This window comes from Kribbella sp. NPDC051952 (assembly GCF_040680855.1).
In the GTDB taxonomy this organism is placed as follows: domain Bacteria; phylum Actinomycetota; class Actinomycetes; order Propionibacteriales; family Kribbellaceae; genus Kribbella.
Genome location: NZ_JBFAXQ010000014.1, coordinates 1 through 55297, shown reverse-complemented (window position 1 = coordinate 55297; position 55297 = coordinate 1). Strand labels below are relative to the sequence as shown.

59 protein-coding genes, 2 tRNA genes and 1 pseudogene (1 of these 62 cut by a window edge) are annotated in these 55297 nt (G+C 68.0%); 31 read left to right on the top strand and 31 right to left on the bottom strand.

The window, feature by feature from the left end:
• Together AB0L70_RS24995 and AB0L70_RS24990 are read left to right on the top strand one after the other, a co-directional pair.
• Positions 1-1409, top strand: partial view of a caspase family protein gene (locus AB0L70_RS24995; protein WP_363688045.1) — the 3' end only. 1795 nt of this gene lie to the left of the window's left edge; the window shows 1409 of its 3204 coding nt (coding positions 1796-3204); its start codon lies beyond the left edge, outside the window; the stop codon is at positions 1407-1409.
• Positions 1406-2317, top strand: a complete 912-nt coding sequence (locus AB0L70_RS24990; protein WP_363688043.1) for a hypothetical protein — start codon at positions 1406-1408, stop codon at positions 2315-2317. The genes AB0L70_RS24995 and AB0L70_RS24990 overlap by 4 nt, the downstream gene beginning before the upstream one ends.
• Position 2318: 1 nt before the next feature.
• Here AB0L70_RS24990 and AB0L70_RS24985 read toward each other — a convergent pair whose 3' ends face one another.
• Positions 2319-2951: a hemerythrin domain-containing protein gene (locus AB0L70_RS24985; protein ID WP_363688041.1), complete on the bottom strand. Its 633-nt coding sequence runs from the start codon at positions 2949-2951 to the stop codon at positions 2319-2321.
• A gap of 49 nt (positions 2952-3000) precedes the next feature.
• Here AB0L70_RS24985 and AB0L70_RS24980 point away from each other — a divergent pair, with 49 nt between their 5' ends.
• On the top strand, positions 3001-4056 hold the full coding sequence (locus AB0L70_RS24980; RefSeq protein WP_363688039.1) for a biotin/lipoate A/B protein ligase family protein: 1056 nt from the start codon (positions 3001-3003) through the stop codon (positions 4054-4056).
• Here AB0L70_RS24980 and AB0L70_RS24975 read toward each other — a convergent pair.
• The 6 genes from AB0L70_RS24975 to AB0L70_RS24950 form a co-directional block, all read right to left on the bottom strand.
• Positions 4040-4858, bottom strand: coding sequence for a PhzF family phenazine biosynthesis isomerase (locus AB0L70_RS24975; protein WP_363688037.1), 819 nt, complete (start codon positions 4856-4858; stop codon positions 4040-4042). The two genes, AB0L70_RS24980 and AB0L70_RS24975, sit on opposite strands and share 17 nt — an antisense overlap.
• 64 nt (positions 4859-4922) lie before the next feature.
• Positions 4923-5477, bottom strand: coding sequence for a DUF1707 domain-containing protein (locus tag AB0L70_RS24970; RefSeq protein ID WP_363688035.1), 555 nt, complete (start codon positions 5475-5477; stop codon positions 4923-4925).
• A complete protein-coding gene (locus AB0L70_RS24965; RefSeq protein WP_363688033.1) occupies positions 5477-6157 on the bottom strand; it encodes a PadR family transcriptional regulator in 681 nt (226 codons plus the stop codon). The genes AB0L70_RS24970 and AB0L70_RS24965 overlap by 1 nt, the downstream gene beginning before the upstream one ends.
• 86 nt (positions 6158-6243) lie before the next feature.
• The gene (locus tag AB0L70_RS24960) at positions 6244-6966 is read right to left on the bottom strand and encodes a DUF2993 domain-containing protein (protein WP_363688031.1); all 723 of its coding nucleotides are present in this window, start codon (positions 6964-6966) and stop codon (positions 6244-6246) included.
• Positions 6967-7008: 42 nt separating this feature from the next.
• Positions 7009-7932, bottom strand: a complete 924-nt coding sequence (locus AB0L70_RS24955) for an NAD-dependent epimerase/dehydratase family protein (protein ID WP_363688029.1) — start codon at positions 7930-7932, stop codon at positions 7009-7011.
• A gap of 106 nt (positions 7933-8038) precedes the next feature.
• Positions 8039-8257: a cold shock domain-containing protein gene (locus tag AB0L70_RS24950; RefSeq protein WP_363688027.1), complete on the bottom strand. Its 219-nt coding sequence runs from the start codon at positions 8255-8257 to the stop codon at positions 8039-8041.
• Between the two features lie 96 nt (positions 8258-8353).
• On the opposite strand from AB0L70_RS24950, the gene AB0L70_RS24945 reads away from it, so the two are divergent.
• Together AB0L70_RS24945 and AB0L70_RS24940 are read left to right on the top strand one after the other, a co-directional pair.
• Positions 8354-11011 (top strand): AAA family ATPase, encoded by a 2658-nt coding sequence (locus AB0L70_RS24945; RefSeq protein ID WP_363688025.1) that lies wholly within the window; start codon positions 8354-8356, stop codon positions 11009-11011.
• Positions 11012-11070: 59 nt separating this feature from the next.
• On the top strand, positions 11071-11673 hold the full coding sequence (locus tag AB0L70_RS24940) for a dihydrofolate reductase (protein ID WP_363688023.1): 603 nt from the start codon (positions 11071-11073) through the stop codon (positions 11671-11673).
• 7 nt (positions 11674-11680) lie between these two features.
• On the opposite strand, the gene AB0L70_RS24935 is transcribed toward AB0L70_RS24940, so the two are convergent.
• Positions 11681-15898 (bottom strand): BTAD domain-containing putative transcriptional regulator, encoded by a 4218-nt coding sequence (locus tag AB0L70_RS24935; protein ID WP_363688021.1) that lies wholly within the window; start codon positions 15896-15898, stop codon positions 11681-11683.
• Between the two features lie 139 nt (positions 15899-16037).
• On the opposite strand from AB0L70_RS24935, the gene AB0L70_RS24930 reads away from it, so the two are divergent.
• A complete protein-coding gene (locus tag AB0L70_RS24930; RefSeq protein WP_363688019.1) occupies positions 16038-16385 on the top strand; it encodes a hypothetical protein in 348 nt (115 codons plus the stop codon).
• A 25-nt stretch (positions 16386-16410) separates the two neighbouring features.
• Here the strand turns inward: AB0L70_RS24930 and smpB are convergent, their stop codons facing one another.
• Together smpB and AB0L70_RS24920 are read right to left on the bottom strand one after the other, a co-directional pair.
• A complete protein-coding gene (smpB, locus tag AB0L70_RS24925) occupies positions 16411-16890 on the bottom strand; it encodes an SsrA-binding protein SmpB (RefSeq protein WP_363688017.1) in 480 nt (159 codons plus the stop codon).
• Positions 16887-18143 carry an MFS transporter gene (locus AB0L70_RS24920; protein ID WP_363688015.1) on the bottom strand — a complete coding sequence of 419 codons (1257 nt, stop codon included), beginning with the start codon at positions 18141-18143 and terminating at the stop codon, positions 16887-16889. The genes smpB and AB0L70_RS24920 overlap by 4 nt, the downstream gene beginning before the upstream one ends.
• A gap of 56 nt (positions 18144-18199) precedes the next feature.
• Between AB0L70_RS24920 and AB0L70_RS24915 the strand changes: the two genes are divergently transcribed.
• The gene (locus tag AB0L70_RS24915) at positions 18200-19159 is read left to right on the top strand and encodes a DUF5937 family protein (protein WP_363688013.1); all 960 of its coding nucleotides are present in this window, start codon (positions 18200-18202) and stop codon (positions 19157-19159) included.
• A 23-nt stretch (positions 19160-19182) separates the two neighbouring features.
• Here AB0L70_RS24915 and AB0L70_RS24910 read toward each other — a convergent pair whose 3' ends face one another.
• The 10 genes from AB0L70_RS24910 to AB0L70_RS24865 form a co-directional block, all read right to left on the bottom strand.
• A complete protein-coding gene (locus AB0L70_RS24910; protein WP_363688011.1) occupies positions 19183-19917 on the bottom strand; it encodes a hypothetical protein in 735 nt (244 codons plus the stop codon).
• 59 nt (positions 19918-19976) lie between these two features.
• On the bottom strand, positions 19977-20348 hold the full coding sequence (locus AB0L70_RS24905) for a roadblock/LC7 domain-containing protein (RefSeq protein WP_363688008.1): 372 nt from the start codon (positions 20346-20348) through the stop codon (positions 19977-19979).
• A gap of 69 nt (positions 20349-20417) precedes the next feature.
• A complete protein-coding gene (locus AB0L70_RS24900) occupies positions 20418-20852 on the bottom strand; it encodes a roadblock/LC7 domain-containing protein (protein WP_363688006.1) in 435 nt (144 codons plus the stop codon).
• Positions 20849-21400, bottom strand: a complete 552-nt coding sequence (locus AB0L70_RS24895) for an ATP/GTP-binding protein (protein WP_363688004.1) — start codon at positions 21398-21400, stop codon at positions 20849-20851. Before AB0L70_RS24895 ends, AB0L70_RS24900 begins: the two co-directional genes overlap by 4 nt.
• Before the next feature lie 561 nt (positions 21401-21961).
• Positions 21962-22037 (bottom strand) — tRNA-Arg (locus AB0L70_RS24890).
• 35 nt (positions 22038-22072) lie between these two features.
• A complete protein-coding gene (locus AB0L70_RS24885; RefSeq protein WP_363688002.1) occupies positions 22073-23359 on the bottom strand; it encodes a S1 family peptidase in 1287 nt (428 codons plus the stop codon).
• Positions 23360-23451: 92 nt separating this feature from the next.
• Positions 23452-24057: an META domain-containing protein gene (locus AB0L70_RS24880; protein ID WP_363688000.1), complete on the bottom strand. Its 606-nt coding sequence runs from the start codon at positions 24055-24057 to the stop codon at positions 23452-23454.
• A complete protein-coding gene (locus tag AB0L70_RS24875) occupies positions 24054-24548 on the bottom strand; it encodes a SigE family RNA polymerase sigma factor (protein WP_363687998.1) in 495 nt (164 codons plus the stop codon). The genes AB0L70_RS24880 and AB0L70_RS24875 overlap by 4 nt, the downstream gene beginning before the upstream one ends.
• Positions 24549-24655: 107 nt before the next feature.
• Positions 24656-25954, bottom strand: a complete 1299-nt coding sequence (locus AB0L70_RS24870) for an alpha/beta hydrolase (RefSeq protein ID WP_363687996.1) — start codon at positions 25952-25954, stop codon at positions 24656-24658.
• Positions 25955-26009: 55 nt separating this feature from the next.
• The gene (locus AB0L70_RS24865; RefSeq protein WP_363687994.1) at positions 26010-26666 is read right to left on the bottom strand and encodes a hypothetical protein; all 657 of its coding nucleotides are present in this window, start codon (positions 26664-26666) and stop codon (positions 26010-26012) included.
• Between the two features lie 212 nt (positions 26667-26878).
• Between AB0L70_RS24865 and AB0L70_RS24860 the strand changes: the two genes are divergently transcribed.
• Both AB0L70_RS24860 and AB0L70_RS24855 read left to right on the top strand, forming a co-directional pair.
• Positions 26879-28990: a histidine kinase gene (locus AB0L70_RS24860; protein WP_363687992.1), complete on the top strand. Its 2112-nt coding sequence runs from the start codon at positions 26879-26881 to the stop codon at positions 28988-28990.
• The gene (locus tag AB0L70_RS24855; RefSeq protein ID WP_363687990.1) at positions 28987-29640 is read left to right on the top strand and encodes a response regulator transcription factor; all 654 of its coding nucleotides are present in this window, start codon (positions 28987-28989) and stop codon (positions 29638-29640) included. The genes AB0L70_RS24860 and AB0L70_RS24855 overlap by 4 nt, the downstream gene beginning before the upstream one ends.
• 244 nt (positions 29641-29884) lie before the next feature.
• Here the strand turns inward: AB0L70_RS24855 and AB0L70_RS24850 are convergent, their stop codons facing one another.
• On the bottom strand, positions 29885-30490 hold the full coding sequence (locus tag AB0L70_RS24850) for a hypothetical protein (RefSeq protein WP_363687988.1): 606 nt from the start codon (positions 30488-30490) through the stop codon (positions 29885-29887).
• A gap of 215 nt (positions 30491-30705) precedes the next feature.
• Between AB0L70_RS24850 and AB0L70_RS24845 the strand changes: the two genes are divergently transcribed.
• From AB0L70_RS24845 to AB0L70_RS24830, 4 genes are read left to right on the top strand one after another with little or no spacing between them, the layout of a single operon-like run.
• Positions 30706-31389, top strand: coding sequence for a hypothetical protein (locus AB0L70_RS24845; protein ID WP_363687986.1), 684 nt, complete (start codon positions 30706-30708; stop codon positions 31387-31389).
• Positions 31386-31526 carry a hypothetical protein gene (locus AB0L70_RS24840; RefSeq protein WP_363687984.1) on the top strand — a complete coding sequence of 47 codons (141 nt, stop codon included), beginning with the start codon at positions 31386-31388 and terminating at the stop codon, positions 31524-31526. Before AB0L70_RS24845 ends, AB0L70_RS24840 begins: the two co-directional genes overlap by 4 nt.
• Positions 31523-32146 carry a hypothetical protein gene (locus AB0L70_RS24835; protein ID WP_363687982.1) on the top strand — a complete coding sequence of 208 codons (624 nt, stop codon included), beginning with the start codon at positions 31523-31525 and terminating at the stop codon, positions 32144-32146. The genes AB0L70_RS24840 and AB0L70_RS24835 overlap by 4 nt, the downstream gene beginning before the upstream one ends.
• Before the next feature lie 13 nt (positions 32147-32159).
• Complete coding sequence (locus AB0L70_RS24830; protein WP_363687980.1) at positions 32160-32651, top strand: GNAT family N-acetyltransferase; 492 nt, start codon at positions 32160-32162, stop codon at positions 32649-32651.
• 84 nt (positions 32652-32735) lie between these two features.
• On the opposite strand, the gene mscL is transcribed toward AB0L70_RS24830, so the two are convergent.
• Positions 32736-33170: a large conductance mechanosensitive channel protein MscL gene (mscL, locus tag AB0L70_RS24825; protein ID WP_363687978.1), complete on the bottom strand. Its 435-nt coding sequence runs from the start codon at positions 33168-33170 to the stop codon at positions 32736-32738.
• A gap of 78 nt (positions 33171-33248) precedes the next feature.
• Positions 33249-33866: a hypothetical protein gene (locus AB0L70_RS24820; protein WP_363687976.1), complete on the bottom strand. Its 618-nt coding sequence runs from the start codon at positions 33864-33866 to the stop codon at positions 33249-33251.
• On the opposite strand from AB0L70_RS24820, the gene AB0L70_RS24815 reads away from it, so the two are divergent.
• Positions 33865-34164: a hypothetical protein gene (locus AB0L70_RS24815; RefSeq protein ID WP_363688379.1), complete on the top strand. Its 300-nt coding sequence runs from the start codon at positions 33865-33867 to the stop codon at positions 34162-34164. The genes AB0L70_RS24820 and AB0L70_RS24815 overlap by 2 nt on opposite strands.
• A 14-nt stretch (positions 34165-34178) precedes the next feature.
• Here AB0L70_RS24815 and AB0L70_RS24810 read toward each other — a convergent pair.
• A pseudogene (locus AB0L70_RS24810) lies at positions 34179-34319 on the bottom strand (FmdB family zinc ribbon protein); the annotation flags it as partial.
• 189 nt (positions 34320-34508) lie between these two features.
• Here AB0L70_RS24810 and AB0L70_RS24805 point away from each other — a divergent pair.
• Entirely contained in the window at positions 34509-37034 is a 2526-nt protein-coding gene (locus AB0L70_RS24805; protein WP_363687974.1) for a penicillin acylase family protein, read from the top strand.
• On the opposite strand, the gene AB0L70_RS24800 is transcribed toward AB0L70_RS24805, so the two are convergent.
• Genes AB0L70_RS24800 through AB0L70_RS24790 form a run of 3 tightly spaced genes read right to left on the bottom strand, consistent with a single transcriptional unit; the run spans position 37015 to position 39531 of the window.
• The gene (locus AB0L70_RS24800) at positions 37015-38079 is read right to left on the bottom strand and encodes a serine hydrolase domain-containing protein (protein WP_363687972.1); all 1065 of its coding nucleotides are present in this window, start codon (positions 38077-38079) and stop codon (positions 37015-37017) included. The genes AB0L70_RS24805 and AB0L70_RS24800 overlap by 20 nt on opposite strands.
• The gene (locus tag AB0L70_RS24795; RefSeq protein WP_363687970.1) at positions 38079-38972 is read right to left on the bottom strand and encodes an aminoglycoside phosphotransferase family protein; all 894 of its coding nucleotides are present in this window, start codon (positions 38970-38972) and stop codon (positions 38079-38081) included. The genes AB0L70_RS24800 and AB0L70_RS24795 overlap by 1 nt, the downstream gene beginning before the upstream one ends.
• The gene (locus AB0L70_RS24790; protein WP_363687968.1) at positions 38965-39531 is read right to left on the bottom strand and encodes a 5-formyltetrahydrofolate cyclo-ligase; all 567 of its coding nucleotides are present in this window, start codon (positions 39529-39531) and stop codon (positions 38965-38967) included. The genes AB0L70_RS24795 and AB0L70_RS24790 overlap by 8 nt, the downstream gene beginning before the upstream one ends.
• 65 nt (positions 39532-39596) lie before the next feature.
• On the opposite strand from AB0L70_RS24790, the gene AB0L70_RS24785 reads away from it, so the two are divergent.
• The 8 genes from AB0L70_RS24785 to AB0L70_RS24750 all read left to right on the top strand — a co-directional run bounded on the left by AB0L70_RS24785 (position 39597) and on the right by AB0L70_RS24750 (position 45356).
• Positions 39597-40985, top strand: coding sequence for a UTP--glucose-1-phosphate uridylyltransferase (locus tag AB0L70_RS24785; protein WP_363687966.1), 1389 nt, complete (start codon positions 39597-39599; stop codon positions 40983-40985).
• A 19-nt stretch (positions 40986-41004) separates the two neighbouring features.
• Complete coding sequence (locus AB0L70_RS24780; RefSeq protein ID WP_363687964.1) at positions 41005-41469, top strand: GNAT family N-acetyltransferase; 465 nt, start codon at positions 41005-41007, stop codon at positions 41467-41469.
• Between the two features lie 33 nt (positions 41470-41502).
• Positions 41503-42729 carry a gephyrin-like molybdotransferase Glp gene (gene glp, locus AB0L70_RS24775; protein ID WP_363687962.1) on the top strand — a complete coding sequence of 409 codons (1227 nt, stop codon included), beginning with the start codon at positions 41503-41505 and terminating at the stop codon, positions 42727-42729.
• Positions 42726-43205, top strand: a complete 480-nt coding sequence (gene moaC, locus AB0L70_RS24770) for a cyclic pyranopterin monophosphate synthase MoaC (RefSeq protein WP_363687960.1) — start codon at positions 42726-42728, stop codon at positions 43203-43205. Before glp ends, moaC begins: the two co-directional genes overlap by 4 nt.
• Entirely contained in the window at positions 43202-43690 is a 489-nt protein-coding gene (locus AB0L70_RS24765; protein ID WP_363687958.1) for a MogA/MoaB family molybdenum cofactor biosynthesis protein, read from the top strand. The genes moaC and AB0L70_RS24765 overlap by 4 nt, the downstream gene beginning before the upstream one ends.
• Positions 43690-44307 carry a GNAT family protein gene (locus AB0L70_RS24760; protein WP_363687956.1) on the top strand — a complete coding sequence of 206 codons (618 nt, stop codon included), beginning with the start codon at positions 43690-43692 and terminating at the stop codon, positions 44305-44307. The genes AB0L70_RS24765 and AB0L70_RS24760 overlap by 1 nt, the downstream gene beginning before the upstream one ends.
• A gap of 97 nt (positions 44308-44404) precedes the next feature.
• Positions 44405-45199, top strand: coding sequence for a hypothetical protein (locus tag AB0L70_RS24755; protein ID WP_363687954.1), 795 nt, complete (start codon positions 44405-44407; stop codon positions 45197-45199).
• A gap of 84 nt (positions 45200-45283) precedes the next feature.
• Positions 45284-45356, top strand: a tRNA-Ala gene (locus tag AB0L70_RS24750).
• Positions 45357-45586: 230 nt separating this feature from the next.
• Here the strand turns inward: AB0L70_RS24750 and AB0L70_RS24745 are convergent.
• Both AB0L70_RS24745 and AB0L70_RS24740 read right to left on the bottom strand, forming a co-directional pair.
• Positions 45587-46393 (bottom strand): endonuclease/exonuclease/phosphatase family protein, encoded by an 807-nt coding sequence (locus tag AB0L70_RS24745; protein WP_363687952.1) that lies wholly within the window; start codon positions 46391-46393, stop codon positions 45587-45589.
• Positions 46378-47007: a TetR family transcriptional regulator gene (locus AB0L70_RS24740; protein WP_363687950.1), complete on the bottom strand. Its 630-nt coding sequence runs from the start codon at positions 47005-47007 to the stop codon at positions 46378-46380. Before AB0L70_RS24740 ends, AB0L70_RS24745 begins: the two co-directional genes overlap by 16 nt.
• A gap of 64 nt (positions 47008-47071) precedes the next feature.
• On the opposite strand from AB0L70_RS24740, the gene AB0L70_RS24735 reads away from it, so the two are divergent.
• Together AB0L70_RS24735 and AB0L70_RS24730 are read left to right on the top strand one after the other, a co-directional pair.
• A complete protein-coding gene (locus AB0L70_RS24735) occupies positions 47072-48460 on the top strand; it encodes an FAD-dependent monooxygenase (RefSeq protein ID WP_363687948.1) in 1389 nt (462 codons plus the stop codon).
• 55 nt (positions 48461-48515) lie between these two features.
• Positions 48516-49301 (top strand): hypothetical protein, encoded by a 786-nt coding sequence (locus AB0L70_RS24730; RefSeq protein ID WP_363687946.1) that lies wholly within the window; start codon positions 48516-48518, stop codon positions 49299-49301.
• Between the two features lie 186 nt (positions 49302-49487).
• Here the strand turns inward: AB0L70_RS24730 and AB0L70_RS24725 are convergent, their stop codons facing one another.
• Both AB0L70_RS24725 and AB0L70_RS24720 read right to left on the bottom strand, forming a co-directional pair.
• A complete protein-coding gene (locus AB0L70_RS24725; RefSeq protein ID WP_363687945.1) occupies positions 49488-50036 on the bottom strand; it encodes a hypothetical protein in 549 nt (182 codons plus the stop codon).
• A gap of 9 nt (positions 50037-50045) precedes the next feature.
• Positions 50046-50624 carry a TetR/AcrR family transcriptional regulator gene (locus AB0L70_RS24720; RefSeq protein ID WP_363687943.1) on the bottom strand — a complete coding sequence of 193 codons (579 nt, stop codon included), beginning with the start codon at positions 50622-50624 and terminating at the stop codon, positions 50046-50048.
• Positions 50625-50760: 136 nt separating this feature from the next.
• Between AB0L70_RS24720 and AB0L70_RS24715 the strand changes: the two genes are divergently transcribed.
• From AB0L70_RS24715 to AB0L70_RS24690, 6 genes are all read left to right on the top strand, one after another.
• On the top strand, positions 50761-51450 hold the full coding sequence (locus AB0L70_RS24715) for a hypothetical protein (protein WP_363687941.1): 690 nt from the start codon (positions 50761-50763) through the stop codon (positions 51448-51450).
• Positions 51451-51508: 58 nt separating this feature from the next.
• Positions 51509-52477 carry a LuxR C-terminal-related transcriptional regulator gene (locus tag AB0L70_RS24710; protein ID WP_363687939.1) on the top strand — a complete coding sequence of 323 codons (969 nt, stop codon included), beginning with the start codon at positions 51509-51511 and terminating at the stop codon, positions 52475-52477.
• 51 nt (positions 52478-52528) lie between these two features.
• A complete protein-coding gene (locus AB0L70_RS24705) occupies positions 52529-53761 on the top strand; it encodes an alpha/beta hydrolase (RefSeq protein ID WP_363687937.1) in 1233 nt (410 codons plus the stop codon).
• Positions 53758-54135 (top strand): hypothetical protein, encoded by a 378-nt coding sequence (locus AB0L70_RS24700; protein ID WP_363687935.1) that lies wholly within the window; start codon positions 53758-53760, stop codon positions 54133-54135. Before AB0L70_RS24705 ends, AB0L70_RS24700 begins: the two co-directional genes overlap by 4 nt.
• 75 nt (positions 54136-54210) lie before the next feature.
• Positions 54211-54630 (top strand): Fur family transcriptional regulator, encoded by a 420-nt coding sequence (locus tag AB0L70_RS24695; RefSeq protein WP_363687933.1) that lies wholly within the window; start codon positions 54211-54213, stop codon positions 54628-54630.
• Positions 54631-54663: 33 nt separating this feature from the next.
• Positions 54664-55297: peroxidase family protein (locus AB0L70_RS24690; protein WP_363687931.1), on the top strand; the 634-nt coding region annotated here is incomplete at its 3' end.

The following is a 55297-nucleotide window of genomic DNA, read 5'->3' as shown; positions in this document are numbered from 1 at the left end:
CCCGCCTGAAGGAACCTGCGCTCTGGGGCGCCTCCGCCATCTACACGCTCTTCCTCTTCCTGGTCGCAGTCGCCTACAGCACCGGGTCGTCCGGAGCAGCCGGCCTGTTCCTCCACGTCGCCCTAATCACCGCCGCCACCATCCACGCCTTCTCCCTCCGCAAACGCGTCTTCGCAACACCTCCAACCCCACACCCCTACGCACCCGCGCCCGCACAGGCACCCGCGCCAACCCGCCCCACCATCCAGCAACCCGCAGTCCCGCATTTCCGGGTGGTTGCCCTAGGCATCGCCGGCTCCGGCAAGACGGTCTACCTCTCGAGCATGTTCCACACCGTCAACGTCCCGACGACCACACGCTCGTACTTCCTCGAAACCCCAGCCGCACAACGGATCTACCTCAGCAAAGTCTTCGACGCAGTAAGCGACACCGCCGAGCCCTGGCCCCGCGGCACCCGCACCGGCGAGACCCGCGAACTCGTCTTCGACTGCGTCTCCTTCGACCAAGGCACCAAACACCCGGTCTTCACGATCAGCTACCTCGACTACGCCGGCGAACTCCTCGAATCCGAACAAGCCGCCGGCTCCACCGCCCTCGGCGACCTGGAAGGCCGCATCCAAAGCGCGCACGGACTGTTGGGCATGCTCGACGGCTACCGCGTACTCCAGTTCCTCCGCGGCGAACCAGCCGGCCAACGGTACTTCCGCAGCTCGATCCAGCCGATGACCGGCATCATGGCCGGAGCCACCTGCCCGATCCACTTCGTCCTCACCAAATGGGACCTGATCCGCGGATTCGGCGAGCCGATAGATGCCGACGACAACATGCGCCTCAACCTGGTGCGCAACGCGCTCCTCACCACACCGCAACTGAAGGCACTCGTCGAAACCCACAGCTGGGCCGACCGGATCATCCGGCTGATCCCGGTCAGCGCGGTCGGACCCGACTTCGCCCAGATGGACCTCGACGGCCGGATCCTCAAACGCCCGAACGGCGAGGTCCACCCAACGAACGTGGAGATCCCACTGACCGCGATCCTGCCGGATCTCTTCCGCCAGATAGAGCGGTCCCTCGACCCCGCCAGCCGGCAGCAGTTGGCCACTCATCTGCGATCCCGTCAGCAGTCGGGATCCGTCGGCTTCCTGGACCGTCCCGCCGGCCTCGCGCTGCAGCGCCGGCTCCACGAGGTTGTCGGCGGATCGGCCGGCCGCGAGGTCGCGGGCATGTTCCTCGATTGGATGGCAGGCGCCTCCGCCGAGGAGGCCCGCCGAGCCGGCGCCGAACGACGAGACGTACGGCGACAGACAACAGCCGTCGAGGCAGCCCGGGCACGGGTCCTCGGCGAGTTCGGCGCCGAGCTGACCCGGCTCGAGGAACGGCTGCCCGCGTCCCGGCTCAGCGGCCGGTGACCGCGGTGTACGGCTGGAGCTTCCTCGTCGCCCGTGGACGGCAGCAGGGCTACCAAACCCTGCTCGCGCCCGACTTCCTTGCTGAGAGCAACGAGTACGGCGTACTCGGCGAGCTGACCGGTGGAGACCTGGAGCCCGCGATCGCGAGGCTGCACGGGTTGTCGGCGGGTGACGTCGTACTGGCGTATCGGACGCAGCGGCTCGTGGACGGCGATCTCGCCGGAGGTGGTCCGGTGACTGACGAGTTCGGGCGACCGCTGGAGTTGCTGTACGGGTTCGTCGTACGGGCCGAATCGCTCAGCCACGTTGATGAAGGGGACTTCGACCAAGCTCGGGCCGAGGCGATCGCGACGTACGAACGCTTCCTGGCTGACGAATCGGCGTTCGGGCTCGCGACCTCACAGGCCTTTACGCCGCGTTCGATCCCGGCGGCGGCAGAGCCTCTCCAGCCAACGCCCGCCGCGTCGGCGATCCCGGCGGCCTTCGCGGCGCCCCAGCCGGTCCAGGCCGTACGCCGACCGCCGCGGCGGAGCGTCGCAGTCATCGGCCTGCTGGTCATCGCGCTCTCGGCAGCGGTCTGGCTGATGCTGCTCCGCGGCCGCGGCCCGGTGACTGATGTCGAGCTCGCCGAACTCCGCGCCGACACCGTCGACTGCAGCGCACCGATCACGATCCAGGCAACGATCACGACGGACGCCAAAGCCTCCGTGAAGTATCACTGGGAATCGACCCTCGCGAAGGACTCCGAGACCAGGACCCTCGAGTTCCCGAAGGCCGCCGCTCAGACTGTCGAGACCACCGTGCAGCCCAAGTCCACCGTGGGCGCGCTCGAGTTCAGCCAGACCCTGGTCGTCGAGGAACCCAACTCCACCGACGAAGAACGCCGCTACACCTTGACCTGCAAGTAGTTCAGCCGCGCCAGACCGGTGCCACCGACTTGCGGTAGCCGCGGCCGAAGACTCCGCTGATGATGGCGAGAACGGGCTTCGGAACGGTCCCGGTGATCGCCTGCGACTCCTCCGGGCCGGCGCCGTCGAGCGCCCACGCGAAGAACGTGCCGCCCTGCACCGGACCGACCTTGGCGAACTCGCGACCCATCGCCTTGATCGGCGCGGAGTCCTTGTTCTGCTGGTAGATCGGCTCGATCTCTGCCTCTTCGTGATCGAGGTGTACGACGGTCACCCGCTGCAGCTCCTGCATCGCGGTCAGTGCGGTCGCCGCGTCCTCCGCACTCGCGGACCCGCGCAACGCGCCCATCGCCGTCCGCGCACCGGCCAGTGCGGCCGCCATCGTCTCGTGCTCGGCGTCCATCTGCGTGAGGAGGTCGCGACTCACCCCGACCGCCTCCAGCGCCGGCCACGCGATCTCGTGCTCACCCTCGTGGTGGTTGGTCAGCTGTGCGTCGAAATTCGCCCAAGCGGTCGCCAGTTGCTCGGCCCGCTGCCGGTTCCCAGCCGGGAACCGCCCCAGTGCGTCAATGAAGCGACCCAGATCCCGCCGGAACGCCGCGTGAATCGCCTTGTTCATACTCATCTCCGCCATATCCGGGAGTGTAAGCCGCGGGAACATCGAAAGGCCGGAAGTAGTTGCCATGGATATGCATGGTGAGTACAAGGTGCCGGGTGGGAAGCTTGTTGTTGCTGATCTCGAGGTGCTCGATGAGCATGTGCGGCGGGGGCAGATCAGTGGGGACTTCTTCCTCGAACCCGATGACGCGCTCGAGCGGATCAACGGAGCCCTGGCCGGGTTGCCGATCGCGACTCCGAGCGCTCAGATCGCCGCGCGGGTCCGCGCCGTACTGGGTGATGGTGTCGAGATGCTCGGGTTCTCACCGGACGCTGACGCCGTCGCCGTACGGCGTGCGTTGACCGGGGCAACCGGTTGGCGGGATCACCAGTGGGAGTTCGTGCACGACGTACCGCGGGAGCCCGCGGTGCAGATGGCGCTCGACGAGGTGCTGGCCGAGCAGGTCGGTTCGGGTGAGCGCGCACCGACGCTGCGGGTCTGGGAGTGGGCGTCGAACGCGGTCATCATCGGGAGCTTCCAGTCCCTGCGCAACGAGGTCGACCTCGAGGGCGCGGCCAAGCACGACGTGACAGTCGTACGGCGGATCAGCGGTGGCGGGGCCATGTTCGTCGAGCCGGGTAACACGATCACCTACTCGCTCTACGTACCCGAGTCCCTGGTGTCCGGGCTGTCGTTCGTCGACTCGTACGCGTTCCTGGACGACTGGGTCATTGGTGCGCTCAACGATCTCGGCATCGCGGCGACGTACCAGCCGATCAACGACATCACGTCGCCGGCCGGGAAGATCGCGGGAGCCGCGCAGAAGCGGTTCGCGGGTGGCGCCGTACTGCATCACGTCACGATGGCCTACGACATGGATGCCGCGAAGATGGTCGAGGTACTGCGGATCGGGCGGGAGAAGCTGTCCGACAAGGGGACGACGAGTGCGAACAAGCGCGTCGACCCGCTGCGGAGCCAGACCGGTCTCGACCGGGCCGAGGTGATCGACCGGATGGTCACGTCGTTCGATGGGCGCTACGGCCTGAAGCCTGGGGCGATCGACGCGCAGACCGAGCAGTTGGCCGAGGCGCTCGTGGCGGCGAAGTTCGGGACCGAGGAGTGGCTTACGCGGGTGCCGTGATCGGTACGGCGTTGCCGCTCACGCGGACCCTGGTGTCGTCGGTCCGGAGCTCGACCTCGATCAGGCTGGGGCTACCCAGGTCGTCACCCTGGTGGAGGGTGAGGGTGACCGGGGGCTCGACCAGCTTGAGTTCGCGGAGGTAGGCGCCGAAGGCGGCGGCTGCCGCGCCGGTCGCGGGGTCCTCGACGACGCCGCCGACCGGGAACGGGTCCCGGACGTGGAACGTGGTCGGGGATTCGCGCCAGACCAGCTGCAGGGTCGTTAGGTCGCGCTCGAGCATGTACGCGGTGAGGCGGTCGAAGTCGTAGTCCAGGTCGGCGAGTCGTTGTCTGGTCGACGCAGCCAGGACCAGGTGGCGGGCACCGGCGTACGCGATGCGCGGTGGCAGCGCGGGGTCGAGCTCGTCGCTGCGCCAGCCGAGGATCTCGAGTGCTTCGTCGATCTCGCTGACGGCTTCGACGTACGGCTCGACGCTGGTCAGGGTGGCTCGTAGTTGGTCGTCGACCGTGACCGGGATGATGCCGGCCGGTGTCGAGAAGACGAGCTCGCCGGGGCCTAGGCGCTCGGCGAGGGCGACCGCGGTCGCGACGGTGGCGTGACCGCAGAACGGGACCTCTGCCTTGGGGGAGAAGTACCGGACGTTGCCGCCCTCGGTGACGAAGGCGGTCTCGGAGTAGCCGACGTCGGCCGCGATCGCCTGCATGGCGTCGGCGTCCAGTCCGTTCGCGTCGAGGACGACGCCGGCCGGGTTGCCCCCGGACGGGTCGGTGGTGAAGGCCGCATACCGCAGAACCGTCGTCATGCGACCCATCCAATCACCGCCGGACAACCCCGAGACGCGTGGCCTTCGGCCACCGTCGTTCGCCTCAGCGGTTCTGGTGGTGCCAGCGGCGGCGGTGGGCTCCGCTGATCAGCATGATCCAGAAGAGGCCCCAGAGCAGCCACGGTGCGGTCAGGGTGACGGCTGTGATGACGAGGCCGATCATCAGGAACGGTGCGAGCATCACGAATGCCGGTGGGCGGCGGCGTACGCGAGCCTGCTGCGGCGACCACGGGCCTTGTGCGACCTGCAGTTCGGAGGTGTTCGGGAGGTCGTCGAAGAGCGGGGCGAGGTCGTCGACGTACCGGGCCCTCGTCGCCTCCTCGCTGCGTTCCTCGAACTCGGCCTGCGTGAGCCGGCCGGCGACGAAGTGGTCGCTCAGGAGCGAGACGGCCTGATCGCGTTCGGCGTCACCGATCCGGACCGGGCCCTGGCGGCGCTCGGTCGTACGGCGTTCAACGTCCCGCCGGCCTGCCCACGCGGGGCCGCCCTGCTGGGACTCGTCCGGACGAGCCTCGGCCAGCCCGGCCCGCCAGTCAGCGCTGTCCCAGGGCGTCTTGTCCCATCCCCAGTCGCGTCGTTGCGAGGAGCGGGAGCTCATCAGCGGTCCTCGTCCGAGCTCTCGTCGGCGAGGATGCCGTACAGCTTCCGCCGCAGTTCGCCGAGCGCGTCCTTCGCCTTCGCCTGCTGCTCCGGCGTACCCGTCGCGAGGATCTGCCACATCGCCGTCGCGACCTGCCCGAGCATCGGCTTCAGGCCGTTCTCGTCGTCGCCGGTCGGGGCGCTCATCGCCTCCCACGGCGCGGACACCTCGTCCTGGTGCTCAGCGACGTACGCGCGTCCCTCGTCGGTCAGGGTGAACGTGCGGCGGCCGGCCTCGGCGTCCGCGGTGACGAGACCCTCGTCCTCGAGCTGCTGCAGGGTCGGGTAGATCGAGCCCGGGCTCGGCTTCCACGCCCCGCCACTGCGCTCGGCGATCTCCTGGATGATCTGGTAGCCGTTCATCGGCTGCTCGGCGAGTACGGCGAGAATCGCCGCCCGCACGTCGCCCCGCCGGGCCTTCGGTCCACGCCAGCGCGGCGGCGGACCCCACGGCGGGCCGAACATCTGCCCGCCACCGAACATCCCCCACTGCGGCCCAAACCCCTGCTGCCCGTGGTGCGTATGCGTGCGCCGCCCGGTCATCGCGGCGCGCAACTCTTCCTTGATGTCGTCGAAGCTTGCACAGTGCCGCGCGAACTGAGCCCAGGGCCACCCCGCGGCGTACGTCGATCCGGTCATCACGACCACCGTCCCTCACGAAGGAATGCGATAGTTCGACGATATATCGCGAACCACCCCAACCCAAGGGCGTCGCCCGGACCGGGTCAGCCGGCGATCTTGAGATTGGGGGCGGTGGCGGTGAGGACTACCGAGGTGCCTTCGATGCTGACCTGCTTCAGGGTGGCGCCGAAGGGGAGGGCGGGGAGGCGGATGCCTTGGGAGAGCTGCGACTTCACCGCGTTCTGGATGAAGGACGGGATCGCGTCCGAGAGCTGGTCGACGGCGAGGACGATGCGGCCCTTCTCGACCTGCGGGCGGATCGTCGCGTCCGCCTCGATGCCGCGGACCGTCAGTTTCGCGTGCAGCTTGCCGTCGACGACGTTCATCGTCAGGCCCTTGAGACCGGTGCTGCGGACGGCTTGCTTGGCCAGCTCGGCCGGCGACAGCTGTAGCCGGACGTCGGTGCTGTCGACGGTGACCGCCGTACCGGGCTCTCGGGTCAGCAGGCCACGCGGCACATGTACGCCGGTCAACTCGACCTTCAGGTCCTCCGCCGGGATCGAGTCGAACGTCGGCTGCTTCATGGTCAGTGTGACCTTCGAGAACCTCTCCTTGGCCAGCTGCGGCAGGAACCCGAACCCGCCGACCTTGACGGAGGTCTCGGACGAACGTACGTCGTACTTCGCCGCCTCCTTCTCCGCCATGGTCGCGAGCTGATTCTCCGCCACCCACGCGGCCGCCCGGTCGACGACGACCGCCAGCAGGCAGAGCACCACCAGAGTGACAATCAGCCGCCGGCCCCAGCGCCGCGGTCTCCTCGGACTCATTCCGTACCTTTCCAAGCTCGCCACCCCGTCGGACCGCACAGCCTAGGGGGTAACGCCCTCGATCGATGCGCGGAGGGCGTCGTCGAGGGACGTGGGCTTGATGCCAAAGGCAACAGTTGCCGCGGTGGAGTCGAGCACGAACGGGCGTTGCCACTGGTACTGCGTCTCGAGCATCGCGCGGGCGGTGGGGTTGAACAGTCCGGCCAGTCGGAGCGCAATCGTGGGCATCTTGGCGACGCGGGCTCGGGGTGCGCCGGCGAGTTCGGCGGTGCGGGTGGCGAGGGCTCGGATCGAGATCGGCTCGACGGACGGGACGTGCCACGGGCGACCCCAGGCGGTCTCGTCGGCTGCTACCGCGATGAGGGTCTTGGCGACGTCGCCGACGTACGTCCAGCTGTGGGGCGCGTCCAGGTCGGCAGGTATCGAGCCGCGGCGGCCGGCGATCACCTTCGGTAGGACCATGACGCTGTACGGCGTGACTGCGCCGGCGCCGAGGTAGTCGGAACCGCGAACGTCCGCGGTGCGGATCCGACCGGCCTGGTGCGCAGCCAATGCGTCGGTCCAGAGCTTGGCGCGCACCTGGCCCTTGACCGAGTTGGGCTGCAGCGAGGTGTCTTCGGTCATCGGTCCGTCGACGGCGCCGTACCCGTAGAGGTTGCCGGTCGTGACGAGCACAGCCCCGCTGGTCTCGGCCGCGTGGATCAGCGCCGCTCCGAGCGGAGGCCAGTCAGTCGACCACCGGTGGTACGCCGGTCCCGCACACGAGTAGATCGCCGCCGCCCCCTCAACAAGCCGGGCCAACCCCGCCCCATCACTCGCATCCCCTGCCACAGCCTCGATCCCACCGGGGTTCGGAGCGGTGCTGCCGGACCGCGTGATGAGCCGAACCTGTTCACCTCGACCGGCCAGCAGCTGGGCGGTCGCGGATCCAACCGGACCAGCCCCGACAACTACATGCAGCGACATGACAGGCAACCCCCTCATGGTGTGACGCGGAACGAGCGCACTGTACTTACTCGACCTTAAATGGATCGTGTTCCGTGAGGAGCTTGTCCAGCCTGGCTGCTCAGGCTCAGATCTTGCGGACGCGGGTGGCGCGGTAGCGGAAGCTGTCCTGTTGGGCGGCCTCGTAGTCGAACTCGACCTGGTCGCCCTCGTCCAGCGCCCGATAGCCGTCCATCTCGATCACGCTGAAGTGAACCCAGGCGTCGAGTCCGTCCGGCAGGTCCGGTGAGGCGATCGCGCCCCACCCTTTCTCCGGCTTGAAGAACTTCACCGTCCCGCGAGTCATGTCCGCAGGGTCGCATACCGGTCGGCTCACCCCGCCGGCTTTGCGGCCCTCGTGAAAGGTGCCCGCCGGCTGGTCGGGTTGGTTTACGCTGCAGCGGTGTTGGTGGGGCGGTCGCTTGAGCGGGCTGCGGTGGAGCGGGTGCTCGCCGCGGCTGCGGACGGCCGGTGTGGCGCACTGGTGGTTCGGGGCGAGGCGGGGATCGGCAAGACCGCACTGCTTGATCACGCCGCGAGCGTTGCGGACGGTATGCGAGTGCTACGGGTGGTTGGGATCGAGTCCGAGGCTGAGCTCCCGTTTGCGGGCCTACAGCTGCTGCTTGCCCGGTTCGCCGACCGTTTCGATGCGTTACCCGGTCGCCAGGGTCAGTCCCTGCGGGCCGCGTTCGGCGCGAGCACGTCGCCCGGTGGGCCGCCAGTGGTCGGAGCCGCCGTACTGACGTTGCTGTCCGACCTGGCCGAGGAGAGGCCTCTGCTGTGCCTGATCGACGACGCGCACTGGTTCGACAGGTCCTCGATCGACGCTCTGCAGTTCGCCGTACGGCGTTTGCACACCGACCCGATCGCGGTCATCTTCGCGGCCCGCGACGGCGACCGTCCGTTCCCAGCCGCCGGCCTGGACAGCATCACGCTGCAGCGCCTGGACCAGCCGGACTCGACCCGGCTGCTGGCCAGCGTTCGGACGCTGCCCCGCGACGCGGCCGAACGCGTACTCGCGGAGTCCGCCGGCAACCCGCTGGCCATCGTGGAGTTGGCGTCCAGCGACCACGCAGATCGCCCGTCCGCGCCGGTCAGCCCACTGCCTGCCAGCGGACGTTTGGAAGAGCACTTCCGCCTGCAGGTCCACGCTCTGCCAGAGAACGCGCAGCGTGCACTGTTACTCGCTGCCGCGGACCACACGTCGGAGCTCCCGGCGTACTCGGCCGCTGCCGCGTCGCTGGGTCTGACCGCCGCGGACCTTGAGCCGGCCGAGCAGGAGCGACTCGTACGGGTGACTGTCGACAGCATCGAGTTCCGGCACCCGTTGATCCGGTCGGCGGTCTACCAGCACGCACCGTTCGCGCAGCGTGTGGCCGCACACGAGGCGTTGGCGCAGTCCTTCTCGGACCCACGTGATGCCGACCGACGCGCCTGGCACCTCGCCGCCGCGGCCAGTGGAACCAACGACCTGGCCGCCGCGGAACTCGAACGCGCCGCACTGCGTGCAGTCGGTCGCGGTGGGCCGGCCTCCGCCGCGCGGGCCCTGGAACGAGCCGCGCAGCTCAGCAACGACCGATCCGATCGAGCCCGACGCCTCGTCAGCGCCGCCCGAGCCACGTACGACGCCGGTGGGCTCGAGCAGGCGGCCGAGTTGGCCGCGGCCGGCGGCGCACTGACCAGGCAACCCAGCGAAAAGGCCGAGGCTGCGTGGATTCGAGCCCAGGTCGCGTACGAGCGTAACTCGCCGGCCGACGCGAGTGCGCTGGCGCTCGCAGCCGCCGTACCGATCCTGTCGTCCGACCCGGACCGCGCCGTGTCCATCCTGGCCGAGGCAACCTGGTGTGCCCGCGACGCCGCCGACGCCGACCTGCTTCGCAGTTGCTCAGAGCAACTAAGGTCCGTCGATGGTGGTCTGGCCGGGGCACTGGTGGGTTTCACTGACCTGTTGCTCGGAGACGTCAAGCCGGCCTTCGAATCGATGCGGGCGGTGCTTCCGACGGCCCTTGAGTTGGACGGGAGGCTCGACCGGCTCACGGCCGGGTTCATGGCCCTGCTGATCGGTGAGGACGACCTGGCACTCACCCTGCTCGAGAGCTATGTCGCCGCGTTGCGCCTAGATGGTGCGCTCGGCTGGCTGCCCTACGCGCAAGAGCCGCTGGCCCTTGCACAGTTGGTGACCGGCCGCCTCCAGGATGCCGAGGCGACCGTGACGGAGGCGATCGAACTTGCCGCCGATCTGGGTCAGGATCTGCAGGTCGTCGTACTGACCTCGATCTCGGCGTGGCTGGCCGCGGTCCGTGGCGATGCCGCGGCCGGCGAGCAGATCGACCAGGTGCTCGGCGACACCAGGCAGCACCGCATGTCGGCTGCTTTGGCGAAATGGGCCTTGGCTTTGGTCGATCTGATGTCCGGTCAACCCGGTGCGGCGCTGGATCGGCTGGAGGGCGTTTGCGCCGGACCGTCCGGCCGAGACGTGACGGTGCGGGCCATACCTGATCATGTCGAGGCCGCCGTACGGGCAGGCGATCCCGAGCGCGCGCGACGGTACCTCCCGGCGCTGATCGAGTGGGCGACCCATTCGGCCACCCCTGCGGCTCGTGGGCTCGTACTGCGGTGCGAGGCCTTGCTCAGCGAGGGATCCGACGCACAAGAGGCCTTCGAGGCGGCACTCCGTCTCGAAGGAGTCGGACCGTACGACCGGGCGCGCACCTGCTTGGCGTACGGCGAATGGCTGCGACGCAACCGTCGTCGTACGGCGGCCCGGGCGCAGCTGATCGAAGCCCTCGGCACGTTCGAACGGATCGCGGCGTACGGCTGGGAACGGCGCGTCCGCACCGAGCTCACCGCACTCGGCGACACCCCGCCGGAGGCCGGACCGGAGATCGGCCTGACGCCACAGGAACTACAGGTCGTACGCCGAGCCGCCCAGGGGATGAGCAACCGGGAGATCGCGGCCGAGCTGTTCCTCAGCCCGCGCACCGTCAGCCATCACCTGTACAAGGCCTACCCGAAGCTGGGCGTGAGTAGACGGTCCCAACTCCGCCAGTCTTTTGACTGATTCGGGGCGGCGGTCCGGCTCCTAGGGTCAGATCCACCACCTGCACAACGGAGGATCTGATGGCCAAGACGATCATGGGCGCGGTTGTTTCGCTCGATGGCTACCTGGCCGACGACGGTGACGGCGTCGGCCCGCTGTTCGACTGGCTGGGCAACGGGGACGTGAGCTGGTCCTTCGAAGGCAACGACGTCGAGGTCCGAACCACCAAGGCGTCCGCCGACTTCATGCAGGCCAAGTACGCCGGTATCGCCTGCGTCGTCATCGGCCGGCGCCTCTTCGACCTCACCAACGGATGGGACGGCGTACCCGCCGCCGGCCACCACGTCTTCGTCGTCACCCACGAACCACCGAAGGACTGGGAGCACGCCGACACAGCGCCCTTCACCTTCGTCGGCAGCGTCGAGGAAGCCATCAAGACCGCCCGGGAGTACGCCGGCGACAACCGCATCGTCGACGTAGCCGCCGGCCAGATCGGCGGCCAAGCCCTCCGCATGGGCCTGATCGACGAGGTAGTAGTCAACCTGGTCCCCACCGTCTTCGGCTCCGGCCGCCCCTTCTGGTCCACCGGCCCCCTGACCGGCCCCATCCTCCTCGACAACCCCACCCAAATCGTCGAGGGCAACCGAGTAACCCACCTCGTCTACACCGTCCCGAAGGCGTAGATCGGTCTCAGGGACAGGTCCTTTCGTACGGGCGATCGCCGAACGCCTGGGTCCATTCCTCGGAGGTGAGATTGCGGCCGGCCATCGCGCACGCGAAGGCGATGCTCCGGTCGACGCTCGTGTCCCAGCGATACGTCGTGCCGTCGTACGCCGCGATCGTGACGATGTCGTTGCCACCGGTGAAACTCGGAACGGCGGCCACCGGCCGGTCCGCGGGAGCGATTGAGACTGTGCCGAGCAGATCAAGGCTGCGCACGTCCCACAAGCTGACTGTGCCGTCCCGGGCTCCCGAGACCAGACGTGAGCTGTCCGGTGAGAAGCGGACGACCATGCCCTGGTCGTTGTGACTGATGGTCGCTGCGCGCCTGACCTGGCCCGACTGCACGTCGATTGTGAGGACCTGGCCACCGGCTCCGATGCCCGCCACCAGCCGCCCGTCGGGCGAATAGGCAGCGTTGTTGAGGTCCACGGGCAGATCGCCCTCTGAGCGGAGCATGCCTTGCTCTGTGCCGACGATTCGCCAGTGCTCACCGGCGCCGTCCGGGAAGTGCTCGAAAAGCATCGCAGTACGGCCGTCGGGAGCTCGCGCGGTACAGCAGTCGGCCGGCCACCAGGCGTACTGTCCCTCGGGCCACAGCTTCTCGTCGAAGAAGATCATGCCCTTGGCGCTGCCGGTGACGAGGCGCTCGCCGGTTCCGACGTAGCTGAGCGAGCGGACGTCCTGGAATCCCTGCGACTCGAGCACCTTGCCGGTCCGGGCGTCGAGGGTCGTGATCGTGTCGGCGTCGTGGACCGCCAGGCGCCGGCCGTCAGGTCGCCAGGCAGCCGGTGATCGTGGTCCGTCTTCCAGGTCGAGGCCGAGTTGGGTAGGGGTGGTGACAACACCGCTGGGCATGTCGGCGAAGGACACCCACACCCCCTTCGCGTCCCGCCACAGGTAAGCGGTCGTCATGCCGTCGTCGGAGACGAGGACGTGGAGGTACTGCCGTGCCGCAGCAAGGTGGGACCGAGGGAGGTAACGACGTTGCCCGGCCAGGTCGTAGACCCGCAGGATCCCCTCATCGCCCGCGGTGTACAGCGTCTGGCCGTCCGGGCTGAAGTCGACGGCCCAGGACACTTCCGAGGTCTCGATGCGTTCGCGCGCGGCTCCGGTCGCCACGTCCCAGACGATCACCTCCCCGTTCTGTTCGGCCGTGGCCAGCAGCTTGCCGTCGGCAGAGAAGGTCTGGCCCCGAGTGGTGTCGACCTGACTGCGCAATACCTTCACCGTCGTGCCGGTGTGGGCGTCGACCAGGGCGATCGTGTCCTGGTCGAGTCCGGCTGCGGCCAACTGCTGAACGGCGAGCAGGTCGCCGTGGGTGCTGACCTCGACTCTTCCGTAGTCAGGCAGCGCGGGGCGTTGCCACTTCCGTCGACCGGTGGCCACATCGAAGGCGATGAACGGCCAGGTGCAGTAGATGGTGCTGCCGTCAGGACTCAGAGCGATCCCCTCGTAGTCACCAGGGAACGACACCATCCGCGGCGGGCGGCCAGGCGCGCGCAGATCCCAGATCAGGGCATACGCCGTACTGCTGAAGTCATGGATCGACCCGTCCCCCCGGACGCTCGCGGCCAGGTAGCGTCCGTCCGCACTGAAGGCGAGATCGAGATACCGCAGCTTTCCCTGCGCAGGCAGGGGTGCGGGCTGGGGAGTCACCGGTTCCAGGGTGTCGGCGGTCAGCAACCGAAGTGGCAGTTCGGAGTCGCCGAATCCGGCGCCGCCGGCGTTCACGGCGATCGCGGCGACCAGTCGGCCGTCCGGGCTGAACCGCGGGTCGGTGAAGAACCGACCGCCGCTGAGATCGCCCTCGAAGGTGTACGAGTCCAGCACCTGCCCGGTCTTGGCGTCGTACAGATGGAAGGTCGCGGCGCCGTCGCCGGACAGGATGCGGCGGCCGTCGGGGGAGACCTCGACGTTCTCGGTCCGGCCGAGCGGAGACCCGGCAGAGTGCACGAGCAGCGGGCGCTTGTTCATTGTGGCAGTCAGGTTGGCGCGGGTCTCCGCGGAGTCTTCGAGTCTGACACCCTGCGCGGCGAGCAGGATCGAGTGGCTGATGCCCTCGGTGAGCAGGGCCCGGGCCCCGACCCGGCGAGCCAGTTCGGTCGTCGCGGCCTGCTCGGCCAGATCGGCCTGGCGGACTGCGACGAGTCCGGCGATCAGGGCGCCGGCCAGGAGGACGGCCGCGGTGGCCAGGGCCGCGCGGAGCCGCCGGTTGACGTGGACCTGATGACGGGCCTGGTCCTCGGCTGCCCGCAGCTCCGCCCGCGACGCCTGCTTGCTCGCGGCCAGGAAGTCCTGTTCGGTCGGTGTCAGCGTCGACGTCGAACGGTCCCGCCACTCTGCTGCTCTCGCGAGGCGTACGCCGCGGTAGAGCTCGCTGTCAGGACGGCCGAGACCGTCCCAGGCATCGGCGGTCCGGGCGAGGTGGTGCAGGATCTGCTGGCCCTCCAGATCGTCGTCCAGCCAGCCACGCAACCGCGGCCAGGCCCGCGCGAGCGACTCGTGGGCGAGTTCGACCGCGCCGTCGTCACTGGTCACCAGCCGGGAGCCGGCCAACAGGTCGATCATCGAGGCGTCATCGGGACCGGTGACCACGAGTCGGCGGGGCAGCCGGCTGCGGATGGGCTCGCCCTCCGGTCCGGGCGTGACGAGCCGCAGGAGCAGGTCACGCAGTACCGGCCGTTGCTCGCGCGGAATGCGTTCGTACACCTGTTCGGCCGATTGGGCGACGGCGCCGCGAATCCCGCCGGAAGCGTTGTAGCCCGCCACGGTGAGGGTGCGACCTTCCCGTCGTTGCCAGGTCTCGCCCAGCGCGTGCGACATCAGCGGCAGCGCGCCCGGCTGGTCGGCCACCTCGTTGACCAGAAGATCGACCAGGCCTGGCTCCACCACCAGCGAGGCCAGCCGTGCGGGTTGCTCGATCGCCGCCCTCAGGTCGTCCTCCTTCATCGTGGACAGCAGATAGAGGCCCGGCTCCACCGTCCGGGCGAAGGCGGGATGAGACGAGATGTCGGCCAGGCGGTCAGCGCGGAACGACAGGATCAGTGGTGCCACCGCCTGGTGGGCCTTGAGCGCACTCAGGAACTGGTCGCGCTCGGCGAGGCTGGCGCAGAGCGAGAACACTTCTTCACACTGGTCCACCACGAGAGCGGGGGCAGGCCCGGTCGTCGGCAGGGTGGCGGTCAACGCCGCGACCGGGTGGGCGCCCGGGGTCATCACCACGACCCGTTGGCCATCTCGACGCAGTGAGGCTGCGACACCCGCGCGTACCAAGGAGGACTTGCCGCACCCGGACGGCCCGACGACGGCCAGGACCGAGGTGTCGGCCAGTTTGCGCAGGCACGCGGCGATGTCCGTGTCGCGACCGAAGAACGTGTCGGCGTCGTCCAGGTCGTACGCCTTCAGCCCCGGGTACGGGCAGTCCCGGTCGGGTTCTGGCATGGCCTGTTCGGCCACCAGGGAAGGATCCTGACGCAGGATCGCCTGCTCCAGCGAGTCGATGTCCGAACTGGGGTCCAGGCCGAGTTCGCGATTCAGTACGTCGCGCAGCCGGTGGATCGTCCGCAGTGCCTCGGCCTGCCGACCGGCCTGGTACTGCGCTGTCGCCAGCAGCACCCAGCGCCGTTCGCGGAGCGGGGCCTCGTTCACCAGTGCCTGGGCCTTGGCGACGACCTCCTGGTGCTGCCCGGAGCGCAGCGCGGCATCGACGTACAGCTCCTCCGCCACATGCAGCAGCTCACCCAGCCGTTCGGCCTCGATCCGGGCGATGTCCCAACTGTCCAGCTCTGTCAGTGGCGGGCCCCGCCACAACGTCAACGCATCCGCCAGCACCAGCGCGGACCGCTCGGCCTCGTCGGCGACCAGGAGAGCGCGGGCGCGGGCGATGGCGCGTTCGAACCGCTGCGCGTCGATCTCGTCGAGAGGAACGGCCAGCCGGTACCCGAGCGGCAGTGTCTCGATGGCGTGGACGCCGAGAATCTTGCGGAGCCGTACGACGCAGCCCTGGATCACTTTCGGCCACGACGACGGGCGCTGCGCGCTCCAGACCACCTCGGCCAGCTCGTCGGAGCTGACCACGTGTCCTGGGCGAACAGCCAGTGCTGCGAGTACGACCCGGTCCCGACGGCCGAGAGCTTGCCCCAGATCCCCCTCGATCGTGAGCGGGCCGAGAACGGCGATGCCCACACCCCGACTGTCGACCCACCCACGCTGCCCGTCAACGGCGGCGATACCGCGGTGATACCGGCATCGACCCCCGCGATACCGCGCTGAGCGAGAACTGCACCAAGGGAACACCAGAGAACGCGAGAACAGGAGTACCGAGATGTCCGGATACGCAACGAAGCTCAGCGCAGGAGTACTACTGGCCATGACGGTGACCGCCGGGCCCGCGATCGCCGCCGAGATGTCTGCACAGGACGCAGGCGTTCCACCGGCGGCCGCGACGGAGCCGGCGCCGTCCATGTTCCAGCAGGGCCCACCCAACTACCCGAACTACGACCCGCAGTACGAGGCCAAGCTCTTCCAGCCGGTCGAGCAGCCGAGGAGTGGGCTGGACACCACCTCGGTCGCACTCGGTGCACTGGGCGGCATCGCCCTCGGCGGAGCGGCCCTCGGCGTCACGCTGGTCATCGAGAGGCGCCGCCACCTGACGGCGCTGCGTTCAGCCTGACTCGGCCGGCAGCCGGGCGCTGCGTTCAGTCTGAGCGGCCCTTGAGCCGGCGGCTGAGGGCGCGTTCGGCTTCTCGGGTTGCTTCGCGTTCGGCGAGGGTGTGGCGTTTGTCCCAGGTCTTCTTGCCGCGGGCGAGGGCGATCTCGACCTTCGCGTGGCCGTCCTTGAAGTAGAGGGTCAACGGGACGATCGTCAGGCCGCCCTCGTTGACCTTCCGCTCGATCTTGTTGATCTGGGCGCGATGCAGCAGCAGCTTCCGCTTGCGGCGTGAGCCGCCCTCGAACCAGCGGGCCTGGGAGTACTGCGGGATGTGTACGCCGTGCAGCCAGATCTCCCGGTCCTCCACCATGGCGAAGCCGCCGACCAGGGACGCCCGCCCGGCCCGGAGCGCCTTCACCTCCGGCCCCTGCAACACGATCCCCGCCTCCCACGACTCACCCAGCTGATAGTCGTGTGCAGCCTTCCGGTTGCGCGCGACCACCGGGTTCGCCTCGGGCTTCTTCACACACCGATTCTGCCCGACTCGGCCGGCGTGCTGAGCTGGCCCCTGTGTGTGGCTGCGTGGTTCGCGACGACCGCGGTCGCGGCGCCGGTGACTGCGAAGAGTGTGCCGAGCGCGATCCAGCCCAGCGTGCCGTGGTCGATCGCGGTGGTGGTGACAACGGCGGGGGCGAGCATCAGGGCGAGTGCGTTGCCGGTTTGGCTGAGGCCTTGGTAAGCGCCGGCTCGATCGGGGTCGGCGAGTTCGAAGGCCATGCCCCAGCCTCCTGCTTCGCCTTGCGTCTCGGCCGCGGAGGACGCGAGGGCGGCGAGGAACAGGACGGCGATTGCTGCCGCAGCGCCGAGTTGGCCTGCCAAGGCGAAGAGCAGGCAGGCGACGAGCAGGAGCAGGCCCGCCCGTCGTACTGACCGCCCAGCGGTTCGCAGGTTCTGAGTGCCTCGGGAGGCACGGACCTGGAAGAGCGCTACGTAGGCGGTGTTCACGAGCAGGAGCGCGGATACGACGATCGTCGGGGCGTCGGTGTGGTCTGCCACCCACAGCGGTATCCCGACGGTCGTCAGCCCGAAGTGGATCGCTAGCACGGCGTTGAGGACTGTCGAGACGACGTACGTGCGATCCCGTAAGGGAGACCGTCCGCGGGAGGCCTCGGCGCTGGTGGAGACGTCCATCCGTGCGGCCAGCCCGGCGACCCTGCGGCGCAGGCCGATCAGTGGGACCGTGCCGAGGATCGCGATCGCGCCGACGAGTACGACCGTCAGGCGGTAGGCCGTGGTGGTGTCGATCATCAGGGCCAGTCCTGCGACCAGGGTGCCGAGGCCGATGAAGACGTTCATCACCACCCGCAGCCGGGCCCGGACAGCGACCCGCTCGGGACCGACGTACCAACGCGCGAGCAGCGTCATCTGGGCGGTGCTCTGCAGACCGCGGGTGGCGGAGACACAGGCCGCGATCAGTACGAAGCTGACGACGTTGCTGGCGAGGGCATAGGCCAGCAACGAGACCCCGTTCGCGGCCAGCGCCCACTGCTGGAGCCGATCGGCACCGCATCGATCGCTCAGTCGCCCACCGGCGTACGACGCAAGAACACCGACCCCGCCGGCGACGGTGAGGCCGATCCCGACGACCGCCGGAGACAGGCCGACCCCGCGGGTGAAGTACAGGGCGCTGACGGCGAAGAACATTCCACGCGACAGCGACATCGCGGTCACGGCGGAGGCGAGGGCGCGCTCGAGGGGATCGCGGAGGAGTTCAGGCACCCGACAGTTGTGCCATCCGGGGATCCTCGGGTACCAGCGATGTAGCGTATTGCTTCATGATCGAGTACGAGCTCGCGGGGAACGACCTCGGCGAAGTGCGTTTCGCGATCTCGCCGCTGAACGAGTTGGGTCTGTCCCTGCGGACCCTGCGCGACCCCGGCCGGTTCCCGCTCCAACTGCCCTGGCTGCGGGCCACCGCGTCGGCGCGGGCCGGGCTCGACCTGGAACTTCTCGGCGCGTTGACGAACGAGTCGCTGTGGACGCCGGACTTCATCACTCCGCGGCCGTACACACCACTCGGCCGGATCGACGACGAGTTGGCGGCGCTCACCGGCACACCGGCCGGCGTCGTACGCGCGGATCTGGCGGAGGTCCATCCGGGCGTGCTCCCGCCGGTACTGCGCGGTCGGCCGGACCGGGTGCTCGCCCGGGTGCTGGCAGCGTTGCGGGACTACTGGGACGCCTGTTTCGAGCCGCACTGGGCGCGGATGCGGACAGTGCTCGAGGCCGACGTCGTCTACCGCGGCCGGGTCACGGCGCACGATGGTCTCGCGGCGATGTTCGCCGGAATCGACCCGTGGGTACGCCTCGACGACACCGTCCTCCGGGTACGGCTGCGCAGCAATCTTTCCTACCGCACTTCGACCGCCGGTCGCGGCCTGACGCTGACGCCCTCGCTCTTCAGCCGGCGTGCGGCGGCGCCGATCTCTCCTGACGAGCCGCCGCACATCATGTACCCGGCCCGCGGTCTCGGAACGCTGTGGGAGACCAGGACGACTACCCCGCCGACCGCCCTGGTCGGCCTGATCGGCCGCGTCCGCGCCCAACTACTGAGGCTGCTCGAGACCCCGACGTCGTCGACGGAACTCGCCGTACGCCTCGACGTCACCCCAAGCGCGATCAACCAGCACCTACGCGCCCTACGCGCCGCCGGCCTGCTCATCTCGGCCCGCCACGGCCGCTCAATCCTCTACCACCGCTCGGACCTCGGCGACCGAGTCCTTCGCGGCACGTAACGTAGGTGCGGCAGGCGCCGTCCTTACCTGGACAGGATCCGCAGCAGGTCCTCGAGAGCGCGCCGCCGATCCTCCTCCGTCGTCGTCCCAGGCGCCGGCTCGTCGGTAGCTCGCGGGGGTACCGCGCGCTCCTCGGCAGCAGGGACTTGTGTCCACCGTTCGTCATCCGCGACCGGTTCTTGGGTCCTGTGTTGGCCTGCTTCGGTGGACTCCTGGGGCCGGCGTTCGTCTGCCGGATCTGGTGCCGCGGTGGGCTCCGGCGTCCAGCGTTCGACGGCCGGTTCCGCCGCCGGGACTGGAGCCTGTGTCCAGTGGTGGCCGGCCGGATCAGCTTCCGGGACGGGATCCGGTCGCCAGGGTTCGCCGACATGGCTCGTTGCTTCGGCCGGGGCGGGCGCCCAGTATTCATCGGCCGGGTCCATCGCCGGGGCGGGTTCCGGAGTCCAGCGTTCGTCAGGCGGATCTGCCGCAGCGGGTTCGGGTGTCCACCGTTCGTCCGCTGGGTCCAACGCTGCGGCGGGAGGTGGCACGGCTGCGCGCTCAGCGGCGCGGCGCTCCACCTGTTCCAGTACGCCGCGCTGCAGGAGCCGCCGTACGACCGTCTCGTTCGCGTCGGCGGCGAGCAGTTGCGGTGCGCCACCGAACGCGGTCGCGATCAGCTGCCATTCCTCGAAGTCCAGGACCACGAAGTGGTCGGCGGTGTCCGCGCGCAGCCGGTACGGCAGGCCGGCGCCGCCCGCTTCGTGGTCGTGGTGCACGTTCCTCTCCTGTCGGTGGCAGTTGTGTCGCGACCCGCGCCCGGCGGGTCGCGGGCGCGTCAGGCAGCCAGTGAGTCGGTGTAACGGGCCATGCTGGCCCGCACGATCGCGAGGTTGGCGTTGGAGCGATCCGCGGCGAGGTAGACGAACGACGTCGGATTCACCAGCTTGATCAGGTGGATCTGGTCGGTCAGGGTGATCAGCATGTCCTCGAGCTGCATGTTGAGGTTCAGCGACGCCATGATCTTGCGCTTCTGCTTCACCATCTCGCTGTTGAAGGCACTCGCCGCCGACAGGTCGAAGTTGTCGTTCTTCGAATACATCCCGATCGTCATCCCCGAGTCGAGGTCGACGAGGGCAGCGGCGATGAAGCCAGGCATCGAGTTGCCGAGGTCGGCCAGGATCTGGATGGTCTGCTGCTCGGAGAGCATCGGTTACTCCTTGCGGTAGGTCATGCCGGTCGCACGGTGCGGCCGGCTTGGCGGTCGTACTGCTGTGGATCAGTCGGGAGGTGGCGGGGTGTCGCCCGCCGGGGCGTCGGCGGGGTGTGCGACACCTGTGAGTTCGCGGCGCAGGTCGCGACAAGCCAGATGAATGCGCGCGATGTTCGCGCTCGGCACGGTCAGGATCATCAGCACGTGCTTGTCGCCGACGGCATAGAGCAGCACGTACCCGTCGGGGCTGCGGACGGTCAGCTCACTCAGCCGTCCCGGTCCGACCAGGTCGGCGAGGCGCTGCCCGAGCGACAGCGACGCCGCGCAGATCGCCGCGGCCGCGTTGGCCTGGTCCGGCTCGAGCATGTGGACGACCGGCCGGCCGTCAGCCCCCGCCAGCATCACGCCGGTCACACCGGTCAGCGAGCGCTTGGTCGTGTCGAGCAGTTCCCGCACCGTGGCGGTGTCGCCGATGTACGCGGCGAGATGCTCGGCGCTCATGCGACCGTCCGGCGCTCTTGCCGCGCGAGCAGCGTCAGCAGCGAGACCAATAAATGTCGCGCGGAACGCTCGTCGATGACGTCGCACGGAACGACCGCGACGTCGGAGTGCAGGAACTCGCGGAGCATGTCGACCGCTACCGGGATCTCGACGCCGCGGTTGGCGCCGACGGCGAGTGCGGCGATCGGCTTGTCGTGGAAGAAGGAGAGTATCTGCGCCGCGTCCGGCCAGGTGGAGGGATTGGCGACGTCCACCAGAACGACGCAGGCGTCGGCGCCCTCGGCAACGACATCCCACATGAACCGGAACCGGTCCTGGCCGGGCGTGCCGTACAACAGCAGCCGCGTGGACAGTTCGTCACCGTGGACGTCGAAGTGGCCGTGCTCCAAACCGACGGTCGTCGTCGGCTTGAGCTCTGCCTCGTCGCCCGTCGTGGCCTCTTCGGTCCCGACGACAGGTACGCCGGAGATGTGCTGGATGAAGGTCGTCTTCCCCACACCGAACGGGCCGGTGACCACAACCTTGAACTCGACGTCCGGGTCGTGCACCGACGTCTCCCTCCCCGAGCTAGCAGTCGGACCGCGGTACGCAGGCATGCGGCAGCGACTCGGCGGATCGCCCCCAGCGATGTGTCCCCACCTGACTCGCGTCGTGCCTGACGCGTCGCAAAAGGTTAACCGCTTGAGTGGTTCGCATCCAGACACATACACGATCTGTCTCAGGAAAATTCTGATGAATTGGAGCTGCCGCGATCAATGCGATTACTCGGCGACCGGCACCTTTTACCCGCGGTGACGAATAGTCCTGGCACGGCTCATCCGGGCGAGGGTCCGGGTGCCGATGCGCCTGTGGACAAACGGGTCCTGGGATGCGTGCGCCCGATCGATCGGGAATTGTAGGCGCACGCGTCTCGAAATGAATTGCACCAGCCGGAGAATTCACCGACGGTACGAATTCGACTGCACGGCGTATTTATCGTGTGTCAGGGTGTAATTCTTGCCGGTGTTGCTGCTGCGAATAATTCTCACGAAAGCCGGGGGAATTGTGGACAATTCCCACCAAAGCCGCGCACGCCCGTCCGCCATCACGCCGACCCGGTCAGACGCAGTTGGTGCCCCCGGCAGGATTCGAACCTGCGACGCACGGTTTAGGAAACCGACGCTCTATCCCCTGAGCTACGGGGGCGCACGTGCGGGGACAGCTTAGCGGAGGGGAGTGGGTCAGCCGGTGAGGGCGTAGACGCCCAGGTGGCCGGTGATGGAGGCGTAGCGCTCGGCGTAGAGGGTGGTGCAGCGGGAGGACGCGCAGCCGGCGCCGGCGAAGGTGATGCCGCGGATGGTCGCGGTGGTGGAGCTGGGGCGGGTGTAGATGGGTCCGCCGGAGTCGCCGCCGATGATCGCGACCAGGCCGCCGCGGGTGGCGCGGATGACGTACGTCGTGCAGCCCTCGGAGTCGCAGTACTTCGCCGACTTCGAACGGACCGTGATCCCGCACAGCGACGTACTGAAGCTGCCGGACTGGCAGACGACGGTGCCGACGCCCGGGTCGGCGCCGCCCTTGACCGTGCGGGTGTTGGCCGCGTCGCCGGGGCCGTCGGTCCAGATCTTCGCGCCGTAGCTGCTGCCGGTGAGCAAGGACTGGTCGTAGTCGGGGTAGTTCGTCCGGACCGTGGTGGTGCCGTAGTAGTTGGCGCCTGACCTCCACACAGTCCCCGGTGCACCGCAATGCCCTGCCGTGACGGACCCGCGCTGCTTGTTGGAACGCCGTACGACGGTGAAGCCGGCCGAGCAGTTCTTCAGTGGGGACGTGATCCGCGCGCCGCCCCAGTGACCGCCCTTCGGTGTGTCACTCAGCCTGGACGTCCGTGCGAGCGAGCTGGCGGTGAGTTGTACGCCGGACAGTCCGCGAAGGCCCTCGAGTGCCGCAGGGGAGGTGCTCGCCTGGTCGTACTCGACCACGATGTTTTCGCTGACCGGGTCGAGATCCGCGGCGAACGTCGTCTTGCCGGCGTCGGCCCAGGAGCGGGCGCCGACCGCGTTCCACGCGTCGGCGATCGACTGGGCGGAGTGGCAGCTGCGCTCGATCCGGACCAGCTGCTTGCCGGCCGCGGGCACGCTGCGGGCGACGGCGGCCTGGTACTTCTTCTCGTCCAGCTTGGCGCTGTCCACCACGACCTTGTAGCCGCTGGTGGCATTGCCGACCACGCCGATCACGCCCTGGCTCAGCCCGTACGGCAGGCCGGACTTCGGCCGGCCGGTCGCGTCGAGTGGTTCGAGCGAGTCGACGGCGGTGGTGATCCCGTCGCCGAGGGTCTCGCCGAGCGGGCGTGGATCCTTCGCAGAGGTGGGCTGTGCGAGTCGCTTGGCCTCGGTCGAGCTCGCACTGGGCTGAGCGTGCGAGCACGCCGCCACAGTGGTCGCTGGAGCGCCTGCGGATGCGGTGAGGCCGACTGCGAAGAGTGAGACTGAGCCGAGGGTGAGCAGCTGGACGGTGGCAGAGAGTCGCACGTAGCTCCTCGGATCGGTGAACGGCCGCCTACATCGTCCGGTCAGGGACTCCGCTCAGTCAATAGTCGATCACCGTCCGCGAGCAAATTTGACTACCCTGCGCGAGCGTACTTCGCAAGTTGACGCCCGTCGGCGGCGAAGAACTGGAGGGTGTCGCCGTCGACCGCGATCCGCTTCGCGGCAGCCAGTACTCCGGTGTGTGGCACGTTGTCGCAGCCGACCAGCCGCTGCGGGCCGACCGCTGCGGTGAACTCACCGCGCTGACCAATTGTGTATGTCCCCTGCAGCGAGTTGCAGCCGTCCGAGCCGCCCCACGTCCCATCCGGCCGCAGCACCAGCACAGGGTCGTCCGGCCGGTTCGCGTTCGCGGTCTTGAAGCCGGCCATCTCGGCGACTCGCCACGTCCCGGACACGGTCTGCACAGTGGGTGGCTTCGGTGCCGCGGTGGTGGCCGCCGGAGTCTGTCCGCCCGCGACCGGTGGCTGCGCGGGCTGGTTGTTCGAGCCGGCCAGGCCGAAGCCCACGACCGCGACAGCGGCTACTGCGACAGCAGCCGCACCGGAAACGATCCAGGTACGGCGCTGGGCCCGGCGGGCGCCCGTGGTCGCGCGCTCGGTCAGACCGGTGGCCTGCGGCACCGAGGCCGCGGCGCGGTCGAAGGTGCCCCGCAGGTCATCCTCGAGATCGGTGTTGCTCACGACAACCTCTCATCAACACGGTTGGAGTGCCTGGTTTCGCGAAGGGACGCGAGTGCTCGACTCGCGGTCGCGCGGACGGAGGACGGTTTGATGCCGAGCACGTCGGCGATCGTGCGGTCGTCCAGGTCCTGGTAGTAGCGCAGGACGAGCACGACCCGCTCCCGGGCCGACAGTGTGGCCAGGGCACGCCACAGGTCGTCGGAGTTGGCGATGTCGTTGGCGGGATCGGGCACTGTCCACCGTGGGTCGATCTCGGCCGTCGGTGCCTCGCTGAACGAGCGCCGGCGCGTCATCGACAGGTACTCGTTGACCAGGATCCGCCGGACGTAGTTGTGCGGATCGTCGGCCTTGCGCACCTTCCGCCACGACCGGTACGCCTGCATCAGCGCGATCTGGGCCAGATCCTCCGCCCGCTGGTAGTCCCCGGAGACGGTGAACCCGAGCCGCACCAGTTCCTGTCCACGGGCGGATACATACTCCTCGAACTCCACTCGCCACTCCCTGGCTGGGCGTAAAACACCTCACAACTATTAGACGCACCGAGCATCCACAGGTGATGCAACCATTCACGCACAGTTGGATCTCACCCGTGACCGGTCTAGGCCAGCAAGAACTCCCGGGCGGCGTCCCGGCCCCGCGCATCGCGCTGCACACTGTGCCCACTTCCCGGTACGACGACCAACCGGGCCGACCGTGCGTGTGCCTGCTCCCACTGCGCCCACTCCAACGGACAGAAAAGGTCGTTGCTGCCGTGCAGGATCAGCGTGCGCGGCAGTAACTCCTGCGCAGCCGGGTACGTCGATACGCGGGTCGCCGGCCACCGCAGGCAGCCTTGGATCATCAGTTGCGCGCGTGCGGTCGCCACGTCGTACGGATACAGCCGCTTCGGGTCCAAGCGGCGTACGGCGGTGTCTAGAGCGGTAGCGCGGTCAGTCTTGCCGGACCACGGGTAGCGCAGGTCGGAGCAGAGTGTGGCCAGGTGCAGTCCGGCGGAGAGTGTGTCGTAGCTGAGGCCCAGGCTGGTCGTCCGTTGGAACAGCTCCTTGAGGCCCGTGTCGTTTCCGGTGCGGGCGGCGTGGAGGATGGCCGGGATGCCGTGCAGCGTCGGATTGACCGAGTTGAGGCTGGCGACGGACAGACTCTCCATCAGGTCCGTGCCGCTGACTCCGTGCTGTACCAACCACGCCAGGTCGGCCACCGGATCCGTCGTACACGCGGGATCCTGGCGACACGCGGCCGTGAGGACTCCGGCGGTGGCGGCCATCAGGTCGACACCCATCGGGTCGAATCCCTTGTGTGGCACGACTGAGTCGAGCACCAGGGCCTGCACGTGGTCCGGATACTTCAGCCCGTACTGCGCTGCCGTGAAACTCCCGTACGACGTCCCGTCCAGCGTCAGCCGGTCGACCTTGAGGTACTGGCGCAGCTGCTCGATGTCCTCGACGGTGTCCGGCGTTCCGTAGTACCCGAGCCCCGAGCCGAACTTCTGCGCGCACTCGGCCACGGCCTGGGGCGGCGGCGTCAGGAAGTCCGAGCCGCCCACAGTCTCTTGTAATGAAGGGCAGTCGATGCCCTTCGGCCCGGTCCCGCGCTGGTCGTACATGACCAGCCTGTACTCGCGGAGCACCTCAGGCGCGATGCTGTTGCGGATGCGCGGCAGCAGCGAGACACCTGGTTGCCCAGGGCCGCCGGCAAGCATCAACAGCACCCCACGAGGTGCGTCGACGTTGTCGGCAGCAATGACCGCAAGCTCCAGCTCCGAACCGTTGGACTGCTGATGGTCCAGCGGCACGCGCAACGTCGTACAGGTGAAGCCGTCGACGCAGGCCGGGTGATCCGGAGCCGAGCAAGCGGTGCAGAGGAGGAGTAGCGCGAACAGCAGCCGTACCTGCCGCATGCGCCCTCCCGGAACGACTCGTGGTGTTCAGGGCAACAGCCGGTGTCGGCGAGTGTCAAGCGGTCGGCAGCCCTTTGGCGAAGCCGCCGCCGCGATGGACGGAGACCGCAAGGACGACGCTCCAGACCGTGAACAGCCCCAGGCCGCAGGTCTTCACCACGTCGGGTGCACCGTCCGGAATCACCAGGTCGGACACCGAGGTGATCACCATCAGGACAGGAACGGCCGGCGTGATCGAGCGGGTCCGGAACTGCGCCCAGCTCAGGGCGAAGGAGCCGACGACCAGACCACCCATGAACATCGCCAGGAACACCGGGCCCGGCGGGATCGACAGAATGCCGTCCATCGCGTGGTCGAGGTCTGCCTGGCTGATGCCGTCGTTGGTCGCGGCGAGCTGGAAGGCTTCGATCCCGTGCAGTGCGGCAAGACCGAACAGTTGGAGCGTCAGCGCAACGAAGGCGATGCCGGCCATCCGTCGGGAGGACAGCCACGACACCGCTGCGGCGATTGCGACGGTGGCGAAGAGGAACGGCGTACTGACCAGACCGGCGAGGATGGACCACCCCCGGCCCGCGCCAGTTGCCGAGTCGTGGGGGATCGCTGCTTCGACGACGGTGAGCAGGGGGCCGATGGGCAACAGGATCACGGCCCAGGTCCGAAGTCGGCGTGACGGTCCTACTGAGGTTTCCGGGGCGGCGTCGATGATCGTCATCTCAGGTCCTTTCGGGTTGGCGCTTCGGTTCCCCTGACCGTGCGCGCACCGCGGTCCCGGATACATCGGACCAGTGCCCCGACCTGTCCTGACTGCGGCGCAGCCGTTGTCCCGGGTCGAGGACGGGACGCTGGTCCCGTGCATCTGGGCACAGCTGCGCGCAGACTGTGGCCAGGACCCCGGGGGAGCAGGGGTCGCTCCCGGAGGGCGCCATGAGATCAGCAAGCCTCAGACCCGCGCCGCTGCTCGTCCTCGGAGCCATCGCCGGACTGTCCGCGACGACGCTGGCGCTGACCATTGCCAACGGAACGAGCCTGTCCGCGTTCGTCGACGGCAACGAGGCCAACGGCTGGATCTCCGCGCTGGCGTTCGGAGTCGTCGCGGCACTGGTGTTGTGGAGGCAGCCGGGGAATCGCATCGGACCGCTGCTCGCCGGCGCGGCGCTGCTCGTCGCGATCTCGGTCGCCGCTTATCCGTACGCGTACTACGGGCTACACACCAGGCCCGGGTCACTACCGCTGACAGGCCTGGCGGCTTGGTGCGCAGGCGTTCTGTGGATGACCGGACTCCTGATGATCCTCGGGTCGCTGACTTTGCTGTTCCCGAACGGCCGGCTCGCGTCACCCGGTTGGCGCTGGCCGGCCCGGGCGGTCGTCGCCGCCTCCCTCATCGCGACCCTTGCCGCCGGCACCACACAAGTACTCGTCGACGACTCGATGGGTGTGGCCGTGGTCGGCAGTCCGTTCGACCTGCCGTTCCCGGATGGTCCGCAGATGGTCGTGGCCGCCGTCTGCGTTGCGGTGGTCTTCGCCATCGCGTGCTCGGCCGCCGTCGGCATCGCGCTGCGCATGCGCCGGGTGACCGGGCCGGAGCGGCGCCAGTACGCCTGGTTCATCGTGAGCATCCTGCTGCTGGTGATCCCCATGGCCGTCCCGATAGACCGGCCAGACGTTGTCGGGCTCGGAGTGACTGTGCTCGCGATCGCTGCACTTGGCGTCGGCATTGTGCGTTACGGCCTGTTCGACATCGAGGTCGTGCTGTCGCGCACCCTTGTCTATTTGGTACTGACCGGTGGCGCACTGGCGGTCTACAGCGTGGCGGCGGTCGCTGTCGGCGCCCAGCTCGACGCAGGCCTGTTCCCGGCAGCTGCCGCCGCCGCTGCTGTGTTGTTGCTCGCGACCATCCGGGAGCGGGTCCAACGAGCGGTCAATCGCCTGCTGTACGGCGACCGGCGCGACCCACTGTCCGCACTGACCACCCTCGGGAACCGATTGGGGGCAGCCCTCGACTCGGACGCCGTCCTGCCCGCGGTCGCCGAGACCGTCCGGCAGACGCTGCGATCGCCGTACGCCGCCGTACGACTGGCGAACGACGAGCAACCTGCTTGTACATCGGGCGAACCGCCGGCGCGGACCGTTGAGTTCAACCTGGTGCACGCCGGTCAGCAGGTCGGGACTCTCATCGTCGGTGTCCGGCGCGGCGAGCTGGGGTTGAGTGCTGCGGACACTCGGCTGCTGGAGACGTTCGCCGCGCAGATCGGAGTCGCGGCGCACGACGTCAGGGTCACCAGGGAACTGCGGCAGTCGCGCGAGGCGCTGGTCACGTCCCGCGAAGAAGAACGGCGGCGGATCCGGCAGGACCTGCACGACGGGCTGGGGCCGACGCTGGCCGGAATCTCGCTCGGCCTGGAGACAGCCGCGCGGCGGGCCAGGCGGACCGATGCCGAGGTCGGTGCGCTGCTCGAGTCGCTCAGTGCCGAGACCACTGCCGCGGTCAGCGAGATCCGGCGGATCGTCGCGGACCTGCATCCGACGATTCTCGACCGGATCGGTCTGGTGCCGGCCCTGGTCCATCACGCCGGGCTGATCAGCTCGAGAGCCCGGGGCGATCTGGTCGTCAACGTCGTCGCGGAGCCGCTACCGGAGCTGCCCACCGCGGTCGCGGCGGCCGCTTACCGGATCACGCTGGAGGCGCTCACGAACGTCGTACGCCACAGCCGGGCCGCAGCCTGCGACATCCACCTAACGATGGGCACCGGCATTGAGGGCCTCGTGGACATGGGCGTTGGCAGGAGCGTGGACAGCCGCGTTGGCAAGGGCGTGGACATGGGCGTTGGCGCGGGCGTGGACGGAGGTGTGTGCCGGAGGCTCCGGGTGACGATTCGGGATGACGGGATCGGGGCTGCTCCGATCGGGCCGGTCCACGGCGCGGGGCTGGCCTCGATGCGGGCACGCGCCGAAGAACTCGGGGGCGCCTGCACGGTGAGGTTCCGCCGGAATCACGGGACGGAGATCGTTGCCATGCTGCCCGTGACCGCGCCATGATCCGGGTGGTTCTCGCCGACGACCACCCGGTCTACCGGCAGGGGCTGGCGGCCGTCGTCTCCGACGCGGACGACATCGACCTGGTCGCCGTGGCGGCAGAGGGCGGCGAGGCGGTTGCCCTTGCTGTACAGCATCTGCCGGACGTCGCGTTGCTCGACGTGCACATGCCAGGGATCAGCGGAATCGACGCCACCCGGCGGCTCGCGGTCGAAGCGCCACAGGTCGCCGTACTCGTGCTGACCATGTTGGAGGACGACGAGTCCGTACTCGCGGCGATGGCGGCCGGTGCCCGCGGGTACCTCGTCAAGGGCGCGACCGGCGACCGGATTCTCGCTGCGATCCGGGCCGTTGCCGCAGGGGAAGCGGTCTTCGGGCCGACTGTCGCGGGCCACGTTCTCGACCTGGTCGGAACAGAGCGACGGACCAGCCGTCGGGGCCGGACGTTCTCGGCGCTGACCGAGCGGGAAGAGGAGGTCCTCAGGTTGATCGCGGCCGGGCGCTCGAACCGCGAGATCGCCCAGGTCCTGGTCGTCGCCGACAAGACGGTGCGGAATCACGTCTCGAACATCTTCACCAAACTGCAGGTCGCCGATCGGGCGCAGGCGATCGTCAAAGCCCGCGAATCAGGACTGGGACGCACACAGGAGTAGCCGAAGCACACGCGGGTAGCCGAAGCACACGCGGAACAACAGCTGACAAGCGCTCGAGCTGTCGCCCGCCTTGCGGGTCGACCGGCTGACAAGGGTTCGAGCCGTCGCCTGCCTTGCGGGTCGACCGGCTGACAAGGGCTCGAGCCGTCGCCTGCCTTGCGGGTCGACCTCGAGAGGGACCCGCAAGGCAGGCGCGGGTTGACCCCGGTCCGGACGGCTTCGGGGGGCGCGTCCGGCGCCAGGGTCAGCGCAGGCCGAGCGACTTGATCAGCTCGGGGGTCACCTGCCGGGGCGACGGCAGTACGCCGGGTTTGCCCTGGCCCTCCAGGGATGTCGCCACCAGGCGGCGGCAGCCGAAGGCTTCCACCGTGAAGGAGAGGACGCCACGGTCGTTGTCGGTGAACCGCAGGACATAGGTCGGGCCGAGCTCCTTGGTGCACATCGTCGGCTCCTTGGCTACGGGCTTGGCCGCGTTCACCAGCGCGAAAAGGTCGGTCGCCTGCTTGCCTTGGCGTTTGGTGGTCACGGTCGCGTAGTCCTGCCCCGTCGCCTTGGCGTCGAACTGGCAGATGGCCACGCTGACCGGTTTGAACAACGAGGTCGCGGCGCCCTTGCCCCAAACCACCTTGTCGGTGGCGGTGCGAACGGCCGCGATGGTCTCGGGGCAGTCCGTGCTCGGGGTGCCGCTGGGTGTGGGCGACGGTGTGGGGGTGCCGGGGGTGGTCGGCGTATCCGTGGGCTGGGCGGCGGGCGGAGACGTGCTGTCCTCGTCACCGCAGGCGGCGGTAGCTCCGAGGACAGCGACGACGAGCGTCGCACCGATCAGGCCCCGTGTCCGTAATGCACTCACGACTCGGTCCTTCCGGGTTGGCAAGGTCACCCATGATGGTCGAAGGGAGTCACGTCTCGCGTGCCAGAACATCACGGCGGCGCGTCGTTCCGGTCACGCAGGGAGATCGTGTGGCAACCGAGGCGGAGCTGTAACGTGCACGCCCTTGGTCGGCCGTCTCGTGGACGACCCGCTCCGACCCGCGGTGGGACGGTGTCCGGATTACGATCAGTGCCGTGGGACGGAAGAAGGCGGACGAGGCCGCGACCGCGCAGCGGGAACGTGACGAGTGGCAGCTCGGCATCGACTGGGCGCGCTGGCTGATCGCCGGCAACAGACCGCAGGCCCTCACCATGTACGGCTTGGTCCTGGAGCCGGGTGAGGTCGCATATATCAACACCCCCGCGCACTACGCCCGCCTGTACGGCGGCAGCGGTCGCTACACCCACAACAGCGGGCTGTTCATCGGCAAGCCCGGACTCGTGCTGGGGATGATGGCCGCCAACGCCGCGGTCAACGCGAGCCGCAAGGCCGCGGCGAGGCGTGACATGCAGCTGATGTGGCGCGACCTCCAGGAAGTCCCGACGGTCGCAACCAACTACCGGCTGCTGTGTCACCTGCCGACGCGTGGCTGGCTGAGCTTCTACTACAGCGCGGTGCAGGAGTTCTATCCCGATCCGGCCAACTGGATGGTCACGTTCGCCTTCCAGAACGCCGAGCCGTTGCGACTGTCCGGACTGGCGACGCCGACGCTGTCCGTACTGACCTCCTGGTGTGTGCTCGGAAACGATCGCTGGCAAGGCGAACCGGGGATCGCACCACTGATCGGGCCCGCGACCGAGCCGCAACTCCGGCCCGATGTGGTGCAGGGTGAAATCACCTCCGGAGAGCCCCGCCGACTCGGTAACCTGGAACCATGACGAGCCCGTACGAAGACGACGAGCCGCTGCTGCCCGAGCAGACCCGAGACGACGACCCGCGGTCCTGGGGCGAGAACGACCCTGACTCCGACGACGACGAGCGCATCCTCCGCGAGGTTCCGCCCCACCACGGATGAGCCCGACCGTATTCCTCGTTCACGGTGGCCTGTGGGACGCCATGGACGCAGAACGCTTCTGGGGTACGACGGGGATCGTTCGCGGACTGACGTCGTACGGATTGGATGTGCTCGCGCCGGATCGGCCGGTGCGAGCGAGTGGGTGGGACGTCGAAGTCGACGCGCTCGGTGAACTCTTGGGGAAGCGCGACGAACCGGTGACGATCGTTGGCGCATCCAACGGGTGCACCGCGGCGGTCCTGCTGGCGTTGTGGTTTCCGGACAAGGTTGATCGCCTCCTTCTGGCTTGGCCGGCGACGGGTGGGGACAGCACTGTCGATGCGCGAACCCGGGCCGGGCTGATCGAGCGGGGTTGCTCCCCGGACGACGCGGATCGGTTGCTCGCCGGCGGGATGCTGCGAGGTGTGAGCGACGCCGACCTGTCCACGTTGGCGCGAATTCCGGTGGCGGTGGTGCCGTCGGTCCCGGAGAATCCGTCTCACCAGCGGAAGACGGTCGATGCGCTACTGCGGTCGATCCGGGGGAGTCGTGAATTGGTCGGTAGCCCGGAGGCACCGACACCCGGGTTTCCTGCGTATCTGGATCAGCTCGTGCGAACGATCGTCGAGTTCGTGAACTGAGGGGGTAGGGGACGTGGAACTTCGGGGGTTCTCCGACGAGTACGCCGTCCAGGTGGCCGGATGGGCCGTGGACGCGAAGGAAGTGGCGTTGCTGTCCGGACGGGTCGAGTACCCGTTCCCGGAGGAGCTGAAGACGAGTTGGCGCAAGGTCGACGCGGAGATTCAGTCGTATCTGCTGTTCGACGGTGATCGGGCCGTCGGGTACGGCGAGGTGTGGCTGGACGAGGAAGAGGACGAGGTCGAGCTGGCCCGGCTGATCGTGGATCCCAAGGTCCGCGGCCGGGGATTCGGTAAGGGACTCGTGCGGGCCTTGCTGGTGCCGGCGGTGGACGCCGGGTACTCGGAGGTCTTCATCCGGGTCCGTCCGGACAACGCGGTCGCGATCCAGACGTACCACCGGACCGGTTTCGTCGACGTCCCGGCCGGCCTGATGGACGAGTGGAACCAGGGCCAGCCCATCGCCTACCGCTGGATGCGGTACGCGGGTGAAACCCCTACGGAGTAGGCAGGCGCTCGGCGAGCTCAGGGGCTGAGGTGGGCTTCGGCTCAAGGAACCGCGGCCCGGGCTCGCCTGCCCACTCCGCCGGGATCACTGCCGGGTTCGGAGCGAGTCCCGGATCTCGGTGAGGAGCTGCTGCTCCATGGTCAGCGGGTCGGGCTCCGACTCCGCCTCCTGACCACGGGCACGGCGCTCGGCGAGCTTGTTCAGCGGCATCACGATGAAGAAGTAGACGGCGATCGCGACGAACAGGAAGTTCAGCGCCGCCTGCACGATGTTGCCGAGGTGGAACTCTGCGCCGTTGATCTTGAAGAAGAACAGCTTGCTGGCGTCCGCTTTGCCGAAGATGGCCGCGACCAGTGGGTTGATGAAGTTGGTGACGACAGCCGTGACGATCTGGCCGAACGCTGCGCCGATGACGACGGCGACCGCGAGGTCGACGACGTTTCCGCGCATGACGAATTCCTTGAAGCCCTTGAGCATGTGGGTTGCCTCCACGAAGCGGGTGGTCTGTACCCGAGTCAAGGTATGACCGCAGACCTGCAAGGGCGAGCGACCGCGCCGAAGGTTCATCCATCGTGCCGCCAACCGTCCGATCGGTGATCAGCTCGTATCGGGTGTCAGCGCGACCGTGATTCGGGAGTTCGTTGTGGCCTGCGCCAGTCTGGTCGCCACCTCGGGAGTCGTCGCGACCACGATCAGCGCGCCGGAGGACGTCGTACGGGGAGTTGGCAGGGCTACGACGCGGACGGATCGGGCGAGCAGGTTGGCGGCGTCGGTGGAGGTGCTCGTCGCGGCGTACAGGTTGACGTGGTCGCCGACGCGGAGGAGTGCGCTGATATCGGCGTCGTCGATCCGGAACGGGTAGGCGAGCGATCCGGACGGAACGGCAGGTGGCGCCAGGAATCTGGCATCGGTGAGTGGCTCGCCGGATCTGACCGGTCCACTCAGCACACGTTCGGTCAGATCGGCGCCCGGTCTGAGGACGCCGTCGGGCACAGAGCCTGGCGGCAGTCCGACGGTCCGGAGGTCCCCGGTCGCGGGCACAGCTCCGCCCGCGAGGTCGCGTGCCGCGGCGAGCACGGCAATCGTCGGTGGCGGCGCTGGGGAGAGGGCCAGGAGTCCGAAGTACACGGCGGCTGCGGCGGCGATGCCGGCCAGGAGCCGGCGGTGCCAACGAGCGGTGCGGAGCAGGTCACGAAGGAAGGAAGGGATTCTCATGCCAGAGAAAGTACGAGTTTCTCCGGCACCCGCCCTTCAGTTATCCACAGGCGACGATCAGGCCGCGCTGGTCTTCGTCGACGAACCACCTGACGACGAACCGCCCGACGAAGACCCACCGGACGACGAACCGCCCGAGGACGACCCACCGGATGAGTCGGAGGAGGACGAACCAGAGGAGGAGCCGGACGAAGAGCTACCCGACGACGAGGAGTCCGACGATGACGAGGACGAGGCAGACGACTCGGCCTTCGCCGGCACCGAGCTCTTGTTCGACGAGCGGCTGTCGTTCCGGTAGAAACCGGAGCCCTTGAACACAACGCCGACGGCGTTGAACACCTTGCGCAGGTTCCCCTGGCAGTTCGGGCAGACCGTCAGTGCGTCGTCCGTGAAGCTCTGACGCACCTCCAGGGCCTCGCCGCAGTCGGTGCACTGGTACTGGTACGTCGGCACGGTTTGGTTCCCTTCAGGCCGCTGGCACTCCCACTACTCGACTGCTAATAATGCGCCAGAGCGCCGAAGTATTCCAACTCGGGTCCACCAAACGGCCCTGACGCCGTTCACGGCCGGAGAACGCAGAGCTACGCAAAGTTGTGAGGGACCCCATTTGGGGTGCGAGCGGTGATTCTCTACGGTTGGTCCGTGCGTCGCCTGCTTCGAGTTGTCATCATCAGCGGAATCGCCCTCACCACGGTCCTCCTGGTGATCGCCGGTACCGTCATCTTCGTCGTCCGCCACTCGTTCCCGACGTACGACGGGACGATCGAGCTGACCGGCCTCGACGGCGACGTCAACGTCATCCGGGACGCGAACGGGATCCCGCAGGTCTATGCCGACACCCCGTCCGACCTGTTCGCGGCGCAGGGGTACGTGCACGCGCAGGACCGGTTCTTCGAGATGGACTTCCGCCGGCACGTCACGTCGGGCCGGCTGAGCGAGCTGTTCGGACCCGACGCACTGGAGACGGACAAGTTCGTCCGTACCCTCGGCTGGCGCCGGGTCGCGGAGAAGGAGCTGGGCCTGCTCAGCCCGACCACGCGGCAGTACCTCGACGACTACGCCCGCGGAGTGAACGCGTACCTGTCCACCCACAGTGGCTCGGGCCTCAGCCTCGAGTACGCCGTCCTGTCACTCAAGGGCACCGATTACCACCCGGAGCCCTGGACCGCGGCCGACTCACTGGCCTGGCTGAAGGCGATGGCGTGGGACCTCGGCGGCAACATGGACGAGGAGATGACCCGCACCAAGCTGCTGGCGGCGTTCCCCTCGCGCAACATCGAGAGCCTCTACCCGCAGTACCCGTACGACCGGAACCAGCCGATCATGCCCACCGGCACGGTCGGCAAGGACGGCAAGTTCACCACGTCACCGATCACCGCCGACCGGGCGATGCTGACCCCGGATCTACTGAAGTCACTCGACTCGGTCCAGAAGGTCGCCAAGGGCCTGCCCGAACTGCTCGGCCAGGGTGACGGCATCGGTTCGAACTCGTGGGTCGTCTCCGGCGACCACACCACCACCGGCAAACCGCTGCTGGCCAACGACCCGCACCTCGGCGCCACCATGCCGGGCATCTGGACGCAGATCGGCCTGCACTGCAACAACGTCGGCAAGAGCTGTCCGTTCGACGTGTCCGGCTTCAGCTTCTCCGGCCTGCCCGGTGTGGTGATCGGTCACAACAACGCGATCTCGTGGGGCTTCACCAACCTCGATCCGGACGTCCAGGACCTCTATCTGGAGCGGATCGACGGCAACAACGCGCTGTACGACAACAAGTGGCGCCCGATGGTGACGCGCGAGGAGACGTTCAAGGTGGCCGGCCAGGACGAGCCGGTGAAGATCACCGTCCGCGAGACCCGGCACGGTCCGCTCGTCTCCGACGTCGGCGAGGACCAGAAGGAAGTCGGGGAACAGTCCGCCAAACGGGCCAACTACCCGCAGGCGTACGGCGTCGCGCTGCAATGGACCGCGCTGACTCCGGGCCGCACCGCGGACGCGCTCTTCGCGATCAACCAGGCCCAGGACTGGCCCCAGTTCCGGGTCGCCGCGCAGCTGTTCCAGGTCCCCTCGCAGAACCTCGTGTACGCCGACACCGACGGGCACATCGGCTACCAGGCACCAGGGCTGATCCCGATCCGCAAGACCGGCCGGGGCGACTGGCCGGTGCCGGGGTGGGACTCGCGGTACCGCTGGACCGGGTACATCCCGTTCGATGCCCTACCCACTGAGTTCGATCCACCGGACGGGATCATCGTCACCGCGAACCAGGCCGTGGTGCCGCACGGGTACAAGTACTACCTGACCAACGACTGGGACTACGGCTACCGGTCGCAGCAGATCATGGACCGGATCAAGGCCGCCGGGAAGCTGGATGCGAACGCGATGGCGTCGATCCAGCTGGACACCAAGAACAAGTCCGCCGAGATGCTGGTGCCGTACCTGCTCCAGATCGGGATCGAGGACGCCTTCGACAAGCAGGGCCAGGACATCCTGCGGAACTGGGACTTCACCCAGCCGCCGGACTCCGCCGCGGCCGCGTACTTCAACGTGGTCTGGCGCAACCTGCTCGATCTCACCTTCCACGACCAGCTCCCTGAAGGCACCTGGCCGGACGGCGGTTCGCGCTGGTTCGAGGTGGTCCACACGCTGCTCGGCCAGCCGAACAGCACCTGGTGGGACGACCTGAGGACTCCGCAGAAGGAGAGCCGGGACGACATCCTGCGCGAGGCCCTGGTCGACGCGCGGACCGAGATCACCCAGAAGATGGCGCGTGAACCGGCCAACTGGCAGTGGGGCAAGCTGCACAAGCTCACGCTGACCAACCAGACCCTGGGCAAGTCCGGGATCGGTCTGGTCGACCGCCTCTTCAACCGCGGTCCGTACCAGCTCGGCGGGGGTACGTCGATCGTGGACGCGACCTCCTGGGATGCGTCGGAGGGCTACGCGGTCACCTCGACCCCGTCGATGCGGATGGTGGTCGACCTGTCCGACTTCGACAAGTCCCGGTGGGTGAACCTGACCGGTGTGTCCGGACACGCCTTCTCGGCCCACTACACCGACCAGACCGAGCTGTGGGTCAAGGGCGAGACGCTCCCTTGGGCCTACACCAAGGGAGCGGTCGAGGCGGCCCGCAAGGACGCCCTGACGTTCACCAAGCCGGAGAGTTAGCCTCGGCGAACAGCTCTTCCGGCCACGTCCACAGCGCGCGTTGGGTCAGCAGGATCGAGATGGTCTGATCCGCGGGCGTGGTCGACCAGAGCGTGCCCAGACCACCCGCCCAGCCATATCGGTCTGCGCTCACGGACACCCCGTAGCCCCATCCGGTGTCCGGCCCGAGGAAGCCGGCCGCCGCCTCCCGCTGCGCCGGGGTGAGGTGATCGGTTGTCAGCTCCGCGACCGCAGCCGGCGACAGTACGCCGTTGCCGCCGGCGAGCAGCATCTGTGCGAACGCGTGGAAGTCGTCGGCCGTGGAAATCAGCCCACCGCTCGCATCCGGGAACGACGGCCTGGCCAGCCACTGGCTGCCGTCCGCCGGGTCCAGTACGTCGTCCCCGACGTACGCCGTGGTCAGCCGAGCCGGATCTGCTGCGGTGAACCCGGTGTCATGCATCCCGAGCGGTTCGAAGATCCGCTCGCGCAGGAACTCCTCCAACGGCTGGCCGGTCGCGCGGGCGATCAGTACGCCGAGCACATGCGAGCCGGTGGAGTACAGCCACTGCTCACCCGGTTGGAACTGCAACGGCAGGGTCCCCAGCCGCCGCATCCACTCGTCCGGCTCCAGCAGGGTCCGGGGAACAGGCGGGCCGAACGTGTGCAGCCCCAACTCCTCCTCCCGCTGCCGAAGCGCCGGGTTGTCGGACTCACCCAGACCGAGCCTGAATGTGAGCAGATCCCGCGGAGTGATCGGCCGCGTCGCCGGGACCGTGTCGTCGAGCAGCCCGTCCGGCTGCCGCAGTACGACCGGATGCGCGAGCTCGGGCAGCAGGTCGTCGACGGGGGAGTCCATCGAGAGCCGCAGTTCGTCGACCAGGATCATCGCCGCGACCGCGACGATCGGCTTGGTGAACGACGCCACCCGGAACAAGCTGTCCCGCTGCATCTCGGGACCGTCGAACGCGGTCTTGCCGAGCACCTCGACCTTCGTAGTGCTGGCCCGGCTGACCAGCGAGACCAGACCGGGCAGGACCCCATCGGAGACGTACGTGCTCAGCATCAGCTCAGTCCACCAGCGAACGGCATGGACCGCCACTGTCCGACGAACATCCGGATGCCGTCGCCCAGACTCGGCAACTGTGGCACCAACGGCGTGCACACCATGACCTGCAGGACCCGAGCCGTGTCCATGACCCGCTGCACACGCTCATCCAGCAGCGGACGATCCATGGCGGCCGCAGCCTCGTTGTAGACCTTCCCGAGGTCCGGTCCGAACCCAGCCATGTCCCACTCGATCGGACCGCACGTGGTGTCCTCGAAATCGGCCCACAGTACGCCGTCAGCCGTCGGGATCACGTTGTACGACGGTGCATCGCCGTGGATCGTCTGCACGGTGGCCGATGGGAAGACCGCCTCGAACCCGGCCCGGCTCGTCAGCACCGACTGCAGCACGTCCCACTCGGCCCGGGCCCGGTCGATGTCCTCCTGCTCGAGCAGCCCGGGCACAGCCTCCAGAGAGGCGAGTCCCGACGGCACAGCGAGCAGAGGGGTGAGCCAGGGCAGTTCCTCCGGGTAGTCCGCGAGTACCGCATGCAATTCGGCCGCACGGACGGTGCTGGCGAGGTAGTCGACCTCGCCGGACTCCTCGACGTACTGCCAGAACGTCATGGTGAACCCGTCCCGCTCCACGGGCTCGAGATGGCTCGGGACCACCACCTGCTGGTGGCGTGCGGCCAGCCAGGCAGCCACGTCCAGTTCGCGCTGCTGCCGTCGTACGGCGACCTCGACGTTCATCAGGTAGTCCGGGAGGTTCATCGGCACCCGGGCGACCACTGGGGACGGCTTGAGGTGCACCACCACGGAGAACGCGTCGTACAGGACTTTCGGGTCCGTCACGGTCAGGCCGAGGTCACGTGCCGCGGCCACCGCGGCTTGGGTGGCGTTCTCAGTCATCCACTGATCCTCCCAGCGGGATCAACCGGTTTGGCGTCAGCGCCGCGTGCACCGGGTGGTCGTGGTCGTCGGCGGGAAGAGCCTCTACGACCTCGGAGTCGTACACGGCGGCCCAGATCGGCGTACCCGGTCCGACGCGGGCGAGTGCCCGGTCGTACGAGCCGCCACCGCGTCCCAGCCGGACACCGTCCCGGGCGACGGCCAGGGCCGGACAGATGATCAGGTCGGCGGTGGCGATCGCGTCCGAGCCCAGGTCGACCCGTGGCTCGGACAGTCCGAGCCGGCCGGGCACCAGGTCGGCCGCTCCAGGCGCAATTCCCCAGCCCAGGTCGTTGTCGGCGTACAGAATCGGCAGCAGCACCTCGTGGTCGCCTGCCAGCAGCCAGTCGATCAGAGCGCCCGTCTGGGGCTCGGGGCCGAGCGAAACGTACAGCGCGATCCGGCGGGCCGTCCGAAGCTGGGGCTGAGCTTGGGCAGCGCTGAGAAGGTCCTCCGAATGTGCCCTGGTTCTGCGGGCACTGAGGAGATGTTGGCGCGCGGCGGCCTTCGTCGGGAACACCATCCGATCGTAAGAGCGTGACGCGCTTAACACTGGGATTACCCGGCGTCCCCTAGGGTTAGGTCATGAGTGAGGCAGGTCTCAGACAAGCGCAGGAAAAGATGCGCGCAGCCGGTGCTGCCGACGTTGCAATACGCGTCTTCACGCACTATTACCAGCTGCTCGAATCAGGTCAGCAGGGAACGATCCGCGAGGACGACATCGAGCCGGTAGGTGACCTGCCGCACCTGGACCACCTCGATACCGATCCCGAGGCCATGCGGGCCGCACTGGCCGAGACGGTGGTGATCAAGCTCAACGGCGGCCTCGGTACGTCGATGGGCGTCACCGGCCCCAAGTCCGCGCTCCACGTCAAGGACGAGCTGAGCTTCCTCGACATCATCGCCCGGCAGATCCTCAGCACCCGGCGCCGGTACGACGTACCGCTGCCGCTGGTGCTGATGAACTCCTTCCGCACCAAGGAGGAGTCCCTGCAGATCCTGGGTGAGTACGACGGACTCGCGATCGACGGCCTGCCGCTGGACTTCCTGCAGAACATGGAGCCGAAGCTGCTCGCCGACGACCTCACCCCGGCCGAGTGGGAGCCGGACCCCGAACTCGCCTGGTGCCCGCCGGGCCACGGCGACCTGTTCACCGCATTAGTTGCCTCAGGCACCCTCGACGCGCTCCGGGAGCACGGTTTCCGGCACGCGTTCATCTCGAACGCGGACAACCTCGGCGCGACCGCGGACCCGCGGATCGCGGCCTGGATGGCGGAGCACGACGTACCGTTCGGGATGGAGGTCTGCCGGCGGACCCGGTCCGACCGCAAGGGCGGGCACGTCGCCGTGCGGAAGTCCGACGGTCGGCTGATTCTGCGCGACAGCGCGCAGGTCGCGGAGGAGGACGTCCGGCACTTCCAGGACATCACCCGGCACAAGACCTTCAACACCAACAACCTGTGGATCGACCTGGACCGGCTGGCCGAGCTGATGGACGGCCACGACGGGATCCTCGGGCTGCCGATCATCGTCAACCGTAAGACCGTCGACCCGGCCGATCCGGCCTCGCCCAAGGTGATCCAGCTGGAGACCGGGATGGGGACGGCGATCGAGACCTTCGAGGGCTCGCAGGCGGTAACCGTCGACCGCAGCCGGTTCAAGCCGGTGAAGACGACCAACGACCTGCTCGTGCTCCGGTCGGACGTGTATGAGCTGGACGACTCCGGCGATCTGACCACGACCCACGAGGGCGACGAGCCGTACGTCGACCTGGATCCGGCGTTCTTCAAGATCCTGGCCGACTTCGACCTGCGCTTCCCGGTCGGGCCGCCGTCGCTGGTCCGGGCCGACCGGCTCGAGGTCCACGGTGATGTTGCCTTCGGCAAGGGAGTGGTCGTGGTCGGCGACGTGGAGCTGACGGCGCCCGACGGTGAGCGCCTGCAGATCGCGGACGGCGCCGTACTCGAAAGCTGACGGGGGACACGACGGGGCTATGGACGACCTGCTGATCCGGCCGCTGGAGCCGTACGACACGGACGAGGCTGCCGCGGTGTGGTGGCGCTCGCGGCACGCCGACGGGGCGCAGTTGCCGTCGGCGATCCACACCGCCGAGCAGGTGACGACGTGGTTCGCCGAGGTGCTGCTGCCCGACGCCCAGACCTGGGTGGCGCTGGACGACGGCCGGATCGTGGCGGTGCTGACGCTGGACGGCGACGACCTGGACCAGTTGTACGTCGATCCGGACGTGGCCGGCCTCGGTGTGGGGTCGACGCTGGTGGACCTGGCCAAGGACCTGCGGCCCGGTGGTCTCGCTCTGTGGACGTTCCAGACCAACACCCGAGCGCAGTCCTTCTACCGGTTCCACGGCTTCGCCGAGGTGCGTCGTACGGACGGAGCGGCCAACGAGGAGCACGCCCCGGACATCAGGATGGTGTGGGGTAACCACCCGGAGGCGTGACGCGCAGCGGTCCGGGTGGATTAGGGTCGGCTCGTGAGACGGAGCGTGGATGAGCATCTGGAGGCCATACTCGGGCGCGTGACGGCGCTGCCGGCGTTCGACCAGCCGCTGATGGAGGCGCTGGGGCTGGTGCTCTGTGAGGACGTGGTGTCGGGCCTGAGCCTGCCGGGGTTCGACAACTCGGCCATGGACGGGTACGCCGTTCAGGCCGGTGACCTGGCTGGGGCGACGCAGGACGAGCCGATCACTCTGCCGGTGGTGGGTGAGTTCCGGGCCGGGCACAGTGAGCCGATCGTGGTGACCCCTGGGACGTGCGTGCGCATCATGACGGGCGCTCAGATGCCCCGGGGTGCGGACAGCGTCGTACCGGTCGAGTGGACTGACGGTGGGACCGTCAACGTGCGGATCGCTCAGCAGCCGGCGCCTGGTGCGTCAGTGCGGCGGGCCGGCGAGGACGTGCAGGCGGGGGAGCAGGTGCTGGACCGGGACACCGTGCTCGGGCCTCGGCAGATCGCCGTACTCGCGGCTGTGGGTCGCGCGCGGGTCAAGGCGCGTCCTCGACCCAGAGTGGTCGTCGTGTCGACCGGTGCGGAGCTGCGGGAACCCGGGAGCCGGCTGGGTGAGGGACAGATCTACGACTCGAACAGTTACACCATGGCCGCGTGCGCGCGGAACGCCGGCGCGGTGGTGTACCGCGTGGGCATCGTCGACGACGACCCGAAGCGGATCATGGACACGCTGTCCGATCAGCTCGTCCGCGCCGACCTCGTGATCACCACCGGTGGCGTCAGCATGGGTGCGTACGACGTGGTCAAGGAGGAGTTGTCGAAGCTCGGTTCGGTCGACTTCCCGCAGGTGGCGATGCAGCCCGGGAAGCCGCAGGGGTTCGGCGTACTGGGTGAGGACGAGGTGCCGATCTTCACGCTGCCCGGCAACCCGGTGTCGGCGTACGTGTCCTTCGAGGTGTTCGTCCGGCCCGCACTGCGCAAGCTGATGGGCCAGATGCCGTACCGGCGTAGTCCGGTCCGCGGGGTGGCGCTGGACGGGTTCAACTCGCCCTCGGGGCGGCGTCAGTTCGTCCGTGCGGCGGCCACGTCCGGCGATGAAGGCTGGATGGCCAGTACAGTCGGCGGGCACGGCTCACACCTGCTCGGTGGGTTGAGCCGCGCGAACGCACTGATCGTGGTGCCTGAGGACGTGACTGCGGTCCGGGCCGGCGATGAGGTCGAGCTGATGCTGCTGGATGAGGAGACCCGATGACGCAGGACCCTGGGTTGACCCATGTCGATGAGACCGGGGCAGCGCGGATGGTGGACGTGTCGGCCAAGGACGTGGGTTCGCGACGGGCCGTTGCCAGCGGCAAGGTTTTCGTGTCGGCCGAGGTGGTGCGCGCGCTGCGCGGGGACGGCGTACCGAAGGGTGACGCGCTCGGGGTGGCCCGGATCGCCGGGATCATGGGGGCCAAGCGGACGCCGGACCTGGTGCCGTTGTGCCACCCGATCGCGATCACCGGGGCCAAGGTGGACCTCGACGTTGCGGATGACGCTGTACTGATCGAGGCGCAGGTGAAGACCACCGACCGCACGGGCGTCGAGATGGAGGCGCTCACTGCGGTTGCTGTTGCCGGGCTCGCTGTGATCGACATGGTGAAGGCTTTGGACCCGGCCGCCGTACTGTCCGACGTACGCGTCGAGCTCAAAGAGGGCGGCAAGACCGGGCACTGGGAGCGGCCGTGAGAGCCCTTGTCGTCAGTGTCTCGAACCGCGCGGCTGCGGGCGTATACAGCGACACCACCGGTCCCTTGATCGCAGAGCGGCTGAGTGGGTGGGGTTTCGAGGTGTCCGGACCACAGGTCGTTCCTGACGGTCCGCCTGTCGGTGAGGCGCTGCGCGCTGCGGTCTCCGCGTCGTACGACGTGGTGCTGACCACTGGGGGCACGGGGATCTCGCCGACCGATGCGACACCCGAGCAGACCAGTGCGGTGCTCGAGAAGGCGGTGCCGGGGATTGCTGAGGCAATCCGGGCCTATGGCGTTGCGAACGGCGTACCGACGGCCTCTCTGTCGCGTGGACTGGCCGGAGTGGCCGGTACGACGGTCATCGTGAACCTGCCCGGCTCACGCGGTGGTGTGAAGGACGGTCTCGCCGTACTGGAGCCGTTGCTGCGTCATGCGGTAGAGCAAGTCCGTGGCGGTGACCATGTCCGGCCGGACACCGACTGATGGCGATCGTGCAATGGCCCGTGGAACTCCAGCACGGGCAGGTGGCGCTCAGGCCGCTGCGAGCCGGCGACGGCGGTGAATGGGCCGCTGCGCGCCAACGCAACATCAGTTGGTTGCGCCCATGGGACGCTACCCAGCCGCCCGGTGCCGAGGACGGTGCGCGGACGTTCCGGGCCATGGCACGCGACTGGAACCGGCAGGCGCGGTACGGCCGGATGCTGCCGTTCATCATCACGTACGGCGGCGCTGCGGGAGCCGGTGCACGATCGAAGTGGCCCCTGGTCGGGCAGTTGACGGTGTCCGGGATCACCTACGGCTCGGCGCGCTGGGCGAACCTCGGCTACTGGGTCGACGAGCAGTACGCCGGTCGCGGCATCGTGCCGACCGCGGTCGCGATGGCGGCGGACCACTGCTGGTTCACCCTTGGCCTGCACAGGATCGAGGTGGCGATCCGCCCGGAGAACAAGGCGAGTCTGCGGGTGGTCGAGAAGCTCGGGTTCCGGTACGAGGGGGAGCGGCCGCGGTTCCTGCACATCGACGGGGACTGGCGCGATCACCGCATCTTCGCGCTGAACGTGGAAGAGGTCGGGCCGGGCCTCGTGTCGCGTTTGTCTTGATCACGCTGCGTGCTGTTCACATCAGTCACACGAGTCTTCTTGCGACACACCGTCTCACGTACCTGATCTGATGCTCGCGGCACCTTAGCGTCGTCGCATGGGGACGACAGGGTTGATCTATGTGGCGATCGTCGCCGCGTGGGCTGCCTATCTCGTCCCGATGCTCTTGAAGCGCGGAGACGAGGCACGGCGTCAACCGGTGTCGTCGTCGGCCGACGCGCGGGTGCTGTCACGCGACCCGTCGCGGACTCGGTACGTCGTACGTCCGGCCGGTGCTCCCGGTGCCTCCGCCGAGGCTGAGGTTGTCGGAGTTCCACCGCCGCCGCGCTACGTCCTGAACCGAGCCCGCCGGGTGGCCGCCATGCGCCGCCGGCGGGTGCTGTCGATCCTGACCCTTTCGCTCCTTTCGGTTGTCGCACTGGCCGGTCTGGAGATGCTGCTGTGGTGGACCGTCGCCATTCCGGGCGGTCTGATTGTGGCGTTCGTCGTACTGACCCGGGTGCAGCTGCGCCGGCAGGCGCGTTCGCGTGCGCAGTTGGCCGCCGAGCGGCGGGCGCGTGCCCAGGCGCACCACGACCGCGGTCCGGCCGGGAAGCCGGCTCCGGTGGTTTCTCCGGACGAGGAGATGACCATCGAGGTCAAGCTCCCTGCGCCTCCGGTTGAGAAGAAGCCTGCTGTGCCCGCCGAGGGCCTGTGGGATCCGGTGCCCGTCACGCTGCCGACGTACGTCCTGAAGGAGAAGGCTCCGGACCGCACCGTCCGCACCATCTCGCTGTCCGACGACGAGGTCTTCTCCAGCGCCCGTACGACGGACCCGGCCGAAAAACCCGCCGCCCCGGAGCCGGTCGAGAAGCCCGAAGAGCCGGAGGTCCGACGTGCCGTCGGCGACTGAAACCCACTCGACACCTCGGTTTTAACCGGCGACCATTGGCGTGTTAGAGTTTCGCGGTCGCGAGGGAAACCAAGCGACCAGCTCGGGGCTGTGGCGCAGTTGGTAGCGCGCTTCGTTCGCAACGAAGAGGCCAGGGGTTCGAATCCCCTCAGCTCCACGAAGGCGATGGGCGACTCGTGTCCGCGGAAAGCGCGGAGCGGGTCGCCTTCGTCGTTTGTGCGGCAGCGCTCCGCTCGCCGCGAGCGGGGGCTCCGCCACCCGCACCCCCTATCGCCTTCGCTTCGCTCGGCTGCTGTGGTTGCGCGCCGCTCGCCGGGGATCGCCTTCGCTTCGCTCGGCGGCTGGGGGTGCCTTCGCTTCGCTTGGCGGCTGGGGTGCTCGCTGCTGTCAAGGGGTGCTTTCGCTGGGGAAGTGGAGTTGGGCTGATAGGCCGATGTGGTCTGAGAGGTGGGTCGGGCCGGTGGGGAGGGCTTGGTGGTCGGTGAAGAGGAGGTTGGTTGCGGTGACCTCGATGTCTTTGGTGGTGAGGATGAAGTCGATGCAGTGGGGGTTGTTGCCGGGGGCAAGGTATTTGGGGTGGTAGGTGGGTGGGCATTGGGCGTTGAAGGTGTCTTGTAGGCCGGACTGGTGGCGGAGGTCGCTGTGCAGGGTGCTTGCTTGGGCGACGTTGAAGTCTCCGCAGACCACTGTTGGGGAACTGTCGGCCTTGACTGCTTGGGCTAGGGCGGTGAGTTGGTCGTGTTGCAATTGGCGGAATCGGTTTTGTTCTGACCAGTTGCCGTCGGTGTTGGCTGTTGGGTGGATGTTGATGACACGGACTCCGCTGTCGGATAGGCGGACGGTGAGCATTCCGCTGTGGAGTGCGTTCAGCCGAGTTCGAGCGGGCAGGCCTGAGTGGCGTGATGGTCGCGGGAGGCGTGCGTACGCCGTACCTGCGAATCGCAGTCGTGACAGCGTCACCAGGCCGCCCGCAGGTCCGACGACGGATCGTCGGTAGGCGGCATGTGGGAAGGACGGCATGCCTTTGCGGAGGTGTGTCAGGTGGCGGTAGGCGAACACTTCTTGCAGACAGACGAGATCGATCTCGCTGGCGTTGAAGTGGGCTGCGATTGCGGTGAACCGCTCGCTGATGCGGCTGCCCTTCAGGGGGAGGCCGCGGGTGTTCAGGGTGGCGACGGTTAGCCGGCTGGCCATAGGGGGGTCAGGCCGGTGGATAGGAGGGTGAAGGCTTGGTTGGTGGCTTTCACTGCGGTGGGGAGGAGTTTTTGGGCGGGAGTGCCGGTGGCGCAGAGGTCGAAGTTGGTCATGGCTAGGGTCCAGTGGACGGCGATGACTTGGGCGGCGGCGAGGCGGGCGGTGAGTTCGGGGGTGGCGGCGGTTTCGTGGAGGGCTGCGGCCAGCTCTCGCTGGGAGGTCTCGTTGAACTGGAGCATGCGCGCCATCAAGGCCGGCGTACTCCGGAGCAGCCGGTAGAGGGCGAGGGTGTCGGGGCGGTCGGTGAGGCCGGTGAAGGGGTCGTGGGCGCGGAGGCGCTCGACGAAGTGGTCGTGGAGCGCGGTCAGCGGTGACTGGTCGGCGGGCCGGGCGCGGACGACGCGGGCCGGCTCGTCCTCGTGGTCGGCGAAACGGTGGACGACGAGGTCTTCCTTGGTCGGGAAGTAGGCGAAGAGCGTTCGCCGGGAGACGTCCGCGGCCTCTGCGACCTGGGTGATCGACACCTGGTCGAAGCCGTGCTCGACGAACAGCGTGATGGCCGCCGTCGAGATCGCCTCCCGGGTGCGGACCTTCTTCCGTTCGCGCAACGCCATGCCGGGATCGTAGCACTGAGTGCTATCTTGCACTCAGTCTACTTTTGCACTGAGGGGAGTTGTCATGGACGTGCTGATCGCGGGAGCCGGACCGACCGGACTGATGCTGGCGTACGAGTTGGCGCTGGCCGGAGTCGACGTCACCGTCGTCGAACGGCTGGACAAGCGGATCGAACAAACGAAGGGCGGCGCACTACAGGCCCGCACGGCCGAGGTGCTGGACATGCGCGGACTGCTCGACCCGATCCAAGCTCGCGAACTCCCGCGCGAGCAGGTCGGCGGACACTTCGCCGGCCTCCCCGTCCCGCTTGACGCATCGTCGTGGGACACCCGGCACCCGTACCCGATCTCGGTGCCACAGTGGATCGTCGAAGAAGAACTCGAGTACGCCGCGATCGCCCGTGGAGCTCGAGTACGTCGAGGTGTCGAAGTCAGCGCGGTCCAACAGGACGACGCCGGCGTCACTGTCACGGCCGGCGGGGAGACCTTCCGGGCTCGCTATCTCGTCGCCTGCGACGGCGCGCACAGTACGGTCCGCAAGCTCCTCGACGTACCGTTCCCCGGCCGATCTGGGACGTTTCGCGCTGTGCTGACCGACGTACGACTGTCGTCCGTGTCCGAGCAGGTGCCGACCACCATCGGCCACTTCAGCACGTTGACGAAGCAGGGCGGCGGCTACTGGGGAATGCTCGTACCTGTTGGCGAGGGCAAGTATCGGTTCACCTTCGGCCGGGAAGGAGTCGCGTCCCCGGAGGAGACGCAGGATGCGCTCATCGCCTTGTACGGCAGGGAAACCAGGCTCGCGGAGGTCTTCAACTCGTCGGAGTTCGGCGACGCCACCAGGCAGCTGGAGTCTTATCGGTACGGGCGGATCTTGTTCGCCGGGGACGCCGCGCATATCCACCCGCCGTTCGGTGGGCAAGGCCTCAACCTTGGTGTGCAGGACGCATTCAATCTTGGTTGGAAGCTCGTCGCCGCGGTCCGCGGCGCGGCTGACCTGCTCGACACCTATCAGTACGAGCGCCATCCGCAAGCCGCGCGCGTACTGCGTCATACGGCCGCTCAACGTGTCTTCGCTTTGCCGGGGCCGAGCGACGACGTCGTCGAGCTGCGCGAGATCTTCACCGACCTGATGCGGTTGCCTGACGCCAATCGCTACCTCGCAGGGATGATGTCGGGTCTCGATGCACCCGAACGGATCCCGGACCTCGAGCTGGTGACCGGCGATGGACCGACCTGGCTGTCGACTCTGCTGCACTCCGGACGCGGTCTCTTGCTCGACTTCGGTGGGCGTACCTGGCCGGACGGCTGGGCCGATCGCGTGGACGTCGTACAGGTCAAGCCGGACGGGGAACATGACGCGTTGCTGATTCGCCCGGACGGGCTCGTCTGCTGGTCAGGGGACTCGGACATTACCAATGCGGTGGCGAAATGGTTCGGTGCGGCCGGGTAATTGCTCATCCCTCGGACGATGGACAAGGGAGGAGTTCGGGTTGTGTAGTGGATGAGTGCCACGACCGAAAGCAGTTACTGATGACACGAGTGCGCGGCGGTTTCTGGATGCGGCGGCGCAGTTGATTGACGCGATGTTTGTTACGTCGCCGGGGGACAGACCGCGGCGGCTGAGTGCTATTGATTTTCCGGCGACCCTGGAGTGGTTGCGCAAGGAGGATGTGGTACGGCTGGCCCAGGATGCCGGCCATCGAGGGGCTAGCCGCAAGGCTTTCGACAATCGGTGGGAATCAAAGGAAGATTTCGTCAACGATGCGGTGATTCATACGATGCTGTATCGGGATGCGCCGAATGCGAATCCGGCGTTGCAGCTCGCCTACATGGCGAGTCTGGTGGATTCCGAGAATGTCGCACAAGCGATTGAACGATTCTGTGACGCGATGCTGGACAGCCTTCTGTCGTACCCGCGCTCGTTCCTGTTGCTCCATATCGGTCCGCTTCTCGAGCAGCATCCGAAACTCAAGGCCGCGATTGTGGAGGACATGCTGAGGGCCTTGGCGCCGTGGTACGAGGGCTATGCGCAACTGTTCGCGGCGTTCGGTGTCAGCATGCGGCCCGGTTGGACCATCGAGCGCTACGGCCTGACGCTGCAGTCGATGCTCGACGGGTTCCTGTTGCGTTCCCGCGTGCAGGACGAGCAGATGGAGGCGTGCAGCTCGGAGGACGCGAGCCTCTTCGCGGACGCCGTCGTTGCCTTCACGCTCGGCGTCATCGACACCGGTGAGAGCAGTGGGCTGACCTCGCGGGACGCGCTGAACGCCGGTGTAGGGAGACTCAGGTAGCTCTCTAAGGCCGTTGACTGAGCGTTACCGCCACTCGATGCTAGGTGTGGCTCGGGGGGAACCGGCCGCAACTCGAAGACAAGACTCGGGGGGTCTTCGAGGAGTCGCCGACCAGTTCAACCACCTCACCCACCGGACCCTGCCGATTCGGCGGGTGGGGTGGTGTCCCCACCGGTCCGGGGTTTGCTATCGGGGGACCTGGACCGTTTGGCCGATGGGGATGCTGGTCAGGGCGTAGCCGTAGGCGGCATCCCCTGGGCGCGGCATGCGGGACTGGTCCAGGAGGTAGAGGATGTGGGTGCCTACCGGCCAGAAGGTCCGGAGGTGGGCGGGGGCGGACTTGTCGAGCTCGTAGACGGTCGCCCCGGGGTCGAGGGCGGTGCCGCGCGCTACCGTCCAGGTGCCGGTGTGGGTTTCCCGGTCGTCGCTGACGCCCACCCGGACGATGGAGATCAGGTACGTCGACGGCGTGGTGGAGGTGCCGTAGAGGACGACGCCTAGTTTGACTCGCTGGCACTCGGCGATCGGTGGGTTGTCGATCGTGCAGGGGACGTGGTTCTCGAAGTCCGCCAGGGCCGGTGCGCCGGCTGCGTTGGTGAGGGGATACCAAGGGCCGAACGTCTGAGGTTCGGCCGGATCGCCGCGCGCCGTGAGCAACGCGACGACGATGACGGTGGCGAGAGCAAGCGCGCTGACGGCGATCGTCGGCTTGGACTGCTTCAGCCACGCAGGCATGCGGCCAGTTTAGGCGCCGCACCCCGCGATGGTCAGGTCGAGGATTGTGTCTACCTGGTCCTCGGAGACCGGGCGGGTGTGCAGGAGCAGGCGGTAGTAGAGCGGGGCGTAGAGGAGCTCGACCATCGCGGGTAGGTCGACGTCGTCGCGGATGTCGCCGTCCTTCTGGGCCGAGGTCAGGCGGTCGATGCAGAGGTCGACGCGGGGCTTGATGATGCTGGTGACCACGGCGTTGGCGATGTCGGGATCGCTCTGGGCGGCGGCGATCAGGCCCTTGCTGTAGGCGGCGAACATCGGGTCGGTGAAGGCGGCGACGACCTGGGTCATCTGGGACCGGAGGTCGGCGCGCAGGTCTCCGGTGTCGGGGAAGTTCAGGGTGTTGCTGCTGCGTCCCTGCAGCGCTTCGAGCAGGATCGCGGCCTTCGACGGCCACCAGCGGTAGATCGTCTGCTTGCCGACCCCGGCGCGTTTCGCGATGCCTTCCATCGTCAGGCCGCCGTACGTGTGCTCCTGGCACAGCTCGAGTGCGGCCTCGAGGATCGCGTGCCGGGCGCGTTCGCTGCGGCGGTCGGGGTTGGGGGTGGCCATGCATCCGGAGTTTACACAAGACGAGACGTTGTGTCTTGACAGTGACCCGAGGCGAGACTTAGCGTCTCGTGGTGAGACGAGACGTCTCGTTGCCATCAGAGTCGCACCACGACTCGTCAAAGAGGGGACCAACACCATGTCCGAAGCCATGGTTCGGAGAAATGCGGGGATGTTCGGCGTCATCGCGAGTGCGTTGATCGTCGTCCAGGTGCCGCTGTACTTCCTCTACTCCGGCGCCCCGCCGGACTGGAACATCCTGACCCGCAGCCTGATCGGCATCGTGGGCTGCATCTTCTACCTGCTGTTCTTCACCGGACTGCGTCAGCTGATCCACCAGGTCGATGTCGGGTCGGACTGGATCGCGGGCGTGATCCAGACGGCCGGCCTGTTCTGGATCGTGATGGTGTTCGTGCCGCAGTCGATGGAGGCCGGGGCGGCCATCTCGGTCGATCACGACATCGACACCACGAAGGAGGGTCCGTTCGCGGCCGCGCAGTACCTGATGCAGGGCTTGATCTCCCGGCTGCTGATGGGCCTGTTCCTGATCGCGCTCGGGATCGTGGTGTACCGGCTGCGGTTGCTGCCGAAGTGGGTCGGCTGGTCGGCGTTCGTGCTCGCCGCGATCAACCTCGCCTTCGTTCCCGCGATCTATTTCGGTGACAACCCGTCGAACTTCTACGCCGTTCAGGGCTGGGGTACGACGGCCAGCATGGGCATGCTCTGGAGCCTGTGGACTCTGGCCGTAAGCATCAGCGTGTGGCGCAGTTCCCGCCGGACTGCGGCAGCCGCGTCACACCGACGTACGCCGGTGCCGACCGCCGCCTGAGGTTTGCCGCACGTACCTGAGGCAAGGATCCACCTCAGGTACGTGGCAGGGGGACAGAGTGGTTGTCAGAGTTGATGCTGGTACGGCTTTGGTTCTGCGGGAGGCGTACTACAAGCTGCAAGCGCTGCCGCGGGGGAACCATTACGCGCTTTACGACTACGTGCGCGGAGTGACGGCGAAGGTTGCGCCGGTCGACACGTTCTTCGTGGGGTTTCTGCAAGGGGCGGATCGGGTGCGGTACCCGTACGGGTACGAGGACGGGAAGTACGACGACCCGTCGAGCCACACGTTCGGACCGAGTGGGCCGACGGCCTGGCTGCTGAACAAGCGGCAGACGTACCGGTTCGGGTACGACAACGGGGCCACGCTGAACGCCGGGATCCCCTGTGGGGACGTGAGTCGGCGTTCCGAGGACGCGGTGATCGTGCCGATGTTCCGGCGTACCAAGGATGGTCGTGATCAGCTCTTCGGGATGATGGCGACGTACAGCTACCAGAGCGAGGTGTACGACGACAACGCCGTGCGCGCGTTCGAGTGGTTGGCCGGTGCGCTCGCCAAAGTGCTGACCCGGGAGGTCGAGGACCAGGAGGCGCTCAGACTCCTGCCTGCCGGTGATGATGCGTCGAACCTGCTCACGTCCGATCACGTGATGGAGTACCTCTCCAACCGGATCGCAGTACTGCGAGGACTTGCGGACCGAGCCCTGGACGAGCCGGGGGCTGTGGACGAACCCCTGCACGGTTATCTCAAGGGCATCGTCCGTACCGCGGAGCAGACGCAGTCGGAGCTGATCGAGATGATGCTAGAGGTCGACGAAGGACCGGAGCGGCGATTCCTGTCGCTGACCGACGCCCAGCAACGCGTTGCCCTGCTGCTCGTCCAAGGCCTCGACAACGAAGCCCTCGCGACGGAACTGGGTGTGCGGCTCCCGACGGTGAAGACCCACCTCGGTGTGATCCTGCGCAAGTACGGCATGGAGAGTCGTATCCAGGTCGCCCAAGATGTACGGCGGTATCTTTCTCGCTGATCACGACCTCTCTACGTGGCAAACTGCCCGGAACCCGTTCCAGGGAGGGCAATGAAGACTCTCGATGAGCTGCTCGACGACATCAAGGCGCTGTCATCTCGTCAGGCCGTGGCTGAGGTGGAGCGGTTCTTCGACGCACTGTCGCCGGACCAGGCGGAGCGACTGGCTGCCGAACGGCCTGATGACGTCGGTGAGTTGAACGGCGCTCCGTGGCACCTCCGCGTCCGGACGAACGGTGCCCGGCTGCTGCGGGACCGGGACAAGCTCCGCGCGACGTACGGGCTGAACGAGGCCGACCGTGCCGACGACCTGCTGGAGCGAGTTCGGCAGATGAGTCCCGCGGACCGGGATCGGCTGAACACCATGAACGAGATGCTGCGTCCGAGGCTCCAGGTAGTCGCGAACGGGACGCGCCGAGAAGTCCTCGAGGTGCCGCGACAGTTCCTCTCCCTCGGCACCGAAGGCGATGGGCGACTGGCGGAGGTCTTCGGCGACCTCTCCACCGCGGAGAACATCACCTTCACCGTGCACGGCATGGGCGTCACCCTGGACGACCTCGCGACGCAGACCGATATCGCGAAGGCGATCCACACCGAGACCGGTCCCAGGACCGCCACGGTCAACTTCATCTACGACGGCCCGAACAGCCTGGGTCCGGCGATGAGCAAGAAGGCTGCGTTCGAGGCCTCCAGCCAGTTGGCCGACTGCATCGCCGGCGTGCGCAGCCAGAACGAGAACGCCCGGACCACCCTGTTCGCGCACAGCTACGGCACGATCGTCGCGGCCGAAGCCATCCGCGACAATCGATCCTCGGTCGACAGCGTCATCTTCGCCGGCAGCCCTGGCCTGGGCCACGACATCAACGCGATGTCCGACCTGAACGCGGACCCGAACACGAAGTTCTTCGCGATGCGCGCACAGTTCGACGCGGTGTCGTACGGCGAATGGCACGGTCGCGACCCGGCCGATTTCGAGGACGTCGTACGGCTCGCAACCGAGCGGCCGGACGGACCTTCGGTCACCTGGCACGAGCAGTACTGGCGGCCTGCGAGTGAGGCACTGCGCAACGTCGGCCGGGTCTGCCGTGGCGCCTATGACAAGCTCACCACAACGGATTCCACCGTCGCCGCCGAGACCAGGCTTGCGCTCGGCGTCTCCTGGGGCGGAGTCGCCCGCGGGGTCTCCAGCACCGCTGGTCGCGCGTTCGGCAGAGTGTTCGACGGTTCTGCGAGACGAAGCGCGTCACGACGTACTGACGCCGAGCGGGCGGAGGGACGGCGATGACAGTCGAGCAAGCGCGTGAGTTGCTGCGGTCGGAACTGCTGGTCGCGGCCGCGGCTGCGGTGCCAGGCCTGGACGGCGTGGTGACGGATGACGAGGGTCCGGTGTACCTGGCCACCGAGAGCGGTCGCAGCGATTCCAGGTTCTGCCGGGTGACCGTCGAGACGGGTGATCCAGGCGCGGCCGATGGCGGCGCACGGTACGTCGAGGCTGCCCTGGAGACGCTTCGAGACCGCGGCTGGGAGGTCGGCGAGATCGCGTTCGAGCAGGGTCACCACCTGGCGGTCGGGGTCCGGGACGGCTTCGATCTCGCCGTCCACGCTTGGGACGGCGAGTGGCGGGTCACGCTGACCGGCACGACTCCGGCGTACTCCTGACTGCTTGCTGTCTCACATTGAGAATCGCGTCAGCTAATCTTGACTCATTCCAGAAAACCGGACAGACTGCGTCACGTGCCGACGGTCGATGAGCTCCAGGAGTTGTTGCGTGGGGCATCGTTACGGGTGACCCGGCCGCGGGTCGCGGTACTGACCGCGGTCTACGCGCACCCGCATGCGGACACGGACTCGCTAATAGGTGCCGTGCGCAACGAACTCCCCGAGGTCTCGCACCAGGCCGTGTACGACTCGCTGCACACGCTGACGGCGGCCGGGCTGCTCCGGCGGATCCAGCCGTTGGGCTCGGTGGCGCGGTACGAGTCGCGGGTGGGCGACAACCATCATCACGCCGTCTGCCGGTCGTGCGGTGCGATCGCCGACGTCGACTGTGCGGTCGGGCACGCGCCCTGCCTGTCCGCATCCGAGGATCACGGCTTCGTCATCGACGAGGCCGAGGTCATCTACTGGGGCCTGTGCTCCGCGTGCGCAACCTGACTTCCGCAAACGTCCAGTCCTGGAAGGAATTCGATGTCCGAGAACCATGAGCGCCACGAACCGTTGCCGGGTGAAGGTAGCGAGGAGAGCCGCGGCGAAGAGACCGCGCAGGCCGCCGGTGGCTGCCCGGTCGCGCACGGCGAGGGCGTGCACCCGACCCGGGGCAACGCCAACCGTGGCTGGTGGCCGAACCAGCTGAACCTGAAGATCCTGGCCAAGAACCCGGCCGTCGCGAACCCGCTGGGCGAGTCCTTCGACTACGCCGCGGCGTTCAACAGCCTCGACCTGGCCGCCGTCAAGGCGGACATCGCCGAGGTGCTGACGACCTCGCAGGACTGGTGGCCGGCCGACTTCGGGCACTACGGCCCGCTGATGATCCGGATGGCGTGGCACAGCGCCGGCACCTACCGGATCAGCGACGGCCGTGGTGGCGCGGGCGCCGGGCAGCAGCGGTTCGCGCCGCTGAACAGCTGGCCGGACAACGCGAACCTGGACAAGGCCCGTCGGCTGCTCTGGCCGGTCAAGAAGAAGTACGGCCAGAAGATCTCCTGGGCCGACTTGCTGGTGCTCACCGGCAACGTCGCGCTGGAGTCGATGGGCTTGGAGACGTTGCGGCTGCCTTCGGGTCGTCGGCGGAGGTGGTGCCTTCGGCGACCACGTCGTACCC

Bases quoted from the DNA above. Each gene is read 5' to 3' on its own strand.
- AB0L70_RS24985 (WP_363688041.1), bottom strand. From the start codon at position 2,951: ATGGCGGAGATGAGTATGAACAAGGCGATTCACGCGGCGTTCCGGCGG.
- AB0L70_RS24980 (WP_363688039.1), top strand. From the start codon at position 3,001: ATGGATATGCATGGTGAGTACAAGGTGCCGGGTGGGAAGCTTGTTGTT.
- AB0L70_RS24975 (WP_363688037.1), bottom strand. From the start codon at position 4,858: ATGACGACGGTTCTGCGGTATGCGGCCTTCACCACCGACCCGTCCGGG.
- AB0L70_RS24970 (WP_363688035.1), bottom strand. From the start codon at position 5,477: ATGAGCTCCCGCTCCTCGCAACGACGCGACTGGGGATGGGACAAGACG.
- AB0L70_RS24965 (WP_363688033.1), bottom strand. From the start codon at position 6,157: ATGACCGGATCGACGTACGCCGCGGGGTGGCCCTGGGCTCAGTTCGCG.
- AB0L70_RS24960 (WP_363688031.1), bottom strand. From the start codon at position 6,966: ATGAGTCCGAGGAGACCGCGGCGCTGGGGCCGGCGGCTGATTGTCACT.
- AB0L70_RS24955 (WP_363688029.1), bottom strand. From the start codon at position 7,932: ATGTCGCTGCATGTAGTTGTCGGGGCTGGTCCGGTTGGATCCGCGACC.
- AB0L70_RS24950 (WP_363688027.1), bottom strand. From the start codon at position 8,257: ATGACTCGCGGGACGGTGAAGTTCTTCAAGCCGGAGAAAGGGTGGGGC.
- AB0L70_RS24940 (WP_363688023.1), top strand. From the start codon at position 11,071: ATGGCCAAGACGATCATGGGCGCGGTTGTTTCGCTCGATGGCTACCTG.
- AB0L70_RS24930 (WP_363688019.1), top strand. From the start codon at position 16,038: ATGTCCGGATACGCAACGAAGCTCAGCGCAGGAGTACTACTGGCCATG.
- AB0L70_RS24915 (WP_363688013.1), top strand. From the start codon at position 18,200: ATGATCGAGTACGAGCTCGCGGGGAACGACCTCGGCGAAGTGCGTTTC.
- AB0L70_RS24905 (WP_363688008.1), bottom strand. From the start codon at position 20,348: ATGCTCTCCGAGCAGCAGACCATCCAGATCCTGGCCGACCTCGGCAAC.
- AB0L70_RS24900 (WP_363688006.1), bottom strand. From the start codon at position 20,852: ATGAGCGCCGAGCATCTCGCCGCGTACATCGGCGACACCGCCACGGTG.
- AB0L70_RS24870 (WP_363687996.1), bottom strand. From the start codon at position 25,954: ATGCGGCAGGTACGGCTGCTGTTCGCGCTACTCCTCCTCTGCACCGCT.
- AB0L70_RS24865 (WP_363687994.1), bottom strand. From the start codon at position 26,666: ATGACGATCATCGACGCCGCCCCGGAAACCTCAGTAGGACCGTCACGC.
- AB0L70_RS24860 (WP_363687992.1), top strand. From the start codon at position 26,879: ATGAGATCAGCAAGCCTCAGACCCGCGCCGCTGCTCGTCCTCGGAGCC.
- AB0L70_RS24855 (WP_363687990.1), top strand. From the start codon at position 28,987: ATGATCCGGGTGGTTCTCGCCGACGACCACCCGGTCTACCGGCAGGGG.
- AB0L70_RS24840 (WP_363687984.1), top strand. From the start codon at position 31,386: ATGACGAGCCCGTACGAAGACGACGAGCCGCTGCTGCCCGAGCAGACC.
- AB0L70_RS24835 (WP_363687982.1), top strand. From the start codon at position 31,523: ATGAGCCCGACCGTATTCCTCGTTCACGGTGGCCTGTGGGACGCCATG.
- AB0L70_RS24815 (WP_363688379.1), top strand. From the start codon at position 33,865: ATGCCAGAGAAAGTACGAGTTTCTCCGGCACCCGCCCTTCAGTTATCC.
- AB0L70_RS24820 (WP_363687976.1), bottom strand. From the start codon at position 33,866: ATGAGAATCCCTTCCTTCCTTCGTGACCTGCTCCGCACCGCTCGTTGG.
- AB0L70_RS24800 (WP_363687972.1), bottom strand. From the start codon at position 38,079: ATGCTGAGCACGTACGTCTCCGATGGGGTCCTGCCCGGTCTGGTCTCG.
- AB0L70_RS24795 (WP_363687970.1), bottom strand. From the start codon at position 38,972: ATGACTGAGAACGCCACCCAAGCCGCGGTGGCCGCGGCACGTGACCTC.
- AB0L70_RS24785 (WP_363687966.1), top strand. From the start codon at position 39,597: ATGAGTGAGGCAGGTCTCAGACAAGCGCAGGAAAAGATGCGCGCAGCC.
- AB0L70_RS24780 (WP_363687964.1), top strand. From the start codon at position 41,005: ATGGACGACCTGCTGATCCGGCCGCTGGAGCCGTACGACACGGACGAG.
- moaC (WP_363687960.1), top strand. From the start codon at position 42,726: ATGACGCAGGACCCTGGGTTGACCCATGTCGATGAGACCGGGGCAGCG.
- AB0L70_RS24760 (WP_363687956.1), top strand. From the start codon at position 43,690: ATGGCGATCGTGCAATGGCCCGTGGAACTCCAGCACGGGCAGGTGGCG.
- AB0L70_RS24755 (WP_363687954.1), top strand. From the start codon at position 44,405: ATGGGGACGACAGGGTTGATCTATGTGGCGATCGTCGCCGCGTGGGCT.
- AB0L70_RS24745 (WP_363687952.1), bottom strand. From the start codon at position 46,393: ATGGCCAGCCGGCTAACCGTCGCCACCCTGAACACCCGCGGCCTCCCC.
- AB0L70_RS24740 (WP_363687950.1), bottom strand. From the start codon at position 47,007: ATGGCGTTGCGCGAACGGAAGAAGGTCCGCACCCGGGAGGCGATCTCG.
- AB0L70_RS24735 (WP_363687948.1), top strand. From the start codon at position 47,072: ATGGACGTGCTGATCGCGGGAGCCGGACCGACCGGACTGATGCTGGCG.
- AB0L70_RS24725 (WP_363687945.1), bottom strand. From the start codon at position 50,036: ATGCCTGCGTGGCTGAAGCAGTCCAAGCCGACGATCGCCGTCAGCGCG.
- AB0L70_RS24720 (WP_363687943.1), bottom strand. From the start codon at position 50,624: ATGGCCACCCCCAACCCCGACCGCCGCAGCGAACGCGCCCGGCACGCG.
- AB0L70_RS24715 (WP_363687941.1), top strand. From the start codon at position 50,761: ATGTCCGAAGCCATGGTTCGGAGAAATGCGGGGATGTTCGGCGTCATC.
- AB0L70_RS24705 (WP_363687937.1), top strand. From the start codon at position 52,529: ATGAAGACTCTCGATGAGCTGCTCGACGACATCAAGGCGCTGTCATCT.
- AB0L70_RS24700 (WP_363687935.1), top strand. From the start codon at position 53,758: ATGACAGTCGAGCAAGCGCGTGAGTTGCTGCGGTCGGAACTGCTGGTC.